At 69.4% G+C, this 53,762-nt stretch carries 62 protein-coding genes and 2 tRNA genes (2 of these 64 cut by a window edge); 22 read left to right on the forward strand and 42 right to left on the reverse strand.

The genetic code is table 11. From position 1 onward, the window contains the following. Positions 1 to 489: the 3' portion of an adenosine deaminase gene (gene add / locus B7K21_RS02990; RefSeq protein ID WP_084073739.1), read on the forward strand. It extends 552 nt beyond the left edge of the window; 489 of the gene's 1,041 nt are visible here — the last part of the coding sequence; its start codon lies off the left edge, out of view; it ends in the stop codon at positions 487 to 489. A 66-nt stretch (positions 490 to 555) separates the two neighbouring features. Here add and B7K21_RS02995 read toward each other — a convergent pair whose 3' ends face one another. From B7K21_RS02995 to B7K21_RS03010, 4 genes are all read right to left on the reverse strand, one after another. Then, positions 556 to 912, reverse strand: a complete 357-nt coding sequence (locus B7K21_RS02995; RefSeq protein ID WP_084073740.1) for a hypothetical protein — start codon at positions 910 to 912, stop codon at positions 556 to 558. Beyond that, positions 909 to 1,289: a roadblock/LC7 domain-containing protein gene (locus B7K21_RS03000; protein WP_084073741.1), complete on the reverse strand. Its 381-nt coding sequence runs from the start codon at positions 1,287 to 1,289 to the stop codon at positions 909 to 911. The genes B7K21_RS02995 and B7K21_RS03000 overlap by 4 nt, the downstream gene beginning before the upstream one ends. Beyond that, positions 1,286 to 1,825: an ATP/GTP-binding protein gene (locus B7K21_RS03005; protein ID WP_159448394.1), complete on the reverse strand. Its 540-nt coding sequence runs from the start codon at positions 1,823 to 1,825 to the stop codon at positions 1,286 to 1,288. Before B7K21_RS03005 ends, B7K21_RS03000 begins: the two co-directional genes overlap by 4 nt. A gap of 68 nt (positions 1,826 to 1,893) precedes the next feature. Next, positions 1,894 to 2,259 carry a hypothetical protein gene (locus B7K21_RS03010; protein WP_084073743.1) on the reverse strand — a complete coding sequence of 122 codons (366 nt, stop codon included), beginning with the start codon at positions 2,257 to 2,259 and terminating at the stop codon, positions 1,894 to 1,896. A gap of 346 nt (positions 2,260 to 2,605) precedes the next feature. Here B7K21_RS03010 and B7K21_RS03015 point away from each other — a divergent pair, with 346 nt between their 5' ends. Together B7K21_RS03015 and B7K21_RS03020 are read left to right on the forward strand one after the other, a co-directional pair. After that, positions 2,606 to 3,130 (forward strand): flavodoxin domain-containing protein, encoded by a 525-nt coding sequence (locus tag B7K21_RS03015; protein ID WP_084073744.1) that lies wholly within the window; start codon positions 2,606 to 2,608, stop codon positions 3,128 to 3,130. Between the two features lie 37 nt (positions 3,131 to 3,167). After that, positions 3,168 to 3,599 carry a thiol-disulfide oxidoreductase DCC family protein gene (locus tag B7K21_RS03020; RefSeq protein WP_084073745.1) on the forward strand — a complete coding sequence of 144 codons (432 nt, stop codon included), beginning with the start codon at positions 3,168 to 3,170 and terminating at the stop codon, positions 3,597 to 3,599. A 6-nt stretch (positions 3,600 to 3,605) separates the two neighbouring features. Here the strand turns inward: B7K21_RS03020 and B7K21_RS03025 are convergent, their stop codons facing one another. The 3 genes from B7K21_RS03025 to B7K21_RS03035 form a co-directional block, all read right to left on the reverse strand. Further along, the gene (locus B7K21_RS03025; RefSeq protein ID WP_084073746.1) at positions 3,606 to 4,547 is read right to left on the reverse strand and encodes a hypothetical protein; all 942 of its coding nucleotides are present in this window, start codon (positions 4,545 to 4,547) and stop codon (positions 3,606 to 3,608) included. Positions 4,548 to 4,557: 10 nt separating this feature from the next. Further along, a complete protein-coding gene (locus tag B7K21_RS03030) occupies positions 4,558 to 5,136 on the reverse strand; it encodes an RNA polymerase sigma factor (RefSeq protein ID WP_159448395.1) in 579 nt (192 codons plus the stop codon). A 172-nt stretch (positions 5,137 to 5,308) separates the two neighbouring features. Further along, a tRNA-Glu gene (locus B7K21_RS03035) sits at positions 5,309 to 5,384 on the reverse strand. Between the two features lie 170 nt (positions 5,385 to 5,554). On the opposite strand from B7K21_RS03035, the gene B7K21_RS03040 reads away from it, so the two are divergent. Continuing rightward, the gene (locus B7K21_RS03040) at positions 5,555 to 6,607 is read left to right on the forward strand and encodes a serine hydrolase (protein WP_159448396.1); all 1,053 of its coding nucleotides are present in this window, start codon (positions 5,555 to 5,557) and stop codon (positions 6,605 to 6,607) included. A 143-nt stretch (positions 6,608 to 6,750) separates the two neighbouring features. Further along, on the forward strand, positions 6,751 to 8,916 hold the full coding sequence (locus B7K21_RS03045; protein ID WP_084073749.1) for an ATP-dependent Clp protease ATP-binding subunit: 2,166 nt from the start codon (positions 6,751 to 6,753) through the stop codon (positions 8,914 to 8,916). Positions 8,917 to 9,133: 217 nt separating this feature from the next. Here the strand turns inward: B7K21_RS03045 and B7K21_RS03050 are convergent. From B7K21_RS03050 to B7K21_RS03080, 7 genes are all read right to left on the reverse strand, one after another. Then, positions 9,134 to 9,205 (reverse strand) — tRNA-Gln (locus tag B7K21_RS03050). Between the two features lie 61 nt (positions 9,206 to 9,266). Next, the gene (locus B7K21_RS03055) at positions 9,267 to 9,734 is read right to left on the reverse strand and encodes a hypothetical protein (RefSeq protein WP_144016033.1); all 468 of its coding nucleotides are present in this window, start codon (positions 9,732 to 9,734) and stop codon (positions 9,267 to 9,269) included. Between the two features lie 4 nt (positions 9,735 to 9,738). Continuing rightward, a complete protein-coding gene (locus B7K21_RS03060; RefSeq protein WP_144016034.1) occupies positions 9,739 to 10,698 on the reverse strand; it encodes a hypothetical protein in 960 nt (319 codons plus the stop codon). A 64-nt stretch (positions 10,699 to 10,762) separates the two neighbouring features. Further along, positions 10,763 to 11,494 (reverse strand): HAD family hydrolase, encoded by a 732-nt coding sequence (locus B7K21_RS03065; protein WP_234989155.1) that lies wholly within the window; start codon positions 11,492 to 11,494, stop codon positions 10,763 to 10,765. Further along, the gene (locus B7K21_RS03070) at positions 11,487 to 12,104 is read right to left on the reverse strand and encodes a GNAT family N-acetyltransferase (RefSeq protein WP_084073753.1); all 618 of its coding nucleotides are present in this window, start codon (positions 12,102 to 12,104) and stop codon (positions 11,487 to 11,489) included. The genes B7K21_RS03065 and B7K21_RS03070 overlap by 8 nt, the downstream gene beginning before the upstream one ends. 6 nt (positions 12,105 to 12,110) lie before the next feature. After that, positions 12,111 to 13,592 (reverse strand): glutamate--tRNA ligase, encoded by a 1,482-nt coding sequence (gltX, locus tag B7K21_RS03075; protein ID WP_084073754.1) that lies wholly within the window; start codon positions 13,590 to 13,592, stop codon positions 12,111 to 12,113. A gap of 99 nt (positions 13,593 to 13,691) precedes the next feature. Beyond that, a complete protein-coding gene (locus B7K21_RS03080) occupies positions 13,692 to 14,477 on the reverse strand; it encodes a fumarylacetoacetate hydrolase family protein (RefSeq protein WP_084073755.1) in 786 nt (261 codons plus the stop codon). A gap of 63 nt (positions 14,478 to 14,540) precedes the next feature. On the opposite strand from B7K21_RS03080, the gene B7K21_RS03085 reads away from it, so the two are divergent. From B7K21_RS03085 to B7K21_RS03110, 6 genes are all read left to right on the forward strand, one after another. Next, positions 14,541 to 15,023 carry a ClbS/DfsB family four-helix bundle protein gene (locus tag B7K21_RS03085; RefSeq protein WP_084073756.1) on the forward strand — a complete coding sequence of 161 codons (483 nt, stop codon included), beginning with the start codon at positions 14,541 to 14,543 and terminating at the stop codon, positions 15,021 to 15,023. A gap of 9 nt (positions 15,024 to 15,032) precedes the next feature. Next, on the forward strand, positions 15,033 to 16,136 hold the full coding sequence (locus B7K21_RS03090; RefSeq protein WP_084073757.1) for a heparan-alpha-glucosaminide N-acetyltransferase domain-containing protein: 1,104 nt from the start codon (positions 15,033 to 15,035) through the stop codon (positions 16,134 to 16,136). 44 nt (positions 16,137 to 16,180) lie between these two features. Beyond that, the gene (locus B7K21_RS03095; RefSeq protein ID WP_084073758.1) at positions 16,181 to 17,179 is read left to right on the forward strand and encodes a hypothetical protein; all 999 of its coding nucleotides are present in this window, start codon (positions 16,181 to 16,183) and stop codon (positions 17,177 to 17,179) included. A 75-nt stretch (positions 17,180 to 17,254) separates the two neighbouring features. After that, complete coding sequence (locus B7K21_RS03100; RefSeq protein ID WP_084073759.1) at positions 17,255 to 17,695, forward strand: MarR family winged helix-turn-helix transcriptional regulator; 441 nt, start codon at positions 17,255 to 17,257, stop codon at positions 17,693 to 17,695. Continuing rightward, on the forward strand, positions 17,686 to 18,345 hold the full coding sequence (locus tag B7K21_RS03105) for an NAD(P)H-dependent oxidoreductase (protein ID WP_084073760.1): 660 nt from the start codon (positions 17,686 to 17,688) through the stop codon (positions 18,343 to 18,345). The genes B7K21_RS03100 and B7K21_RS03105 overlap by 10 nt, the downstream gene beginning before the upstream one ends. A gap of 58 nt (positions 18,346 to 18,403) precedes the next feature. Further along, positions 18,404 to 19,294 carry a 3-methyladenine DNA glycosylase gene (locus B7K21_RS03110; protein WP_084073761.1) on the forward strand — a complete coding sequence of 297 codons (891 nt, stop codon included), beginning with the start codon at positions 18,404 to 18,406 and terminating at the stop codon, positions 19,292 to 19,294. On the opposite strand, the gene B7K21_RS03115 is transcribed toward B7K21_RS03110, so the two are convergent. The 3 genes from B7K21_RS03115 to B7K21_RS03125 form a co-directional block, all read right to left on the reverse strand. After that, positions 19,263 to 19,934 (reverse strand): NADPH-dependent F420 reductase, encoded by a 672-nt coding sequence (locus tag B7K21_RS03115; protein ID WP_084073762.1) that lies wholly within the window; start codon positions 19,932 to 19,934, stop codon positions 19,263 to 19,265. The genes B7K21_RS03110 and B7K21_RS03115 overlap by 32 nt on opposite strands. Next, positions 19,931 to 20,989, reverse strand: coding sequence for an LLM class flavin-dependent oxidoreductase (locus B7K21_RS03120; protein ID WP_084073763.1), 1,059 nt, complete (start codon positions 20,987 to 20,989; stop codon positions 19,931 to 19,933). Before B7K21_RS03120 ends, B7K21_RS03115 begins: the two co-directional genes overlap by 4 nt. Positions 20,990 to 21,110: 121 nt before the next feature. Continuing rightward, positions 21,111 to 21,620 carry a hypothetical protein gene (locus B7K21_RS03125; protein WP_144016035.1) on the reverse strand — a complete coding sequence of 170 codons (510 nt, stop codon included), beginning with the start codon at positions 21,618 to 21,620 and terminating at the stop codon, positions 21,111 to 21,113. Positions 21,621 to 21,669: 49 nt separating this feature from the next. On the opposite strand from B7K21_RS03125, the gene B7K21_RS03130 reads away from it, so the two are divergent. After that, positions 21,670 to 24,360 carry an RNA helicase gene (locus B7K21_RS03130; protein ID WP_144016036.1) on the forward strand — a complete coding sequence of 897 codons (2,691 nt, stop codon included), beginning with the start codon at positions 21,670 to 21,672 and terminating at the stop codon, positions 24,358 to 24,360. A gap of 6 nt (positions 24,361 to 24,366) precedes the next feature. Here B7K21_RS03130 and B7K21_RS03135 read toward each other — a convergent pair whose 3' ends face one another. Then, entirely contained in the window at positions 24,367 to 25,473 is a 1,107-nt protein-coding gene (locus B7K21_RS03135; protein WP_084073766.1) for a hypothetical protein, read from the reverse strand. Positions 25,474 to 25,650: 177 nt separating this feature from the next. After that, positions 25,651 to 26,634 carry a Gfo/Idh/MocA family protein gene (locus B7K21_RS03140; protein ID WP_084073767.1) on the reverse strand — a complete coding sequence of 328 codons (984 nt, stop codon included), beginning with the start codon at positions 26,632 to 26,634 and terminating at the stop codon, positions 25,651 to 25,653. Between the two features lie 130 nt (positions 26,635 to 26,764). Between B7K21_RS03140 and B7K21_RS03145 the strand changes: the two genes are divergently transcribed. Next, on the forward strand, positions 26,765 to 27,490 hold the full coding sequence (locus B7K21_RS03145) for an NYN domain-containing protein (RefSeq protein ID WP_084073768.1): 726 nt from the start codon (positions 26,765 to 26,767) through the stop codon (positions 27,488 to 27,490). A gap of 48 nt (positions 27,491 to 27,538) precedes the next feature. Here B7K21_RS03145 and B7K21_RS03150 read toward each other — a convergent pair whose 3' ends face one another. The 5 genes from B7K21_RS03150 to rnhA all read right to left on the reverse strand — a co-directional run bounded on the left by B7K21_RS03150 (position 27,539) and on the right by rnhA (position 31,308). Beyond that, entirely contained in the window at positions 27,539 to 28,900 is a 1,362-nt protein-coding gene (locus tag B7K21_RS03150; RefSeq protein ID WP_144016037.1) for a sorbosone dehydrogenase family protein, read from the reverse strand. After that, positions 28,893 to 29,249 carry a YciI family protein gene (locus tag B7K21_RS03155; RefSeq protein ID WP_084073770.1) on the reverse strand — a complete coding sequence of 119 codons (357 nt, stop codon included), beginning with the start codon at positions 29,247 to 29,249 and terminating at the stop codon, positions 28,893 to 28,895. The genes B7K21_RS03150 and B7K21_RS03155 overlap by 8 nt, the downstream gene beginning before the upstream one ends. 65 nt (positions 29,250 to 29,314) lie before the next feature. Then, positions 29,315 to 30,211: a DMT family transporter gene (locus tag B7K21_RS03160; RefSeq protein WP_084073771.1), complete on the reverse strand. Its 897-nt coding sequence runs from the start codon at positions 30,209 to 30,211 to the stop codon at positions 29,315 to 29,317. Positions 30,212 to 30,225: 14 nt separating this feature from the next. Then, positions 30,226 to 30,879 (reverse strand): YigZ family protein, encoded by a 654-nt coding sequence (locus B7K21_RS03165; protein WP_084073772.1) that lies wholly within the window; start codon positions 30,877 to 30,879, stop codon positions 30,226 to 30,228. Positions 30,880 to 30,888: 9 nt separating this feature from the next. Next, complete coding sequence (rnhA, locus tag B7K21_RS03170; protein WP_084074781.1) at positions 30,889 to 31,308, reverse strand: ribonuclease HI; 420 nt, start codon at positions 31,306 to 31,308, stop codon at positions 30,889 to 30,891. 115 nt (positions 31,309 to 31,423) lie between these two features. Here rnhA and ybaK point away from each other — a divergent pair, with 115 nt between their 5' ends. The 3 genes from ybaK (at position 31,424) to B7K21_RS03185 (ending at position 33,560) form a co-directional block, all read left to right on the forward strand. Continuing rightward, positions 31,424 to 31,924: a Cys-tRNA(Pro) deacylase gene (gene ybaK / locus B7K21_RS03175; protein ID WP_144016038.1), complete on the forward strand. Its 501-nt coding sequence runs from the start codon at positions 31,424 to 31,426 to the stop codon at positions 31,922 to 31,924. Next, a complete protein-coding gene (locus B7K21_RS03180) occupies positions 31,924 to 32,658 on the forward strand; it encodes a YggS family pyridoxal phosphate-dependent enzyme (RefSeq protein WP_084073774.1) in 735 nt (244 codons plus the stop codon). The genes ybaK and B7K21_RS03180 overlap by 1 nt, the downstream gene beginning before the upstream one ends. Before the next feature lie 179 nt (positions 32,659 to 32,837). After that, the gene (locus B7K21_RS03185) at positions 32,838 to 33,560 is read left to right on the forward strand and encodes a VIT family protein (RefSeq protein WP_084073775.1); all 723 of its coding nucleotides are present in this window, start codon (positions 32,838 to 32,840) and stop codon (positions 33,558 to 33,560) included. A gap of 18 nt (positions 33,561 to 33,578) precedes the next feature. Here B7K21_RS03185 and B7K21_RS03190 read toward each other — a convergent pair whose 3' ends face one another. Both B7K21_RS03190 and B7K21_RS03195 read right to left on the reverse strand, forming a co-directional pair. Then, a complete protein-coding gene (locus B7K21_RS03190; RefSeq protein ID WP_084073776.1) occupies positions 33,579 to 34,070 on the reverse strand; it encodes a glutathione peroxidase in 492 nt (163 codons plus the stop codon). Between the two features lie 68 nt (positions 34,071 to 34,138). Further along, positions 34,139 to 35,194, reverse strand: a complete 1,056-nt coding sequence (locus B7K21_RS03195; protein ID WP_084073777.1) for a biotin/lipoate A/B protein ligase family protein — start codon at positions 35,192 to 35,194, stop codon at positions 34,139 to 34,141. Positions 35,195 to 35,586: 392 nt separating this feature from the next. On the opposite strand from B7K21_RS03195, the gene B7K21_RS12415 reads away from it, so the two are divergent. Next, positions 35,587 to 35,955, forward strand: a complete 369-nt coding sequence (locus B7K21_RS12415; protein ID WP_144016039.1) for a hypothetical protein — start codon at positions 35,587 to 35,589, stop codon at positions 35,953 to 35,955. Positions 35,956 to 36,017: 62 nt separating this feature from the next. Here the strand turns inward: B7K21_RS12415 and cimA are convergent, their stop codons facing one another. The 5 genes from cimA to B7K21_RS03225 form a co-directional block, all read right to left on the reverse strand. After that, on the reverse strand, positions 36,018 to 37,619 hold the full coding sequence (gene cimA / locus B7K21_RS03205) for a citramalate synthase (RefSeq protein WP_084073779.1): 1,602 nt from the start codon (positions 37,617 to 37,619) through the stop codon (positions 36,018 to 36,020). Positions 37,620 to 37,816: 197 nt separating this feature from the next. Beyond that, positions 37,817 to 38,656 carry an alpha/beta fold hydrolase gene (locus B7K21_RS03210; protein WP_084073780.1) on the reverse strand — a complete coding sequence of 280 codons (840 nt, stop codon included), beginning with the start codon at positions 38,654 to 38,656 and terminating at the stop codon, positions 37,817 to 37,819. A 387-nt stretch (positions 38,657 to 39,043) separates the two neighbouring features. After that, positions 39,044 to 39,577, reverse strand: coding sequence for a hypothetical protein (locus B7K21_RS03215; protein ID WP_084073781.1), 534 nt, complete (start codon positions 39,575 to 39,577; stop codon positions 39,044 to 39,046). Positions 39,578 to 39,930: 353 nt separating this feature from the next. Further along, positions 39,931 to 40,566: a DUF6318 family protein gene (locus B7K21_RS03220; RefSeq protein ID WP_084073782.1), complete on the reverse strand. Its 636-nt coding sequence runs from the start codon at positions 40,564 to 40,566 to the stop codon at positions 39,931 to 39,933. Positions 40,567 to 40,638: 72 nt separating this feature from the next. After that, positions 40,639 to 41,178 carry a M48 family metallopeptidase gene (locus tag B7K21_RS03225; RefSeq protein ID WP_159448397.1) on the reverse strand — a complete coding sequence of 180 codons (540 nt, stop codon included), beginning with the start codon at positions 41,176 to 41,178 and terminating at the stop codon, positions 40,639 to 40,641. A gap of 102 nt (positions 41,179 to 41,280) precedes the next feature. Here B7K21_RS03225 and B7K21_RS03230 point away from each other — a divergent pair, with 102 nt between their 5' ends. Together B7K21_RS03230 and mltG are read left to right on the forward strand one after the other, a co-directional pair. Beyond that, positions 41,281 to 41,847, forward strand: a complete 567-nt coding sequence (locus B7K21_RS03230) for an RNA polymerase sigma factor (protein ID WP_084073784.1) — start codon at positions 41,281 to 41,283, stop codon at positions 41,845 to 41,847. After that, complete coding sequence (gene mltG, locus B7K21_RS03235) at positions 41,844 to 42,821, forward strand: endolytic transglycosylase MltG (protein WP_084073785.1); 978 nt, start codon at positions 41,844 to 41,846, stop codon at positions 42,819 to 42,821. Before B7K21_RS03230 ends, mltG begins: the two co-directional genes overlap by 4 nt. A 19-nt stretch (positions 42,822 to 42,840) precedes the next feature. Here the strand turns inward: mltG and B7K21_RS03240 are convergent, their stop codons facing one another. The 3 genes from B7K21_RS03240 to B7K21_RS03250 form a co-directional block, all read right to left on the reverse strand. Continuing rightward, positions 42,841 to 43,956, reverse strand: coding sequence for a branched-chain amino acid aminotransferase (locus B7K21_RS03240; RefSeq protein WP_084073786.1), 1,116 nt, complete (start codon positions 43,954 to 43,956; stop codon positions 42,841 to 42,843). A gap of 119 nt (positions 43,957 to 44,075) precedes the next feature. Continuing rightward, on the reverse strand, positions 44,076 to 44,681 hold the full coding sequence (locus tag B7K21_RS03245; protein ID WP_084073787.1) for a hypothetical protein: 606 nt from the start codon (positions 44,679 to 44,681) through the stop codon (positions 44,076 to 44,078). A 51-nt stretch (positions 44,682 to 44,732) separates the two neighbouring features. Further along, positions 44,733 to 45,710, reverse strand: a complete 978-nt coding sequence (locus tag B7K21_RS03250) for a LysR family transcriptional regulator (RefSeq protein ID WP_084073788.1) — start codon at positions 45,708 to 45,710, stop codon at positions 44,733 to 44,735. An 84-nt stretch (positions 45,711 to 45,794) separates the two neighbouring features. Here B7K21_RS03250 and B7K21_RS03255 point away from each other — a divergent pair, with 84 nt between their 5' ends. Beyond that, positions 45,795 to 46,880 (forward strand): threonine/serine dehydratase, encoded by a 1,086-nt coding sequence (locus tag B7K21_RS03255; RefSeq protein ID WP_084073789.1) that lies wholly within the window; start codon positions 45,795 to 45,797, stop codon positions 46,878 to 46,880. Between the two features lie 266 nt (positions 46,881 to 47,146). Here B7K21_RS03255 and B7K21_RS03260 read toward each other — a convergent pair whose 3' ends face one another. Genes B7K21_RS03260 through B7K21_RS03270 form a run of 3 tightly spaced genes read right to left on the reverse strand, consistent with a single transcriptional unit; the run spans position 47,147 to position 48,598 of the window. Continuing rightward, positions 47,147 to 47,512, reverse strand: coding sequence for a type II toxin-antitoxin system death-on-curing family toxin (locus B7K21_RS03260; protein ID WP_084073790.1), 366 nt, complete (start codon positions 47,510 to 47,512; stop codon positions 47,147 to 47,149). Continuing rightward, positions 47,509 to 47,715, reverse strand: coding sequence for a hypothetical protein (locus B7K21_RS03265; protein WP_084073791.1), 207 nt, complete (start codon positions 47,713 to 47,715; stop codon positions 47,509 to 47,511). Before B7K21_RS03265 ends, B7K21_RS03260 begins: the two co-directional genes overlap by 4 nt. A gap of 55 nt (positions 47,716 to 47,770) precedes the next feature. Then, complete coding sequence (locus B7K21_RS03270) at positions 47,771 to 48,598, reverse strand: NADPH-dependent F420 reductase (protein WP_255373740.1); 828 nt, start codon at positions 48,596 to 48,598, stop codon at positions 47,771 to 47,773. Between B7K21_RS03270 and B7K21_RS12420 the strand changes: the two genes are divergently transcribed. Both B7K21_RS12420 and B7K21_RS03280 read left to right on the forward strand, forming a co-directional pair. Continuing rightward, positions 48,509 to 49,483 carry an HNH endonuclease signature motif containing protein gene (locus B7K21_RS12420; RefSeq protein ID WP_144016041.1) on the forward strand — a complete coding sequence of 325 codons (975 nt, stop codon included), beginning with the start codon at positions 48,509 to 48,511 and terminating at the stop codon, positions 49,481 to 49,483. The genes B7K21_RS03270 and B7K21_RS12420 overlap by 90 nt on opposite strands. A 62-nt stretch (positions 49,484 to 49,545) precedes the next feature. Continuing rightward, the gene (locus tag B7K21_RS03280) at positions 49,546 to 50,469 is read left to right on the forward strand and encodes a NaeI family type II restriction endonuclease (RefSeq protein WP_200806232.1); all 924 of its coding nucleotides are present in this window, start codon (positions 49,546 to 49,548) and stop codon (positions 50,467 to 50,469) included. Here B7K21_RS03280 and B7K21_RS03285 read toward each other — a convergent pair. From B7K21_RS03285 to B7K21_RS03305, 5 genes are all read right to left on the reverse strand, one after another. Beyond that, positions 50,466 to 51,458 (reverse strand): DNA cytosine methyltransferase, encoded by a 993-nt coding sequence (locus B7K21_RS03285; protein WP_084073795.1) that lies wholly within the window; start codon positions 51,456 to 51,458, stop codon positions 50,466 to 50,468. The two genes, B7K21_RS03280 and B7K21_RS03285, sit on opposite strands and share 4 nt — an antisense overlap. A 105-nt stretch (positions 51,459 to 51,563) precedes the next feature. Beyond that, entirely contained in the window at positions 51,564 to 52,280 is a 717-nt protein-coding gene (locus B7K21_RS03290; RefSeq protein WP_084073796.1) for a M50 family metallopeptidase, read from the reverse strand. A 43-nt stretch (positions 52,281 to 52,323) separates the two neighbouring features. Beyond that, positions 52,324 to 52,731 (reverse strand): hypothetical protein, encoded by a 408-nt coding sequence (locus B7K21_RS03295; RefSeq protein ID WP_084073797.1) that lies wholly within the window; start codon positions 52,729 to 52,731, stop codon positions 52,324 to 52,326. 51 nt (positions 52,732 to 52,782) lie between these two features. After that, a complete protein-coding gene (locus tag B7K21_RS03300; protein WP_159448398.1) occupies positions 52,783 to 53,634 on the reverse strand; it encodes an alpha/beta fold hydrolase in 852 nt (283 codons plus the stop codon). A gap of 19 nt (positions 53,635 to 53,653) precedes the next feature. Further along, positions 53,654 to 53,762, reverse strand: the final stretch of a protein-coding gene (locus tag B7K21_RS03305; protein ID WP_084073799.1) for an ABC transporter permease. 773 nt of this gene lie beyond the right edge of the window; only the last 109 of its 882 coding nucleotides appear in the window; the start codon falls outside the window, past its right edge — the gene reads right to left on this strand; the stop codon is at positions 53,654 to 53,656.

The raw sequence follows: 53,762 nt of genomic DNA on the forward strand, positions 1-53,762 counted from the left end.
GCGCTGGCTCGTTCCGCCGGGCTGAGGACGACTGCGCACGCGGGCGAACGGCCGGTCGACAGCCCGGAGAACGTGCGGGTCGCGATCGATGAGCTCGAGGTGGACCGCGTGGACCACGGGTATCGCATCGTCGACGACCCAGAGCTGACCGCGCGGGCGCGAGACAAGGGCCTGCACTTCGCGACCACACCGTGGTCGACGACGATCTGTTCCGGCTGGACGATCGACCCGAGCCACCGCATCCGCGCGATGATCGACGCGGGGCTGTCCGTGAGCCTGTCCTCGGATGACGCGGTGTTCTTCCGCACCTCGGTAGGGCGTGAGTACACAGAGGCGCTGCCGCTGATGGGCCTGGGGATCGAGGACGCCAAGAGGCTCACGTTGGCCGGCATCGATGGCGCCTTCTGCGACGACGACACGAAGGCCTCTTTGCGGGCGCGCTTCGCCGCCGAGATGCTCGCGCTCAACGCGGCGCTCGCGTCGGCCTGAAGACGCCCGACGCTGGGGCGGCCGGGATACCGGCGCCACCCCACCGTCGGGCCGGCACTTCGGCGGCTACGCGAGGGCGTCGAGGCGCCGTCCGGCGGCGCGCACGCGCCGGTACACATCGTGGCCCGCAGCCTCGAGGTCCGCGACCACGACCATGAGGAGGTCGTTCACGGGCCTCGCGATCAGCTGCACGCCGGAGCCGTACACGATCACGCCCTCGGCACGCCCCAGGCCGAACGAGTGCGCCGCGTGATCCGTGGCGCCGACGAGCACCGCGACGCTGGCGGCGCCGAGTTCGCGCTCCTCGAGGGCCGCGTCGTCGTAGTGCGCGACGCCGTCAGGCCGGGAGAACAGGACCCTGCGCACACCCGGGACCGCACGGAGTTCTGCCGCCTCGGCGGCGCACGCCTCGCGCGAGATCACGCGGCGACCGGAGAGCCCGAGAGCCTGCGCAGGGCATCGACTTCGCGAAGCGCAGCCTCGCCGAGCGCGCCGGTGTCCACTCGTGGTCCTGTCACGACGGCCAGCAGATGGGTCGCGTCGATCGGATACACGAAGAGGCAGCCGTCCGCGCTGACTGTGGCGGTGAAGTGCACACTTTCGAGCTCCAGGGATGCGGACGAGGCGGCGGCGAGCCCGAGCACCGTGGCGGTGAGCGCAGCGGCACCGTCGCGCTTCTCGAGTGGGACGTCGTCATACAGAGCGATGCCGTCGGTGCGCGCCACGATCACGCGACGCACCTCGTCGACGTTCTGGCGCAGGCGCGCGCCTGCGAGCAGTCCATGCTTGGCGAGAATCATGCGGACTCCTTGTACTCGAGAGACCGCGCCATGCCCACGAGGGTCGCGAGCAGGTCGTGTGCCTCGCGCTCGTCGCGCGGGTCATGGGCCACGATCAGGCGGGGCTCGACGCCGATGAACTCGGCGAGCGCCTCGCGTGAGAGCGTCGCCTGATCCCACCGGTTCGCCGCGATGAGGAACGGCACCTCGGGGGCGAAGCCGCGGAACTGTCGCAGGATCGACTTCAGCTGCGCCTGCGCCTGCAGCCGGCTGGCATCCACCAGCAGCGCATACGCGTGCATGCCCCTCGCGAGGACGGGCCACATGAAGCTGAAGCGCTCCTGCCCGGGGGTGCCGAACACCGACACGACCGTGCCGTCGTCCAGCCGCGCGCTGCCATGGTCCATGGCGACGGTCGTCTGCGCCTTGAGCGCCGCCGTCGCATCGGTCACGCCGCGCTCGGATCCCGTCGCGTCTGCCGCGATCGCTTTCACGAACGTGGTCTTTCCCGCACCGAAGGGGCCCGAGATGACCACCTTGAAGATCTCTTGATCCACGCCATCCTCCTGGGGAGCACGCCTGCGGCGGACCTCATAGCCCGGCCGCGGGCGCGTCATCGTGTCGATCAGATCTCGATGGACTTTTCGATGTTCTCGAGCTGGCGCCGCGCCATCGCGAGGTTCGCCTTGTCCTTGGCGAGCGCGAGGTACAGGAACAGGCCCTGACCGCTCGCGGCCGTGAGCGGGTGGATGATGTGGAACTGGTCCTTGAGGACGATCATGATGTCCTCGATCGGACCCTCGATGCCCGTGGAGTCCATGACGCGCATCTTGGCGCGCACCACCTCGGTGTTGCCAGCGCCCGCGAGCTCGAGGTCGATGCCCCCACCTGCGGTGGCCAGGGTCATGCCGGTGTCGAGGTCCACGAGGGCCGCAGCCTTGGCGCCGTCGATGGTCATGGCCGCGTTGACGGCCTCGGTGGGGTTGGTCATGGGGACTTCTCCTTGGTGCGGGCGCGCCGACGGCGCCGGGGGGACGTGACCGCAGAGTCACCCAGCGCACCGGGGGTCGGTGCGCCGAGGCCTTCTCATGCGGTGCTGCATGCTTGCGCTGGCACAACGGGCTCCTCCCTGACCGCATTCCTCGACGGCGACGCCAGGCCCCTCCAGATGTTGAGAAGGCACATTTCGTGCTGGACATACCGTGACGCACGGCGCAAATCGTGCGCATGCTCGTGGCGGATTGCGCACGGCTCCCGACCCGACGAGGGCTCCCCTGCGCCTCGACCCGGGACCTTCGCCCCGTGCCCGCCGGTCGACGCAGGCGAACCCTGGAGATATGGGCATCTGGGTCGTATACGAGTCCCTCTGGGGCAACACCGAGGCAGTGGCACGCGCGATCGCCGAGGGCCTCGGCACCGATGCGACGCTCCTGACCACCTCACAGGCTGACCCCTCGAGGGCACTTGAGGCGAGCGCGATCGTCGCGGGCGCGCCCGTCCACGGGATGAACCTCCCCACGCAGCAGTCACGCGAGTCCGCCACCTCCAAGAAGGTCGACGCGGAGCACGCGGCAGCCGACCTCAGCACGCGCCCGATGCGCGAATGGCTCGACGCGCTTCCTCCGCTGTCTGTGCCAGCTGCAGCGTTCGATACGCGCGTCCGAGGCCCTCTGGGGCGCGGCGCCAACACGGCGATCCTGCGCGCGCTCCAAGACAAGGGCTGCACGCGGATCAGCGCGCCGCGGGGCTTCCTCGTGAACTTCTCGAGCGCGGGCCCGGAACGCGGCGACCTCCTGAAGGCGGGCCAACTCGACGAGGCTCGCGCGTGGGGCACCGAGCTCGCGTCGCTCCTGCGCGCCTGACGCGGAATCGCCGCACGCTCCCCCGCGTTCTGGCGCCATGGAGTCTCCGCGGATAGTGGTGTTCGACGGCGACTGTGGGCTGTGCAACGGCTTCGTCGCCTGGCTGGTGCGCCATGACCGCGCCGCGCTGCATCTGCTCGCAGGAAGCGGCGGCAAGGCCGGGCGTGCGGTCGTGCGCCGTGCGGGTCTCTCGCCCGAGATCACGGCATCCACCATCATCTTGTGGAACGGCGAACGCGCGATCCTCAGATCCGACGCGGTGATCGACATCGTGAGCGCGCTCGGCTGGCCGTGGCGCGGGGCACGCATACTACGGTGGGTGCCCCGCGGCCTACGCGACGCCATCTATGCACAGGCGGCCCGGCGTCGACCGCGCATCGAAGGCGATCCCGTGTGCGGCGTGCCTCCGCGCGAACTCGCGCAGGAGTGGCGGCGACGCCTCGCATCCGTCGAGGACGCGGCGGCCTGAGCGCTGCTAGTCCTCGTCCGACGCGGGCTTGCCCGCGGTGCTCGGCTTGCCCGCGCCTTCGGGAGCTCCGGTGCCCGTCACGTCGGGCTTGCCACCGCCGGGTGCCGCGCCCTCGTCTGCGGGCGCCGGCTGGTCATCCTCGGCAGGGGCTTCCTCCTGCTTGCCGGGCGCATCGTCAGACTTGCCGGGGGCGTCTGCGACGTCAGGGGTGGCGGCGTTCTCGCCGGCACCGGGGGCGTCCTCACCGCTCGCGTCGTCATCGAAGATGCCGCGCGCGTGCTCGGCGACCGCCTGGCCGAAGTCCTTGCCGGTGAGCTCGGTCTCTGCCATGAAGCGGAGCATGTCGGCGACCTGAGTACGGCGCTCGAGCGACTGCTCGGAGCCCTCCGACATCACCGACTCGGCAGCATGGAGCAGGCCAGCCAACGCGTCGGCGTCGGCCTCGTCAAGCTCGTCGGCGCCCTCGAGCGCGTCGATCGCCTCTTCCGAGGTCGCGAGCGCGCGCTCCACATCACCGCGCTCGAGCAGCACCATGACCTCGGCGAGGCGCTCCGTGGCTCCGCCGTCATTGATGCCGACGCGCTCCAACGCGCGGTCCAGACCGTACAGGGCATCGCCGGAGACAGAGCCGTCGACCTCGTCGGCGGCAGCGGCGCCAGCGACGCCGAAGACTGCGACGCCGGCGACCGCAAGCGCGGCCGTGAGGCGTCGAGTGAGACGACGGGGCGATCGCGACGCGCCGACCGGGCCGCCGTCAAGGGGGGCGGCGGCGGCCACGGCGGCGAGCCGGCCAGTGAAGGCGGCTACGTGCGCGTCGCTCGGCTCCAGGGCGTACGCATGGCGGATGCCGGCCACCGCGCCCGTGAGGGCGGCGAGGTCCGGATCCGTCGGCGTGCCTCCAGAGATAAGCGCGTCGACATCTGCGTCGGGGAATCGCTGTTCAGTCATCTCATCCCTGTCATCGCTCGCCGCCGCGCAAAGGTGACGCTGCTTCCGAAATCTCTTTTCGAAGGCTCTTCAGGGCCCTCGACTGGATCGCCTTGACCGCGTCCTCGGACTTGCCGAGCACGCTCGCCGCTTCGGCCACCGAGAGGTCGCCGACGACGCGCAGCAGCAGCACGTCCTGCTGCACCTTGGTGAGATTGCGGATGATCGCTCCGACCTCGAGCATCGACATCTCATTCATGGCCTCGGTCTCGACGTTGCCGAGCCACTCCTCTTCCGCGCGCGCCTCTGCATACTCGCCGTCCACGGTCGCGACCTCACGTCCGCGCTTGCGGAACGCGTCCTGCATGCGCCGATGCGCGATCGTGAAGACCCACGAACGGAAGTCGCTCTCGTCACCGCTGAAGCGGTGAATGTCACGGGCGACGGCGAGGAAGGTCTCCGACGCGAGGTCGTCAGGGTCGGGAGCTCCGCGGCCGGCGAGGTACCCGCGGACGGGCCCTGCGAGATCGCGGTAGAGGCTCTCCCAGGCCCACGCGGCTCCGGTGCGTGCGGCGGCGAGGATGGCATCGAAGTACGAGCCGAGAACCACCTGCACCCCCTTCCGCCCGCCGAGGTGGGCGCTGGCGCCGTCGCACAGGGGACCGCCCCCTGGCCGCACGACGAAGGTAACATCCCCACGGACGCGCACGTGGCCGCCCCTCACGGCAGTCGCTCTTCCTCGAGAATGAGAAAAGCTCCTCACCCAGAGGTGAGGAGCGATCTGGTAGCCCCGACGGGATTCGAACCCGCGCTACCGCCTTGAGAGGGCGGCGTGCTAGGCCGCTACACAACGGGGCCCTAGCTGCATCCGTCCACCCACACGGGCGGCTGGCGCGAGATAAGACTGTACAGCACTGAAGGCACCTCCTCCAAATCCGCTCGCGATCGTCCGCAAGGCGGAGGAATATGCCCAGATCCCATTCTCAAGGACGATGCCACCATGCGCGCGAGGCACCACGATGAACGCCATGCGCACTCACACCCTCGACACCGCCGCCCTGGATCGCATCGCACGCAAGTACGCGGACCGCTCGGACACGAACGAGGTGCGCTTCGCCCTCGCCTCCGGTAAGTCCGAACTCGAATGGAGCTGGACCGAGGAGGGCGCCCGCGAGCCGTTCTTCCTCGCCAGCATCACCAAGCTCTTCACGACGACGATCCTGCTGCAGCTACGAGCAGAGGGGGCGTTGGGCCTCGACGACACTGCCGCCTCTCACCTCGCGGCTGGCACCCTCGCAGGACTGCACGTGCTCGACGGTCACGATGTGAGTGCAGCGCTCACGATCGCCCAGCTCATGTCCCACACCACCGGCCTGCCCGACTACTTCGAGGGCAAGCGGCGCGACGGCAGCAGGCTGATCGATGAGCTCGCACGAAAGGATCGCGGCTGGCCCACCGGCGCGGCGCTCGACATGGCTCGCGGGATGCGCCCCGCGTTCGCGCCAGGGACGCCTGGCAAGGCGCTGTACTCGGACACGAACTTCCAGGTGCTGCAGCTCGTCATCGAGAGCCTTGACGGCCGCCCCTATGCGGAGTCGGTACAGGCGCGGATCGCGAAGCCCCTGGGTCTGGACCAGACGTTCGTCTTCGCCGAGTCCTCGCTGGATCGCTACCCGGACATCGCGGGGATCCTGAGCGGCGCCGCGCCCTTCGAGGCTCCCCACGCCATGGCGTCGTTCCAGGCGGATGGCGGTGCCGTCTCGACCGCGCCCGAGGCTCTGCGCTTCCTGAGGTCATTCATGCGGGGCGAGCTGTTCCCCGCGGCAGACCTCGACGAGATCACCTCCACCTGGCGGCGGGTGATGATGCCGCTCACCTACGGCACCGGCATCATGCGCTTCTCCGTTCCCCGGTACATGACGCTCAAGGCGGTGCCGGAGATGATCGGCCACTCCGGCGCGAGTGGGACGCTGCTCTACTACGTGCCGTCAAAGGACGTATACCTCGTAGGTGCCCTCAATCAGCTCACCAAGCGCTCGATGCCGTACCGCGCGGCGAGTGAGCTGCTCGGCGCGATCTGACCGCGCCCGACGCCCTCCTCACCTTCGCGCGACCGCTCCCCCGACCCCGGCGTCGGGCCTACGAAAGCCTTGCTCTCGCGTCGGGCGTTATGTAAAGTTGAGTCATCAACGCTCAACTTATCGTCACGCCCTAGGAGGACATCATGACGACCCCGTCCCAGGCTCCTCAGTCGCAGGAGCAGCAGTCCGCGCTCGAGCAGTTCGGGCAGGACTTCACCGCGCTCGCCGAGCAGGGCGCGCTCGATCCCGTGATCGGCCGCGACGAGGAGATTCGCCGCGTCATGCAAGTGCTCACGCGTCGCACCAAGAACAACGCGGTGCTCATCGGCGAGCCGGGCGTCGGCAAGACGGCGATCGTCGAGGGCCTCGCGCAGCGCATCATCGCCGGCGACGTGCCCTCCTCGCTCAAGGACCGAAGGGTCATCGAGATCGCCATGAGCTCCGTGGTCGCTGGCGCCGCCTACCGCGGCCAGTTCGAGGAGCGACTCAAGGCGATCCTCGCCGAGGTCGAGCAGGCCGAGGGCCGCATCATCCTGTTCGTCGACGAGCTCCACACCATCGTGGGCGCAGGCAAGGCCGACGGCTCCGTCGACGCCGGCAACATCCTCAAGCCCATGCTCGCGCGCGGCAAGCTGCGCATGATCGGCGCCACCACACTGAACGAGTATCGCGAGCACATCGAGACCGACTCCGCCCTCGAGCGCCGCTTCCAGCCCGTCTACGTCGGCGAGCCCTCGCTCGACGACACCGTCGCGATCCTGCGCGGCCTCCAGGAGAAGTACGAGGTGCACCACGGCGTCAAGATCACCGACGAGGCGATCGTGAGCGCCGCCACGCTCTCCGACCGCTACATCACCGACCGCTTCCTGCCCGACAAGGCCGTGGACCTCATCGACGAGGCGACGAGCGCGCTCAAGATGCAGCTCGACTCCATGCCGATCGAGCTGGACCGCGCACGCCGGCGCATCATGCAGCTCGAGATCGAGCGCACCCAGGTGGCCAAGGACAAGTCCGAGCACGCCAAGGCGCGCCGCGACGAGATCGACGCGGACATCGCCCGACTCAAGGGCGAATCGGAGGCGCTCAACATGCGCTGGGCGCGAGAGAAGGACCTCATCGTGCGCGTCTCCGGCGCAACCGAGCGCCTCGAGGCGCTGCGCGGCGAGCTCGAGCGCGCCGAGCGACTCGGCGAGCTCGAGAAGGCCGGACGTATCCGCTACGGAGAGATCCCCGCGGCGGAGAAGGAGATGGCCGACGCCCGAGCCCAGCTCGATGCGATCCCGGCCGACGAGCGCATGCTGCGCGAGGAGGTCACCGGCGAGGACATCGCCGGCGTGGTCGCCAAGTGGACCGGCGTGCCCGTCGAGAAGCTGCTGACGGAGGAGTCCGCCAAGCTGGGCCACCTCGAGGACCGGCTGCATGAGCGCGTGGTGGGGCAGGATCGCGCCATCACGTCGGTCTCAGACGCGATCCGCCGTGCCCGCGCTGGACTGTCGGATGCGAACCGCCCCATCGGCTCGTTCATGTTCCTCGGCCCCACGGGCGTCGGCAAGACTGAGTTGGCGCGCGCGCTCGCCGAGCAGCTGTTCGACGACGAGCGGGCGATGATCCGCATCGACATGTCCGAGTACATGGAGGCGCACGCCGTCTCGCGGCTCATCGGCTCTCCCCCGGGCTACGTGGGCTACGACCAGGGCGGTCAGCTCACCGAGGCCGTGCGGCGTCGGCCGTACTCGATCGTGCTGTTCGACGAGGTCGAGAAGGCTCACCCCGACGTGTGGAACGTGCTGCTCCAGGTGCTCGACGACGGCCGCCTCACGGACGGCCGCGGACGCACCGTCAACTTCACGAACACGATCATCGTGATGACCTCCAACCTGGGGTCCGACCTGGTGCTCGCGTGGGACGGGGTCTCGCGCGAGGCGCTCGAGGGACAGCTCCAGGAGGTGCTCAAGCGCGCGTTCCGCCCCGAGTTCCTGAACCGCCTGGACGACGTGGTGGTTTTCGACCGCATCGACCCGGCGGCGATGGAGGGCATCGTGGACGCGGAGCTGGCCAAGGCGACAGCGCGGCTCGCAGAGTCGAAGGAGATCGCGCTCACGGTCGAGCCGGAGCTGCGTGCGTCGCTGGCGCGCGATGGATTCGACCCCCAGTTCGGCGCGCGACCGCTCAAGCGGCTCATCACCACCCGCGTGCTCAACGAGCTCGCGAAGGAGATCGTGGACGGCCGCCTGCGCGAGGGCGACGCGGTCACCGTCGGATGGAATGGCGAGCACCTGGAGGTCAGCCACACAGCGACGCCGGAGTAGCCCGCCCGTATGCACGCGTTCGCTCCGCCTTGACAGTCCGCCCTCTGACAGTTCGAACCAATTCGGCAGCCGACACCCCGGCCCAGAGCCCGCTGAGGGCTCCGCAGCCGGGGTGTCGGGCTCAGATTGGTTCGGAGTGTCCGGAGAGGGGTGGGGGCGATCGGAGTTGCACCACGGCCGGGAAAGCAGAAAGACCCTCCCGAAGGAGGGTCTTGCGCTGGCCTACAAGGACTCGAACCTCGACTGGCGGTACCAGAAACCGACGTGCTGCCAATTACACCATAGGCCAATGGTTCGGGGACCGAACCGGGTATCTACTGTACCGGAAGAACCCCGCTCACCCAAACCGCCTACGCCTCGGCGTGGGCGACCGCGTCGAGGACGACCACTCCGGTCTCGTCGGCGCCACAGTAGCCACCGAAGGATGAGAAGTAGCTGTCGGGGTTGTCGCCGTCGGGCAGATCGGTCAGTTCCACGAGCACGCCCGCACCCACGAGCGCGTCACCGTCGTAGTAGCGCGACCCGTCCGCGATCACTCCCCCATTGTCCGCAAGCTCCGAGTCAGGGGGCCACACGATCCACGGCGACGTGCCGTCGTCGATCAGCAGGCGCAGGCAGCCGTTGCTCGCGATGCTGACAGTTCCCCGGATCGGCTCGCGCACGCCCTCGACCTGATCTGGCGACTGCAACTGAGCCACGCCGAACCCTGCTTCGGCTGACTCGTCAGTCACGCCGTCGGCCCCGCACGCCGCGAGCGTCAGAGCCGTCGCGACCGCGACGACGCCAGCAAGAGCCCGCCGCATTCCCCCTGTTCCCATGCGCTTACGGTACAGCGGGAGCCTCCGCATCAGCGGGGCACCACGACTCTTCGAGCGCGGCGTGGATGTCGAAGGCAGGCCCGCGCCGCGGCCCGTCGAAGTTGATCAGATCGGTCCCGATCGAGAGCGATGCCTGCACGTCACCGCACACCACCGGGTTCGCGGGCGTGCCCCACAGCACCGCCATCTCGTGCGCGACCCCCGCGGGCTCCACGCGGATCACGATCGCCTCGCCGTCCACGGTGGATCCCCATGCCTGCCGGTAACCTTCTGCCTCGTCGATGCCGCCTGCACGCCACGTCGACGCGGACCCTGCGATAGCGATGGCCGAGTCCAGAAGCGCCGACGCGTCGGGAGCAAGCGCCTCCTCGCCGCCCGGCGACGACGCGGCGAGGTAGATGGAGAGCAGCTCGGCCGGGTTGGCATCGGCCCACAGAGAGTCGGAGACGTAGGTGGCGAACGCGGCATCGCCGCGCGCCTGATCGACCGCGGCGTCGATGGCTGCCCTGTCCTGGAGGTCGAGGATGGGTCGCCACACCATGCAGCCGCCGTCCTCGATCGAGCGCACCATCGCGTCGGCGTATTCGCTGGTCGGCAGGTCGCGCGGAATGTAGCGCGCGAACGATTCAGGGCGCGACGCCTCGACGTCCAGGAGCGCGGCCACCTCGGCGACCCGGTCCCGGTAGGCGACCAGGCTCGGATAGGACTCGAGGCCTCGCTCGTTGAGGCACTCCGCCATCCGCGCTGTCGACAGCCACTCCGTGTACGCGAGCGCCGTCGCGTCCATCGCGGCGCGCTGCTCGAGTGCGTCCGGGGCCGCGTCATCGTCGTCGGTCAATGCCGCGAAGACCGCCCACACGACCGCTGCGGCGACGACCACGACTGCGGCGACCACGCGCGCGGCGCGATGCCTGCGGCGAGGCGTGACCTCCACCGCCTCGTCCGTGGCAGAGATGAGCGGCATGATCACCCCAGCGTAGGTGGGCGCGCGCGGCCGCGCCAGGGCCGCCGTCGTGCAGAGGTTCGGCTCAGCGCAGCAGGTCCGCGAGCTGTTCGAGAGATCCGATGCGCACCAGCCCGTCGCGAGGCACGCCGTCTCCCGCGAGCCCCTCGACATCCCGCGCGTGGGACCCGGGCCGCTCGATCCAAACGCCAAGGCCGAGCCCTGCATCGCGCGCGCCGAGCGGGTCCACGTCGAACTCGTCGCCGACGTAGGCCACCTCAGCGGGCTCGAAGCCCAGGCGCGAGCACGCCAGTTGGAAGACACGCGGGTCGGGCTTGCCGACGCCGAGGGTGTCCACGCCCACGAGCATCGGCACGCGAGACAGGCCGCACTGTGCGAGTTTGAGCTCCTGGTAGGCATGGTCGGCGTTCGAGAGCCCTCCGTACGGCACGCCGAGCGCGTCGAGCGCATCCAGCGCGACCGCAGCGTCGGGGTGGGGCGCCCAGCCCTCGCGGAAGTAGCGCTCGAAGGCCTCGTCCCACCGCTGGTAGGCGTCGTCGTCGAGGTGCGGCCCGCCGAACTCGACGTGCAGGTCGTTGGCGCGCAGGTGGCGCTGCTCGCGGTGGCTCATCTCGCCGCGGGTGTGCGCCCGGTACGAGCCGTGGCGGTCGTCGCGCCAGAAGCGCACGAGCTCCTCGTGGTCCACTCCAGAGTCGAGGTAGTCGACGGCGACGGAGGCGAGCGCGTGGCGGAAGGCCCCGCGGGTGTCGACGAGCGTGTCGTCCACATCGAACAGGACGGCGCGAATCTCAGGCACGGGGCAGCTCACGTCCCTTCATGGCCTCGAGCCACCGGGCGCGGGTGAGCCGCATCTCGATCCAGTCCTCCTCGTCCTCGTGATACGAGCCACTGACCAGGAAGCCAGCCTTCTCGTAGACGCGCTGCGCGCGCGGGTTGCGGGCGAGCACGCTGAGCGTGAGCGCGTCGAGGTGCAGCGTGGAGAACGCGTGGAGGCATGCGAGCAGCGTGGCCTCGGTGCCGAGCCCTCGCCCGAACCACGCAGGCCCGCGCAGGGAGATGCGGAAGTTCGCGCTGCGGAGATCCACGTCGCGCTCGTTGATGACGACCTCGCCCGCGTACTCGCCTGAGGACGCCTCCTCGATGACCCAGTCGATGCGGTCCTCGGCGTCGATGATCTTGGCCACCCACGCCTCGGTCTGCTCGCGCGTGAAGGTGCCCTTGGTCGCGGTGAGGTCGGTGCCCTCGGCGTCGTGCACCATCTCCCACAAGGCGTCGACGTCGGCGCCGCGGTACGGCCGCAGGGTGATGCGGTCGCCACGCAGCGTCGGCGTGGGCCAGGCCGGATCGTCCAGGCCCGACGCGGCGGCAGCCTCGCCGTAGCCCGTCACCTCGCGCTCGTCGGCCACGGGAACCTACAGCGTGGCGCGGAGGCGGCGGAGCCGGTTCAGCGACTTGTCGCGCCCCAGGATCTCCATGGACTCGAACAGCGGCGGCGATACCTGACGGCCGGTGACGGCGACGCGCAGGGGACCGAACGCGAAGCGCGGCTTGATGCCCATCTCGTCCACGAGCTTCGCGCGCAGCGCCTCCTGCTGCGAGTCCGGCGAGAAGTCCTCGAGCGGCTCGAGCACCGCGAGCGCGGCATCGAGGATCTCGGTGGCGTTCTCGGGCAGCTTGGCGACCGCGGTCTCATCGAACTCGATCTGCGAGTCGGCGAGGAACAGGAAGCCGAGCATGCCGGGCGCCTCGCCGAGAAGGTTCATGCGGGTCTGCACCAGCGGCGCTGCCTCGGCAAGCGTCTGCTCCTCATGGGGCGTGAGCCCGCCCACCTCCGGCGACCCGACCAGGCCTGCCGCGTGCAGGTATGGCACGAGGCGCGAGACGAAGTCGCCCATGGGCAGCATGCGCATGTGGTCGCCGTTGATCGCCTCGGCCTTCTTCAGGTCGAACCGTGCGGGCGTAGCGGTGCAGTCGGCGATGTCGAACGCGGCGATCAGCTCGTCGCGCGTGAAGATGTCACGGTCGGGGGCGATGCTCCAGCCCAGCAGCGCGAGGTAGTTGAGCAGCCCCTCGGGGAGGAACCCGCGCTCGCGGTGGTGGAACAGGTTGGATTCGGGGTCGCGCTTCGAGAGCTTCTTGGTGCCCTCGCCGAGCACCATCGGCATGTGCGCGTACTCGGGCACCTGGTCGGCGATGCCGAGCTCGACCATGGCGCGCCACAGCACCACCTGGCGGGGCGTCGAGGCCAGGAGGTCCTCGCCTCGCAGCACGTGCGTGATCTTCATGAGCGCGTCGTCCACGGGGTTGACGAGCGTGTACAGGGGCACGCCGTTAGCGCGCACGATCACGTAGTCGGGCACGGAGCCCGCGGGGAAGGTCACCTCGCCGCGAATGAGGTCGTTGACGGTGATGTCCTCGTCCGGCATGCGCATGCGGAGCACGGGCTCGCGGCCCTCCGCGCGGAAGGCGGCCTTCTGCGCGTCGGTGAGGTCGCGGTCGTAGCCGTCGTAGCCCAACTTGGGGTCGCGTCCCGCCGCCTTGTGGCGTGCCTCGACCTCCTCGGGGCTCGAGAAGGACTCGTAGGCGTAGCCACCCTCGACCAGCTGGCGCACCACGTCGGCGTGGAGCTCGTGGCGCTCGCTCTGGCGGTACGGACCGTAAGGTCCGCCGATGTCGGGCCCCTCGTCGTACGTGATGCCCAGCCAGTTCATCGCGTCGAGCAGCATCTCGTAGCTCTCCTGCGAGTCGCGTGCGGCGTCGGTGTCCTCGATGCGGAACACCATGTCGCCGCCCATGTGGCGCGCGTAGGCCCAGTTGAACAGGGCGGTGCGGACCATGCCCACGTGGGGCAGGCCGGTGGGCGAGGGGCAGAAGCGGACGCGGACCTTGCTCATATCGGTGATGGTTCGTCTCTCGGTGGTGGTGGCTGGCGGATGCAGTGGTGTCGGCGGGAGAGGCCCGACGCGGGGGTGGCCCGCGTCCGGCAGGTACGGCTAGCGGCGCAGGACGGGGTTGCGCAGCACGCCGAGGTCTTCGATCTCGACCTCGACGACGTCGCCGTGGTCGACGCGGGAGACGCCCGCGGGAGTGCCGGTGAGGATGACGTCGCCCGGCAGGAGCGTCGTGACCTCGGAGACCATGGAGACGGCGTGGAGCACGTCGACGAGCATGTCCTGCGAGGTGCCGTCCTGCGCGGTCTCGCCGTTGATGCGCGAGCCGATGCGGACGTCGTCGTGGGCCAGCTCGGTCTCGATCCACGGGCCGAGCGGCAGTGACGAGTCGAACGCCTTGGCGCGGAACCACTGGTTCTCCTCGCGCTGGACGTCACGCGCGGTCACGTCGTTGGCGCAGGTGAAGCCGTAGATGTACTGCTCGGCGTTCTCGGGCGACACTTCCTTGCACACACGCCCGATGATGATCGCGAGCTCGGCTTCGATCTGCACGTCCTCGCTGTAGTGCGGCAGCACGATCGGGTCGTCGGGCCCGACGACGGCAGTGTTCGGCTTGAGGAACAGCGTGGGAAGCGAGGGCGCCTCGGTCTGACCCATCTCGCGCGCGTGCGCTTCATAGTTCTTGCCGAGGCACACGACCTTCGAGCGCGGGATCACCGGCGCGAGCAGTCGCACCTCGTCCGCGTGGAGCGGCACGCGCTCCCCCGTCGGCTGTCCCGGCACATACATGGGGTCGCCGGTGAGGACGACGAGCTCCTCGGCTCCGTCCTCGCCGTCGACGATCGCGTAGCGGGGCTCGTCTCCGGTGGTGAATCTGGCGATACGCATGGGCTCCAGCCTAGTGCCCAGCCCACCGCGCGCGCCGTGCCCGCCCGTGCCTACGATGGCGGCATGCCCCGGACCCGTGCACAGATCCTCGAGGCCGCCGAGCGAGGCGCGGCGCACCTGCTGTCGCGGACGGACGCCGACCCGGCGCTCGAGTTGGGGGACGCATATCTGGGTCGGCGGGTCGCCGATGTCCTCACGCATCTGCACGGCTGGCACGGGCTGTTCGAGGGGTGGGTCGCGGCGATGCGCAACGACGAGTCGCCCGCCTTCCCCGCGGAGGGCTACACGTGGAGCACTCTGGCCGACCTCAACGACAGCATCTATGAGCGCTTCAAGGAGCTTGACTACGCCGCCGCGCGTGAGGCGTTCGTCGGCTCCCATACGGCCGTCGTCGCGCTCGTGGGCACCCTCGAGGATGAGTTGCTGATCGCGACCGACGCGCTCGACTGGCTCGGCAACGAGGCGTTGGGCGACGTGGCACATGAGTGCCTCGGCGGGCACTACGAGTGGGCCGAGGGCATTCTCGATGCGGCTGGCGCCCCGTAGCCTGGCCGCATGACCGACGCTCATGCCAGCCCCAGCGTCGGGCCTGCCGAAGCGCTGGTGAAGGCGGGGCGCATCGGCGGCCTGGATCTGGCGCGAGCCGTCGCGTTCATAGGCATGGCGGCGGCGCACATCGGCGACGACGGCGCCCGCGGCACGGGTGACGGCTGGACGTGGCTGTGGGTGTCTCACGGCCTCCCCTCGGCGCTGTTCGCGGTGCTCGCAGGGGTGTCGATGGGGATCATGGACGCGCGCGCCCCGTCCGTGCTGCACACGCGCGTGAGGGTCGTGGTGCGCGCAGGCATCCTGATCGCCGCTGGCGCGATCCTCACAGCGCTCGAGACGCCTGTCTACGTCATCCTCGCCAACCTGGGTCTCATGATGCTGCTCGCGCTGGTCGCATTGAGATCGCGCACCGTCTGGCTGTGGGCGGGCGCTGCCGCGACGCTGGTGGGAGGCGCGCTGCTGCTGCCCGTCGTGCAGGACTGGGCCACCGCGTCGGGCGCTGACTCTTGGCCGGTGCTCGACCGGATCTGGTGGCACCACTACCCCGCCCTGGCATGGGCGGGCTACCTGCTGCTCGGTCTTGCGATCTCGCGTCTCGATCTGCGCGCCGGAGCGTCGCGCGTGATGCTCGTGGCGGGAGGCGCGTCGGTCGCCGGCGCCGGGACGATGCTGGGCCTCGCATACGGCGCTACCCCTCCGTGGCCCACCGCGATGTTCGGGTGGGCGCCCGCGTGGGCCTCGCTCACGCCGCACTCCAACTCGGCGCTGGAGATGGTCGTGACGGCCGGCGCCGCGTGTGCCGTGCTCGGCGCAGCGCTGTGGCTCTCTGACCTGAGCGGTCGATGGCTGCAACCGCTGAGAGACCTGGGGGCGATGGCGTTCACGGCGTACGTGGCCCACGTGCTCGTGATCGCGATCGCGGGCAACGACATCGTCCATGAGCCGAGCAATGTGGCGCTCGTGTCGCTGGTCGTGTCGTTCACCGTGCTCGCATGGGGCTACCGTCGGTGGCGCCCGCAGGGCCCGCTCGAGGAGCTCATGTCTCGCGCCTCGACTTCAGCGGCCGACGCCGTGGTCGCCCGCGGGGGCACGCGCGCCCGGTCTGCATGACGTCTCGCCGCGCGCGCGTCAGTGCCCGCGCATAGTCTCGGCTCATGCACCGCGCGCCCGCCGATGTCGTCGAGTGGCTGCTGGACTCGGATCCGGCCGTCCGCTGGCAGGTGCTGCGCGACCTCAAGGACGCGTCTGCGGACGTGGTCGCGGACGAGCGTGCCCGCGTCGCGCACGTCGGGTGGGGCGCCGCGCTGCTGGATGCGCGGCGTCCCGACGGATCGTGGGAGGCGGGAGCGCACTGGCCGGACTGGGCGACCATGGAGATCGTCACGACCGAGGGCCAGCCGTGGACAGCGACGGCGCCGGTGCTCACCGAGCTGCGACTGCTGGGTGCGGATCCTCACGACCCCGCCGTGGCCGACGCGGTCTCGCGCGCGACCGCGGCGGTGCGGTGGGAGTACGCGAACGAGCCCTTCTGGGACGGCGAGGTGGAGCCGTGCATCAACTCCGCCACCGTGTCCAGCGGCGTCTACTTTGGGCACGACGTCAGCGGCATCGTGAACCGCCTGCTCACGGAGCAGATGGCGGACGGCGGCTGGAACTGCGAGCAGGAGAACGGCTCAGTGCGCGGGTCGTTCGACACGACCATCTCCGTCGTCGAAGCGCTCCTCGCGTACGAGCGAGCCGCCCACGCGGGCACGCTCCCGCCCCCGGGTGCCGACGCACCCGACCTGGACGTCGTCGCCGACCGACGCGACGGCGGCGAGGAGTACCTGCTCGCACGGCACCTGTTCAGGCGCCTCAGCACGCGCGAAGTGGCGCAGGAGCGCTACCTCCAGCCGACGTTCCCCACGCGCTGGGGACACGACATCCTGCGCGGGCTCGAGCACTTCCGCGAGCGCGGCAGCACACCCGACATCAGGCTCGCCGAGGCGATCGAGGAGATCGCGGATCTGCGCATGCCGGACGGCCGCTGGCCGCTGTCCCGCACTGTCCGCGGGCGCACGCACACGCACATGGAAGGCCCCGCCGGCACGCCGAGCCGGTGGATCACCCTCAAGGCGCTCCGGGTGCTGCGCTGGTGGAGCGAGGCGGCGTAGCGGGGCCGTGCGCGGCGCGTCGACGCCGTTGTAAACCGGTTGACAACCTGCATGTTTACCGGTTAACTCAGTGACATGCTCAAGGATCTCGCCTACCTGCTCCAGGAGACCGTCACGCGCATGGAACACCGGGTGAACACACGGCTCAGGTCTGAGCTCGGAGTCTCGTTCAACCTGTTTCAGTTCCTCGCGATCGTGGCCGACGAGGAGCCCACCGACGTCACCGATCTCGCTTCGTGCCTGTACATCTCGAAGGCAGCCGTGAGCAAGCGTCTGCCCGCGCTAACCGAGGAAGGCTGGCTCACCGTCTCTGCGGAGCCAGGCCACGGTCGCCGGCTCCGAATCCAACTCACGGACAAGGGCCGCACTCTCGTGGCCGATGGCGACGCGATCATCGAGCGCGCCCTCACGGAGGCCTTCGGCGACTCCGTCAGCTCCGATGACGTGGCCCGCATGCACGCACTCATGACCACCGTCAACGCACGACTGATCGCCACTGAGGAGCCATGGCTGTGAACATCCTCGTCATCATCGGACACCCCATCCAGGACAGCTTCAACCATGCCCTTGCACGCGCGTACGCCGACGCAGCCCGCACCCACGGCGCCGAGGTCCAGGTGATCGACCTCGCGACGGACGCCACCCCGGATCACCCGCGCGAACGCAGCGACGTGCGCCTGCCCCGGTCCGACCGAGAGATCGATCTCGACGAGCACGTCAGGGACTACGCGGAGCGCCTGCGCACCGCAGACCACATCGCCCTGTTTTATCCAATGTGGTGGGGCACCTACCCTGCCGTGCTCAAGCAGTTCTTCGACCGCGTGCTGCTCTCGGGCGACGCCTACGCGAGCCGCGTCCACTCGAGTTCCTGGATCCGCGGCCTGCGCGGCCGCACGGCGCGCATCGTCCACACCGCGGACAGCCCCCGACTCTTCACGTGGCTCGCCTACCGGGACTCGTCGATCTCCTCCGTCAAGACGGCGACCCTCTGGTACACGGGCATTCGGACCATCGGCGTGCGGTACCTCGCGCCCGTCCGCAGCTCCTCGCCTGAGCGCCGGCGACGCTGGCTGACAAGGATCGCGCGGGACGGCGTCGCCGACGCCAAGCGCAGGCCGGAGCCAGGCAAATCCATGGCTCACGCGCGCGACCTGCTCTCAACCTGACGTGGGCCCGGCGGGCACCCCTGCGCCCCGCACCGGCGCTGCTGGGACAATGGCACTCATGACCCTCGACTCCCCCGCCGTCGCGCGCACACTCGCGCGCGACGCGTGGGAGCCGCTCGCGCTTGCCCATGCCGAGCGCGCGGACGCCATGACCGCCGGGCACCGCGCGCGAGCGGGACGCCGCGAGCGGCACGCGATCGAGGACTTCCTGTTCGAGTACTACTCGACGAAGGCCTCCCACCTGGCGCGCTGGCACCCCGGCCCCGGCATCGGGCTTGAGAATGCCGACGCGCATGCCGGGTGGCGCTTCTACCGCACCGAGGCGGGCGTCACCCGGGTGGACGTCGAGGCGTTCCTCGAGGCGCGCGGCTCGACCGTGGACTACGTCGAGGCACTGCTGACCCGCACCGCGGCCCGGCCCGCATCGTTCGGCTGCTTTGGGCTGCACGAATGGGCGATGGTCTACCGGATGCACGAGGACGACCTGCGGCATCCCTTGCCGCTGCGGCTCGGTTCGGAAGGCACCGACGCGGTCGTCGAGTCGCACCCGATCCGCTGCACGCACTTCGACGCGTTCCGCTTCTTCACCCCCGAGGCGCGACCTCTCAACGCGACTCAGCCCACGCGCGAGACGCAGCCCGCCATGGAGCAGCCCGGCTGCCTGCACGGGAACATGGATCTCTACAAGTGGGCCATGAAGCTGGCGCCCGCGATTCCCTCCTCGCTGACGCTCGACGCCTTCGCGCTGGCGATGGGCGTGCGCCAGGTGGATATGCAGGCCTCGCCGTACGACGTGTCCTCGTACGGGCTCGAGGCGATCGCCATCGAGACACCTGAGGGCAAGCGTGAGTACGCGGCCCGGCAGCGCGAGTTCGCCGAGCGCGGCGCGGTGCTGCGCGAGCGGATCCTCGCAGCGATCAGCGCGCTGCGCGCATCGGCTCCCGCGTAGCGGCCTGCACCAAAGTGCGCAGTTCGGCAGCGCTCACACTCGCGCCGAAGGCCGGCGTGCCGGGCTCGAGGCGTCGACCCTCCGCAAGACTCCCGATCGGCAGCGGATCGAAGCCCATGCTGTCGACGAGTCGCGCGAGGGCACCGACCGCGTCGGGGTCGTCGCCCGCGAGCGCGATCGCCCGGCGCTCGGACGCGCCGGCCGGCAGCGGGCCTTCGTCGAGGTCGTGGTAGCCCATGTGGTTGAACGCCTTGACCACGCGCGAGCCCGCGAGATGGCGCGCGACGATCTGGGACGTCGTCGTCGAGGGGTCGGTGAGATCGTCCCGCACCCCGTCGACCTCCCACCAGTAGTTCATGGCGTCGGCGACGAGGGCGCCTTCGAGGACGTGGGGGTCGAGGCTCGTGAACTTGCCGAGCGGAAGCGCAAGCACGATCGCGTCGGCCTGGGCCGCCACCTCGCGAGCGGTGGCGACGCGGGCACCGGGAGCGAGCACCTCGACGGTGAGCTCGATGCGCTCAGCGTCACCCGATCCGGCGACGACCACGTCGAGCCCAGCAGCGACGCCCAGGCGTGCGAGCACTGTGCCGAGCTTGCCCGCTCCGAGGATGCCCAGCGTGCGAACCTCAGGGACGGTCACGCGGACTCCCCTGACGCGAGGCGGTCGCGGACCTGCGGGATCACCTCGGTGCCGAGCAGTTCGACGGCACGCATGCGAGCCGAGGCAGGCATCGCCCCGCCACCGGTGTAGACGAAGTCGAAGCGCCCCACCCCCAGTCCACCGATGGCGGCTGCCATCTTGGCGGCGACGGTGTCGGGCGACCCGACGTACAGCGAGCCGTGCGCCACCTCGTTCTCGAACTGTGCGCGCGACATCGGTCCCCATCCGCGCTCGCCGCCGATGCGATCCATCATCGCCTTGTAGCCCGGGTAGTAGAGTTCCTTGGCCTCCTCGTCGGTCGCGGCGATGAAGCCGTGGCTGTGCATGCCCACGGGGTAGGCGGTAGTGCCGAACTTCTCCGTCGCTCGTCGGTAGAGGTCGACGTACGGAGCGAAGCGCCCCGGGTCGCCGCCGATGATCGCGAGCATGAGGCGAAAGCCGTGGCGAGCGGTGCGCAGCACAGACTCAGGCGAGCCGCCGACCCCCACCCAGGTCTTGAGCGCGCCCGAGTCGGTCTTGGGATACACGTCGGCATCGTGGAGCGACGCACGCGTCGTGCCGGACCACGTGACCGGCTTCTCGGTGAGGAGTTGAGCGAACAGGTCGAGCTTTTCCTCGAACAGCACCTCATAGTCCTTGAGGTCGTAGCCGAACAGCGGGAAGGACTCGGTGAAGGAGCCGCGGCCCAGGATGACCTCGGCTCGCCCGTCCGAGACGGCATCCAGCGTCGCGAAGCGCTGGAACACGCGCACCGGGTCGTCCGACGACAGCACAGTGACGGCTGAACCGAGGGACACGTGCTGCGTGCGAGACGCGATCGCCGCCAGGACCATCTCGGGCGAGGAGATTGCGAAGTCGGCGCGGTGGTGCTCTCCCAGGCCCACGGCGTTGATGCCGATCTGATCGGCGAGCGCCGCCTCGTCGACCACTTGGCGCAGCGCCGCCGCATGCGACATGGGCTCGCCCGAGTCGTGCAGGGCGAGGTCGCCGAAGGTCTCGATGCCGAACTGCAGGTCGGCGGCGGGTGTGGTCACGGTGGCACTCCTCAGGGACGCTGAATTACTTGACTACGCATGTAATCAGCACCGCGGGGCGCGCAGATATTCCTGCACCCCGACTCGAACGCCACCGCCGCGGCGCGCGCGTGCACGCACGTCAGTGGCCCACCGCCGCGACGCAGGCGCCATCCATGATCGGGCCAGCCACCTCGACCTCGACCTCGTCCTCATTCACCCAGCCGAACACGCATCCGCCCGCGGGCCCTGTCGAATCGAAGTAGACGATCGCCGGACCGTCGCTCACGGCGACCTCCTGCAGCCCTGCCCCTTCGAGAATGGCCCTCACGGCATCGGGCGGATACGCGCCGTCGGCACGCAGATCCTCCAGCACGGGCCGCACGGCGTCAGCCGCCGCCTGCGCCGGCGCGAAGGCCTCGGCGCCGATCGGCATGTGGTCGCGATACCGCTCGTTGACGTCCATCATCAGCTGAGGGTCGTAGGGCACGCAGCCCTCGGGCGGCTCCTGACCCTCGACGATCGGGCACGCGAACGAGGGAGACGCCGACGGCGACGCGCTGCTCACCACGGTCGGCGCACCGGCCCCAGCCTGGCAGCCTGCCAGCATTGCCGCGCCCGCAAGCGCCACCAACCAAGCTCGCCGCCCCATGATCACAACGTAGCGTCGCCCTCGGCTTAGACACGGGACAATGGACGCGATGACCTCCACCGACGCCCTCCTCCTGAGCCGCCTGCCCGACGCCGTGCCCGGGTCAGCGCCCGACCCCGACGCTCTCTATGAGGCGTTCTCGGAGTGGGCCGCCGAGGGCGGGCGCGCGCTCTACCCCCACCAGGACGAGGCGCTCATGGAGATCGTCTCGGGCAGCCACGTGATCCTTGCGACCCCCACTGGGTCCGGCAAGTCCCTCGTCGCTGCCGGCGCGCACTTCGCCGCCCTCGCCGCGCATCGGGCCGGCACGGGAGGCCGCACGTTCTACACGGCTCCTCTGAAAGCCCTGGTGAGCGAGAAGTTCTTCGACCTCATCGACATGTTCGGCTCTGCCAACGTGGGGCTGATGACGGGCGACTCGGCCGTGAATCCCGACGCGCCGATCATCTGCTGCACCGCTGAGATTCTCGCGAACCTCGCACTGCGCGACGGCGCGGCGACCGACGCCTCGCTCGTCGTGATGGACGAGTTCCACTTCTACGCCGACCCCCAGCGCGGCTGGGCGTGGCAGGTGCCGCTGCTGGAGCTTCCGCGCGCACAGTTCGTGCTGATGTCGGCCACGCTCGGCGACACGTCGTGGCTCGTCGAGGACCTGCAGCGCCGCAGCGACCGTGCCGTCGCAGAGGTGACCACCGCCGAACGGCCGGTGCCGCTGAGCTTCGACTACAGCGTCGAGCCGCTGCCGGAGACGATCGAGCGGCTCGTCCAGTCGGGGCAGGCACCCGTGTACGTCGTGCACTTCACACAGAAGGACGCTGTGGAGCGCGCCCAGGCGCTGCTGAGCATGAACGTCGCGACCAAGACCGAGCGTCAGGCAATCGCCGAAGCGCTGTCCGACACGAAGTTCGGCACCGGATTCGGCAAGACGCTGAGCAAGTTCCTGCGCGCCGGCATCGGCGTCCACCACGCGGGCATGCTTCCCAAGTACCGCCGCATCGTGGAGCGCCTTACGCAGCAGGGCCTGCTCAAGGTCGTGTGCGGCACCGACACCCTCGGCGTCGGCATCAATGTGCCGATCCGCACCGTGCTACTCACATCACTGGTCAAGTACGACGGCGAGCGCATGCGACACCTGACCGCCCGCGAGTTCCACCAGATCGCGGGCCGAGCGGGCCGCGCCGGCTTCGACACCGAGGGCGACGTGATCGTCATGGCGCCCGAGCACGTCATCGAGAACCGCAAGGCGCTCCTCAAGGCAGGCGATGACCCGAAGAAGCGCAAGAAGATCGTCCGCAAGAGCGCCCCCTCGGGGTCCGTGAACTGGACCGACGCGACGTTCGAACGCCTCCGCGACGCCGAACCCGAGCCGCTCACGAGCCGCTTCCACGTGACCCACGCGATGGTGCTGAACCTCCTCGCACGCGGCTTGCCGAACCCGTGGCTCGACCGGCCCGCCGAAGACCCGGTGCTCGCGATGCGCACGCTGCTCGCGGCGCTGCACGAGACCGACGCCCAGAAGTCCGCTCACGTGCGCCAGGCGCTGCGCATCTACCGGTCGCTCAGGGTCGCCGGCGTGGTGGAGAAGGTGCGCGTGCCGGATCCCTCCCACCCTCGAGGCGAGCGCCCGTCGGTGCGGCTCACCGTCGACGTGCCGCGCGGCTTCGCACTCAACCAGCCACTGTCCCCCTTCGCGCTCGCCGCGATGGACCTCCTCAACGTCGAGTCGCCCGACCACACGCTCGACGCGGTCTCCGTGATCGAGGCGACGCTGTCCGACCCACGCCAGGTGCTCATCGCCCAGCAGAACCAGGCGCGCGGCGAAGCCGTCGCCGCGATGAAGGCGGACGGCATCGAGTACGAGGAGCGCATGGAACTGCTCGAGGACGTGACGTGGCCCATGCCGCTCGCCGACCTTCTCGAGCCGGCCTTCATCACCTACCGGCGCAGCAACCCGTGGATCCTCGACGCCGAACTGTCCCCCAAGTCCGTCGTGCGCGACATGCTCGAGAAGGCCATGTCGTTCCAGGACCTCGTCTCCGCGTATGGCCTTGAGCGCACCGAGGGCGTCGTGCTGCGCTACCTCGCGGAGGCGTATCGCGCGCTGCGTCAGACGGTCCCCGAGGAGCACAGGACCGACGAGGTGGTCGCCATCACCGAATGGCTCGGCAACCTCGTGCGCTCCACCGATTCGTCGCTGCTCGACGAGTGGGAGCGGCTCATGAACCCCGACGCGGTGGTCGCCGACGACGCGGACCCCGCGTCACCGCTCGCGCCGCCGGCCACGGGACCCGCGAAGCCCATGTCCGGCAATCCTCGCATCCTGCGACGCCTGGTGCGCAACGCGATGTTCCGCCGCGTCGAGCTCGCGGCACGCGAGGACTACGCCGCGCTCGGCGCGCTCGATGCCCGCTCAGGCTGGACCGCGGACGCCTGGCGCGACGCTCTCGACCCGCTGTTCGAGGCTCAAGGCGACGATGCGATCGGCATAGGTCCGGATGCGCGTGCGGCCGCTCTGCTCACGTTCGTGGAGCCCGGCGGCGATCACGATGCGGGTCACGCGCGGGCCGCGCTCGCCGTCACTCCCGACGCGGCACTGCCCGACGGCATGTGGGTCGTGCGCCAGGTCATCGACGACCCCGCGGGTGACCACGATTGGGCGATCGTCGCCGCCGTGGACCTGGATGCCTCGGACGAGGCGGGCGCTCCCGTGCTGGAGCTCCTGCACGTCGGCCCGCAGTAGCCGCAGTCAGGGGATCGGCCGCCAGCGATCGACCTCGTCGCGCTCCCACCTGTGCACGGTCGCGCCATCGGCGGCCACGTCGACGAGCCAACGGGTCTCGTCTGGCGCCCACCCGGCGATGATGCTCCGCACGCCGTCGCCGACCGCCAGCGCACGCGTGGCGGCAGAGAGGTAGCCGAGCACCGTGAGATGCACGCCGTCGTAGTCCTGCGACACCGCGCTCCAATCGGGGATCACCCAGCGGGAGTCGATACCGGTGAGCAGCTGCCACGTCCCGCGCCGCAGCCCGGTCACCTCGAGCGGGTAGGCGCGGCACAGGTCGATCCACGCCTGGGCACCGTCGATCTCGAGGACTCGGAGACGTGGCGACATCGGAAGCTTCCGCGCGGCAGCGCCGTCCCATCCCGCGCCGTCCTCGACCCAGTGCAGTCCCAGCGGACCGTCGCTGCCGTGCGCCCTGGTCGACGTGAGGAGGGGAAGTGGCGGCGTGGACCACCACGCGCCCGACGCCGCGCGCCGGGGGTCGCGGGCGCCCAGGGCCTCGGCGAGCGCCTCCTGCTCGCGCACGCGCGCCGCCCACTCAGAGAGCACCTGCTCCGCGTCGACTCGAGCCGGCGGCCGGGGCAGATCCACCGAGTCGGCATCGAACTCGATCACCCACTGTCCGTCGCGATCGATCGGCGAATCCCACCAGCGTGAGGCATCGGAGGGGATCACCGCGTCGGCCGTGCGAATCAACGCGTCGGCAAGCTCGGGGCGCGCCAGGAGGACGTCTTCGCCGTCCGGGGACTGCCAGTAGCGGGCCATGTCCACGGAGCCAACCACTGCGGCGAGCAGCCGTTCGCCGTCCACGGTGCCGAGCGGCAATGCGTCCCACGCGGTCGCGACGTCCGCCGGACTCGCCGAGGGAGGACGCTCAGGGCCGTCCCCGCCCTCGGAGAACGAGATGATCACGCGCGACGTGCCCCGACCGGGATCGAGGTCGTAGGCGGCCGCGAACACCGCGAGACTGAACTCTCCATCCGAGTGCAGCGGCTCGTGCGCCCACCCCAGCGCGAGCTCGAGGCACAGGCGCCGCCCGCGCGGGCCAGCGAGCAGCGTCTGTGCGTCCATGGGGCCATCCCACCTGATCGGCACCGGCGAGGCAACAGGCGCGCCGCCGCAGCTCCCGCACGCGAACTGCCCGGCTCGCGGCGCGTCGCCCCACGTCAAGCCACCGACGCGCCGATGGCCGGGCGATCTGCGTGCGGCAGCCGCGGCACGGCCCCGTACGTGCGTTGCGGCGGGCCGCTACACCTCTACGCGTCGGCCCGTCTCGAACGACTCGATGATCGCGTCGGCGAGCTGCAGCGCGCGGCGACCGGCGCGGGCGTGGATCGGCGGCTCCTCCCCCGCTCTGAGGGCTGCCAGGATCGCGTCCACGTGGCGGTCGAAGGTGTACACGAACGTGCGCGCCTCATCGTTGAAGTAGCCCGGCTCCCACACCTGCCGCGTCTCGTCACCCACCTTCTGCAGCGTGAAGCGCTTCACCGTGTCCTGGATGAGCACGCGCCCGGCCGTGCCGTTGACCTCGATGTACTGCGTGTCCCGGTAGGCGTAGGACGAGTCGTACGAGCCGACGAGTGAGCCGACGGCGCCGCTCGCGAACTGCAGCGCCACCGCGAGCGTCGTGTAGAAGCCGGCGTTGGTGCGGTCGGTGGCCTGCGCCGCCACCGAGGAGATGGGACCGGCGAGATGCTCGAGCATGTCGAGCCCGTGCACCTGCGTCTCGACGAGGTTGCCCCACGGTTCCTTGCCGAAGTTCGGCTCCCCACCGAAGCGCCAGGTCACGAACACGAGGTCGCCCAGCTCGCCCGCGTCGATCGCCGCCTTCGCTCGCTGCACGGGCTCGGCGTAGCGGTGGTTGAGGTTGAACGCCAGGAACAGGTTCCGCTCCGCTGCGGCGGCGAGGATCGCGTCGGCCTCCTCCATACGGAACACCAGGGGCTTCTCGAGCAGCAGCGGCACGCCGCGTTCGATGAGGTGCATCGTCGTGTCGTAGTGCGCCTCGTTGGGCAGGGCAAGAGTGACGAGGTCCGGCCGCTCGGCTTCCAACATCGCATCCAGATCCGTGTAGCCCCGCGTGCCCCACGACGAGGCGAACGCATGGGTCTTGTCGGGGGTCCGCCCGACGGCGGCGACCAGCTCCGTGTCAGGCCGACGCGCGAAGATCCGCGCATGTTCGCCGCCCCACCAGCCTGTCCCGACCACCGCGACCCTCAGTCGCTCGTTCATCTCGCTCCTCCTTCGCAGCGTGCGGCGCTCGCACGGGAACCTGCCCCCAGCCTGCCCGTTCCCCGCAGCGAAGGGAACCTGGCCTGCGCGGGGAGGCTAGGGTCGAGTGGAGTCCCACGGAAGGGGAATCATGCCCGAGTCTGCGGATGCAGCACGGCTGGCGGTGCTGATCGACGCCGACAACGCGAGCGCCAAGCACATCGAGCGTCTGCTCGCCGAGATCGCCAAGTACGGCACGGCGAGCGTCCGCCGCGCCTACGGCGACTGGACGTCGAGCCAGCTCGCGTCCTGGAAATCAGAGTTGCTGGAGAACTCTGTGCAGCCGATCCAGCAGTTCAGCTACACGACCGGCAAGAACGCCACGGACAGCGCACTCATCATCGACGCGATGGACCTGCTGCATGCCGGCCACCTCGATGGCTTCTGCCTGGTCTCGAGCGACAGCGACTTCACCCGCCTGGCGGCGCGCATCCGCGAGCAGGGGCTCACGGTCTACGGCTTCGGCCAGCGCAAGACCCCCAAGCCGTTCGTCGCGGCATGCAGCACATTCGTCTATGTCGAGAATCTCGAGGAGCCGAAGGCCCCGCCCGTGGGGTCGGAGACGTCGTCGCTCAAGAAGGACAAACGCCTCACCGCCCTGCTCAAGGAGGCGGTCGACGCCGCTTCCGCCGACGACGGATGGGCGCATCTGGGAGCCGTTGGAAGCAATCTGTCGCGGCTCGCCTCGGACTTTGACTCGCGCACGTGGGGCTATAGCAAGCTCATGGACCTCATGAGGGCGCATCCCGACTATCAGGTGGATTCGCGTCCTGCAGGCGACGGCAAGTCGTCGAACGCGTACGTGCGCCGCAGGTAATGGCGCGCGGGCTGGCACCTCTTGCCACGCCCGTGACGTTCCGGCTGGTCACAATGGCGGGGCGATCCGGTACACGAGCCCCGCGGCGTCGTCGGTGAGGTAGAGCGCGCCGTCGGGCCCGACCGTCGGCATCACCGCACGTCCCCAGCGCGACCCGTCGGCGTTCTGGAAGCCGGTCACCACGTACTGCGCCTCTCCCAAGGTCTGCGTCGCCTCATCCCACGGCGCGAAAGCGACGCAGGGCTCCTGCGGTGGGGTGCGGTTCCACGAGCCGTGGGCGCCGACGAGGGCACCAGATCCGAGCACGTCGGCGATCGCCGTGTCATGCGTGAAGGTGAGCCCGAGAGGGGCACTGTGGGCGGGCAAACCCACCTGAGTGGCGGGCAGGGACGAACAGTCCAGGGCGGCGCCGTCGGCGTTGAACTCGGCGTCCGGCACATAGGGCAGGTCCGTGACGCCCTCGCGAGAGTCGGGCACGCACAGCGGCCAGCCCAGATCGATCCCGTCGGTCAGGCGGGTGAGCTGCTCGACCGGGTGATCGTTCACGAACTCTTGGAACACCTCGCCGAACCGCCCCGCGTCGTCCCTGTACGGGTACGGCAGGTTGTCCATCTGGTTGACCGCCACGAACAGCGAGCCGTCGGGCGCGAAGTCCAGTGCGAAGCCGTTGCGCACGCCGCTCGCGAAGACTCGGGTGCGCGTGCCGTCGAGCTGAACCGCCCCGATGACGGCGCGCTCGGGATCGCCGTCCCGCTCTCCCGGGTCGCGATTGGAGCGCGATCCGAGGCTGTAGTAGACCGTGTCACCCTGGACCGCGACCGCCTTCGCGCCGTGACCCTGCGCGGGCAGCCCGTCGAGGATCACGCGCGGACTCGTCGCGGTGCCGTCGGCGTAGTCGTAGGCGATCAGGCGGGTCGCGTCGCCGACGACGAGCGTCTCTCCGTCCTCGGTGAACGCGAGCCCCTGCGCGCTGGCGAGCCCCTCGAGGAGCACGCCCGACGCTGGTGCGCCTCCCGCGTCGGGCGTCAGCACGAGCACGGCTCCACCGCTGCCATTCGAGACCAGGAGGCGACCATCGGGTGTCCACGCGGCGAGGCGGGCGCCGGGCACGTTCGCCCAGACGTCGACGCTCCACCCCTCAGGAACGTTGAGGGACTTGCCCGCCGCGGCGCCAGGGTCCACGCCGTCGGTCATGCCGACGGGAACGGAGACCAGTTCGCCGATCTGGAGTGCCGCTGGGGTCTCGCGTGGAGAAGGCGGCGGCGACGTCTCTGCTGCCACAGGCTCCGACGCAGTCGCGGTCGGCTCAGGAGCCGGGCTCGCGCAGGCCACCAGGACGGTCACGGCAAGCGCGATCAGGGCACGGCTGCACGCGCGCGCCGTGATCACGGTTCCCGTTGTGTCACCCACCGACCGTGCGCACCTCGATGACGCGCTGGCACGCGGCGGAGGCGCGGGCCGCGAGTGCGACGGCCTCGTCGCGATCCTGTGCCTCGATGACCCACAGCCCGTTCACGGACTCGGCGCCTCCCGCGTACGGACCGGGCGACGCGACAGCCTCGCCGCTGCGTCCATCCACGTAGGTGCCATCTGCGGCGGCGCCGAAGCCGTTGACGTACGCGAGCCGGCCCTCTGCCTGCAGGTCTGCGTTGAACTCGCCGGTCGCGCGCATCTGCGCGTCGAACTCCTCAGCCGTCTCGTACGTGTGGCGCTCTCCCCCGTCACTGGGGCCCCACACGAGCAGGGCGAACTGTGCCATCGGAACCTCCCGGGATCGGCGTCTGCGTCGAGCATCGCACGCGTCACCGCCGGGCGCCTGTCGGCTCAGGTGGGCGAGGGCGGGAGGGCGACCTCCTCGTCGGGCGTGCCCGACGCGGGCGGACGGGCGGTGCGAACCGCACCGACGCCGGCGATCACGACGAGCGCGATGCCGAGCGCGACGGTCCACGTCAGCGCCTGGCTCAGCAGCGCGAGGCCCGTGAGGGCGGCCACGGCGGGTGCGAAGGCCATGAGGATCGCGAAGGTCTCTGCCTTCATGCGGCGCAGGACGGTGAGCTCGATGCCGTAGGGCACGGCCGACGAGAGGACGGCGACGGCGGCGCCGAGCGCCAGCGCCGAGGGCGCAAGCAAGGGCGTGCCAACGGTCGCGAGCGCGACCGGCATCGTCAGCACGGCACCCAGCGCGGTGGCGATCGCGATGCCGCTGAGTCCCGGCAGCGCCTTTCCCGCCGATCGCGCCATGAGGATGTAGACCGCCCACAGCACACCCGCGCCGGCCGCGAATGCGACGCCGACGGGGTCAAGGTCGTGCGCGGTGCCGCCGAGCAGGATCACGCCGGCGGCCGCGAGCACCGCCCACGTGAGGCCGCGCACGCTGCGTGACTCGACGACGCTCAGCGTGAGGGGCCCCAGCACCTCGATGGTGACGGCGATGCCCAGCGGGATGCGGTCGAGCGACAGGTAGAACAGCACGTTCATCGCAGCGAGGGTCACGCCGTAGCCGAGCATGATGCGCCAGTGGCCCCAGTCCGCGCGGCGCAGAGCGCGCCATGCGAGAGCGCCGAGCACCAGCGCCGAGAACAGCAGCCGCAGTGCCACCATGCCCACGGGCCCCACGGTGGGGAACAGCAGCACGGCGATGGCAGCTCCCGCCTCCTGGCACAGCAGGCCGATGAGCACGAGGAACGGCGCCACGGTGGTGAGACGTGACTGCGGCGTCATCTCAGCACCCCATCTCAACCACGCGGCCGGTCGACGACGGCGGTCTCGCCCGCCACTGCCTCGACAGCACCCGAGGTGAGCGCGGCGACCTCAGCGACGAGCACAGGGACCGCCTCGGGAGGCACCCGCAGCGACAGCCGCGCCATCGAGCCGTAGGTCGGCTCGTCTAGCACCGCACCGTGCGACTCGGACCACTGGTGAAGGAACGCGAGGATGCGTCCCGCGTCGCCATGGGACGCTTCGGCGGTGACGGTCGTGAGGTGCACCCGTTCCACCAGCCGCGCCCGGTCCAGCGCCTCTGACACCGACGTGCCATACGCGCGCACAAGCCCACCCGCACCCAGGAGCGTGCCGCCGAACCACCGTGTCACCACGGCGACCAGGTCCGTCACGTCACAATGCCTCAGCACCTCGAGCATCGGGGCGCCCGCAGTACCGGCGGGCTCGCCGTCGTCGTTGGAGCGCTGGCGGTCCGCCGTGGGGCCCACGATCATCGCGGTGCAGTGATGCCGCGCGTCCCAGTGCTCCTTGCGAATCGCGGCGATGACCGCGTCGGCCTCCTCCACTGAGGCGACGGGCTCGAGGCGCGTCAGGAAGACCGACTTCTTGACCTCCAGGCGATGCTCCACGCCCGACGCGATGGTCGACGGGAGCTGCGGGAGGGTCACGGTCGCAGGCTACCGGGCCTCGTCAGCGCCCCTGTTGGCGAGCTCGTCCGCCTTCTCGTTGCCGGGGTCGCCCGCGTGGCCCTTGACCCACACCCACGTGATGTCGTGCCGCTGAAGCTGCTCGTCAAGCGCCTGCCACAGCTCCACGTTCTTGACCGGCTGCTTGCTCGCGGTCTTCCACCCGTTGCGCTTCCAGCCCTTCATCCACGACTGAGCGCCGTTCTTCACGTACTGCGAATCCACGTGCAGCGTCACGTCGCAGCGCCGATTGAGCGTCTTGAGACCCTCGATGACGGCCATGAGCTCCATGCGGTTGTTCGTGGTGACCTTCTCGCCGCCGTACAGCTCCTTGGTGCGGCCCGCGGCCTTCATCAGCACGCCCCAGCCGCCGCGGCCGGGGTTGCCCTTGCACGCGCCGTCGGTCCACATGTGGACCTCGGTCAGTTCGTCGGTCGATTCGGTCACGCAGACACCGTAGGCCATCCAGGTGACACGGCCGGGCCGCCGCGCGGCGCACCCGTGCGGGCGCGACACAATGGTGCCCATGTCCCGCAAGCACGACTCCGGCGGCAGCACGCCCGCCATCCACGCCCTGCTCGAGGCTGGCGTGGACCACGGCGTGCATCCGTACGAGCACGACCCCGCGTCGGACCTGAGCTACGGCCTGGAAGCCGCGGCCGCCCTGGGCGTCGACCACGACGCGGTGTTCAAGACGCTATGCGCATACGTGGATGGGCGCCTCAGCGTCGGGATCGTGCCCGTGACGGGGATGCTGGACCTCAAGGCGCTCGCCAGGGCGCTGGGCGGCAAGCGCGCCGAGATGGCACCGCCGCACGATGCCGAGCGCGCTACCGGCTACGTGGTGGGCGGCATCTCCCCGCTGGGGCAGCGCACACGCCTGCCGATGGCGATCGACGAGACCGTCGAGCTCTGCGACCGCGTCTACGTCTCCGGCGGGCGCCGCGGCCTCGACGTCTCGCTCGCCCCCGCCGATCTGATCTCACTCACCGGCGCCGTCGTAGCGCCGATCGCGAAGGAGTCCTGATGGAACTGCGTCCCCCCGCCGCCGACTGGGATCCCGCCGTCGCCCTCGCTGAGGTGAAGGCGCGCATCCATGTCGCCGAAGCGTCATGCGGGCGCGCAGGCGCCGGTGTGCGGCTGCTCGTCGCGACCAAAACCTGGAACGCCGACGCGGTCCGCGCCGTCGTCGCTACCGGCGCCACCCTCGTGGGCGAGTCGCGCATGCAGGAGCTCGCGGAGAAGGCCGACGCGCTGGCGGCCTCGCGGGCGCAGGTGCACGTCATCGGCCAGCTCCAGCGCAACAAGGCCGCGGTGGCGGTGGAGCACGCGACGTGCATCCAGACCGTCGACTCGCTGCGGCTCGCCGAGCGTCTGTCGCGCCTGGCCGCCGAGCGCGAGAAGGAGCTGGGCGTGATGATCCAGGTCAACGTCTCGGGCGAGGAGTCCAAGGCTGGCGTGGACCCTTCCGAAGCCCTGTCGCTTGCGGCAGCGGTGCAGGCGCTCCCCTGGCTCACGGTCACGGGCTTCATGACGATCGGCCTCAACTCCCCTGACGAGGAGGCGGTGCGCGCCGGCTACCGGCAACTGTGCCAGATCCGCGACACCGCACTCATCGAGTCCGAGCGGGGCCGCTACGACCTGCGCGAAGCGTGGGAGCTGTCGATGGGCATGTCGAACGACCTCGAGTGGGCCATCGCCGAGGGCGCGACCATGGTGCGCGTCGGCACCGCAGTGATGGGCGCGCGCCCCTCGCACTGAACCTCTGTTCGCTCTGCACCAAGAATGTGACAGGCGGGACTGACGTGTCGCGTGGGGCTGCCCCAGGCGCTCCGCACTTCACTTGTGCCACATCGTGGGTGCGGAGCGAACGGCGCAGTGAGGTCAGGGAAGCCTCATCTTGCTAGCCTCGGCGAGCCGGCCGGTCCTACTCTGTGCGCATGAGCAACAGCACGCATCGGCCGGACATCTTCGCCGGCCCCGACGAGGAGGCGATGAACTCGCGCCTCAACTGGCTCCGCGCGGGAGTACTGGGCGCCAACGACGGCATCGTGTCGATCGCCGCGATGCTCGTCGGAGTGGCCGCCGCCACCACTGACCTCAAGGTCATCATCATCACCGCCGTCGCGGGCATCGTCGCCGGTGCGCTGTCGATGGGCGTGGGCGAGTTCGTGTCCGTCTCGGCGCAGCGTGATGCCGAGGAGGCTCTGCTGGATCGCGAGCGCGTGTGGCAGCGGGCGCGGCCTCAGTGGGAGCTCGAGCAGCTGGTGCGCCTCAACATGGACACGGGCATGTCCGAGGCCACGGCGCGTGCCGCCGCTCAGGAGCAGATGGCCAAGGACCCACTGGACATTCACGCGCGCATGCATCTGGGCATCGACCCCGACGAGCTGACGAACCCCTGGGCCGCGGGCGTGGCCTCGATCATCGCGTTCACCGTAGGTGGGCTCACGCCGCTGCTGACGACGACTCTGCCGCCAGCGTCCCTGCGGATCCCGCTCACGTTCGTGCTGGTGATCATCGCGCTGGCGATCACCGGCTACATCTCGGCGATGGTCGCCAAGTCGCCGCGCATCAAGGCGGTGCTGCGCAACATGGCGGGAGGCACCGTCGCGATGGTCATCACGTACGGCATCGGCACCCTGGTCGGCACGGCGGTCTGACGTCGCGGTCCTCGCGCCTCAGTCGCTCAGCGACGCCTCGATCTTCTCGATGACCTCGGGCGCGTCGGGCAGGGTCGTGGGCCGGAAGCGGTGCACGTCGCCCTCGGGCGTGACGAGGAATTTCTCGAAGTTCCAGGTGACCCGTCCTGCCTTGCCCGCGGCGTCCGGGTGCTTGACGAGTTCCGCGTAGAGCGGGTGGCGCTTGCGCCCGTTGACGCGGACGGTCTCGAACATGGGGAACGTGACGCCCCACGTGGCGGAGCAGTACTCCTGGATCGCGTCCGAGGAGCCGAGCTCCTGCAGGAACTGGTTGCTGGGGAAGCCGAGCACCGTGAAGCCGCGGTCGCCGTAGGTGCGCTGCAACTGCTCGAGCTGTTCGTACTGGGGCGCCAGCCCGCAGCGGGATGCGACGTTGACGATGAGCTTCGCACCTGGCCACTCTGCAAGCGTGGTCTCACGCCCGTCGATCGTGGTCAGCGGGATCTCGTCGAGCGCCGTCGTGGTTGCCATATCTTGCCGAACCACCCTGAGCGGCCCTTCATTCCGCGCCCGCCCGACGCGACGGGCCCATGGTTGCGCTACGGCACCAGGCCGATCCACGCGTCGGTCGCGAACTTCTCCTCGACGAGCGTGCGGGCGGCGACCACCTCGTCGGGCGTGACCTCGCCTGCCTGGGTGGCGTAGCGTCCAGCGAAGTGCGCAAGGAAGGCCGCGATGACGTCCTCGCGGGACATGCCGGTCTGGCTGCGGACGGGGTCCACGCGCTTGTTGGCCGACTTGGTGCCCTTGTCGCTGAGCTTCTCGCGACCGATGCGGAGCACCTCCAGCATCGCGTCGGCGTCGATGTTGTAGGCCATGGTGACGTGGTGCAGGACCGCGCCCGCGGAGTAGCGCTTCTGCGCGGCGCCCGCGATCTTGCCCGCTGGCGAGGCGATGTCGTTGAGCGGCACGTACGTCGCCTCGACGCCCACGTCACGCAGGGCGCCCAGCACCCAGTCGTCCAGGAACGCATACGACTGCTCGAAGCTGAGGCCCTCGACGAGCGACGACGGCACCGAGAGCGAGTACGTGATCGTGTTGCCAGGCTGGATGAACATCGCGCCGCCGCCGGAGACGCGGCGGGTGACGGTCACGTCGTGCTTGGCGGCGCCCTCCATGTCGATCTCGTTGCGCAGCGACTGGAACGAGCCGATGACGACGGCGTTGCGCTCCCACTCCCACACGCGCAGGGTCGGCGCACGGCGACCGGCCGCCACCTCCTGGGTGAGGACCTCGTCGAGCGCCATCTGCAGGTGCGGCTCGCGCGGCTCGTCGTGGATGACGTCGAAGACGTGGTCGTGCCAGCCGGTGGCGTGGCCCAGGGCGCGGCGCACGGCGATCGCGACCGACTCGGGCGTGAAGCCGATCATCGTGGCGCCCTCGGTGGCGCGCGCGACGACCCCGGTCAAGGCGGCGACGCTCGTGCCGGCAGGCAGGCCAGCGAGCGCGGCGTTGATCTCCAAGATCGTCTCGGCGGGCTCCATGAAGAAGTCACCGGAGATGACCACGCGACTGAGGGTGGGATCGGCGCCGTCCGTGATGTCGACGTCTGCGACCACGAGCTTGCCGCCGGGAACCTTGTACTCACCATGCATGGGTCCATCCTGCCTCGCCGAGCTGACACCCCATGACCAGCGGCGGGCGTCGTCCCCAGCCCCACACCGCGGAGGGGCTGTCCACAGATTGCGGGCCGGGCCGGGAAGCGCTGCGCGCCACGTGTCAGCGTGGGCGCGGTTCCCCACCACACCCGCCCACTGCATCTGAGAGGAAGCTCATGCATCGCCGCCTCCGGCCCGCCCTCACCCTCGCGTTCGCCGCCACGCTCACACTTGTCGCCGCCCCCGCCCTCGCGTGCGAACGCGACGACGCGCCGCCGTCGCACCCCCACGCCGACTGCGACGACCACTCTCCACGCGGGGAATGGGCGCACCGTGGCCACGGATGGCATGCGCACGGCCCGTGGCATCACCACGACTGCGACGGGAACGTGACCGAGAATCCTCCCGTCGAGGAGACCCCTGCGCCGGAACCTGACGACGACGCTGACCAGCCGACGCCCGCGGAGCCCGTCACCGAGGACGAGCCCGACGCACCGGCCACCCCCGTCGCCGACGAGCCCACTGCTCCCGCCGAGCCTGTCGAGCCCGCCGAGCCCGCTGCTCCCGCTGGCCCCGCCGAGCCCGCCGACCCCGTGGAGACGGAGACGATCGTGCTGGCGACTCCGCTCCCCGCCGAGACACCGGAGTCGCTCGCGGAGACCGGCCCCGAGACGTCCCTCGCGATCCCGTGCATGGTCGCCTCCATCGCCGCCGGCGCCGGCATGCTCGTCGCTCGACGGCGCGCGATGGGGCTGTAGGGCACTCACCACGGGGCGGGCGCGCGATCACCCTCAGCGTCGCGCGTCCGTCCCGTGCTCGTTCAGGGGTTGGGCATCACGTCCTGCTTGAGCAGGCCGTAGTACATGGAGTCCGTGAGCGCCTCCCACGAGGCCTCGATCACGTTCGGCCCCACACCGACGGTGCGCCACGTGCGGCCCGTCTCGGTATCGACGGTCGTGATGAGCACGCGCGTCACGGCGTCGGTGCCGTGGCTGGCGTCCATGATGCGCACCTTGAAGTCCGTGAGGTCGAACCGCTCGATCTCGGGATACACCTTCGCGAGCGCGCTGCGCAGCGCGTGGTCCAGGGCGTTGACGGGGCCGTTGCCCTCGCCGACCACCATGTGCCGCACGCCCCCGCCTGCACGGAGCTTGAGGACTGCCTCGGCGTCTGCGTCGGTCGGGTCGCCGGGCTCGGAGCTGACGCGGACCCGCCACTCCTCGACCTCCCAGTAGCGCGGCACGTCGTCCATCTCGGAGCGCAGCAGCAGCTCGAACGACGCGTCGGCCGCGTCATACGTGTAACCGGCCGCCTCGGCGTGTTTGACGCGCTCGGTGATGCGCGACAGCAGTTCGGACTTGCCGGTCAGGTCGAAGCCCAACTCCTTGCCCTTGAGCTCGATGGACGCGCGGCCTGCCATCTCGGACACGAGCATCCGCATGTCGTTGCCCACCAGGGCGGGGTCCGTGTGCTGGTAGAGGTCAGGATCCACCTTGATCGCGGAAGCATGGAGGCCGGCCTTGTGCGCGAACGCCGAGGCGCCCACATACGGCTGACGCGCGAACGGCGCGATGTTGGTGATCTCGGAGATCGCGTGCGCGATGCGCGTCGACTCGGCGAGGCCGCCGGGCGCGAGCGCGGTCGCGCCCTTTTTGATCTCGAGGTTCGCGGCGACCGCGACAAGGTCCGCGTTGCCAGTGCGCTCGCCGTAGCCGTTGACGCAGCCCTGCACGTGCGTGACGCCCGCGGCGACGGCAGCCATGGAGTTGGCGACGGCGCAGCCGGAGTCGTTGTGCGCGTGCATGCCGAGCTGCGCCTCGGTGCCCGCGCGCACCGCGGTGACGATCTCGGTGACGTCGTCGGGCAGCATGCCGCCGTTGGTGTCGCACAGCACGAGCGTCGAAGCGCCCGCCTCCTCGGCGGCGAGCAACGCCTTGACCGCATAGGTCGGGTCGAAGCGGTAGCCGTCGAAGAAGTGTTCGGCGTCGAGCACCACCCGACGGCCCTCTGCGACGAGGAACGCGACGGTCTCCTCGATCATGCGCAGGTTCTCGTCGGGCGCGACGCGCAGCGCACGCTCCGCGTGACGGATGTCCGACTTGGCGACGAGCGTGATGATGGGCGCCTCGGAGTCGAGCAGCGCGCGCACCTGTGGGTCCGAAGCAGCTGTGGTGTCGCCACGTCGAGTCATGCCGAAGGCCGCGAACTTCGCGTTCGTGAACGACAGCTCCTTGGCGACCAGCTGGAAGAACTCGGTGTCCTTGGGCACCGCGCCAGGCCAGCCGCCTTCGATGACGCCCACGCCGAGCTCGTCGAGCAGGGGCGCGATCGCCAGCTTGTCAGCTACGGAGAGGTTCATGCCCTCCTGCTGGGCGCCGTCGCGCAGCGTGGTGTCGTAGACCTCTACGGTGAGATCCGTCATCGTGTCGCTCCTCGTGTACTGCGTGCCTGCGTCACCCCAACAAAAAAGCCCCCCTGGGTGCGGGAGGCTGCGCGTCGGGAGTGGTTCGCCGACGCGCTACGGAATGATGATCGCGGTGTGCATCGTGGTCAGTATGGCACACGCCCCCGATTTGCACACCAGGCTCTCGGCACGCCCGACGCGCCGGTGAGTCGCGCTTACGGCATGGCCTGGTCGATGATCCAGTCGAGCGCCACATCGGCGTGCTTGAGTACCGAGAGGTGCCCTTCCCCGGCGTATGTGTGGATCGTGGAGCGCGGGATGGCATCGGCGAGCCAGCGGCTGTGGCTCGCGGGCACGATGCGGTCGGCGTCGCCGTGCATGAGCAAGGTGGGCACAGCGATCGCGCCCGGGTCGAATCCCCACGGCTGCATATAGGCGACGTCGTCGTCGACGAGGCCACCTGGCCCCTCGGCGGTCGCCTCACCGACGATGCGTCCGAACCAGCCCCAGGGGCCGTCGAACATGGCGACGTCCGTCGCGATGAACATCGCGGGGTCGTCCTCGGCTGTGTCCGCGCGGGCGCGGCGGGCGTCGACCCCGAGTTGCGCTGCTTGGAGGTCGTGGATGCCGCCCTGGTTCATGCCGCCGAAGAAGTCGAGGCCCGGCGCGTCGAAGGGCGCCAGGCCTGCGATGCTGACAGCCGCGATGACACGGTCGGGGTTGGTGGCTGCGGTCGCGAGCGCGTGCGGACCCCCACCGGAGTGGCCGAGCACCGCGAACTGGTCCACGCGGGCGTGGTCTGCCACCGCGACCGCGTCGGCTGCGATGTCGCCGACGGCGCGCTTGGAGACTCGAGTCGAGCCGGGATAGCCCGGGCGGCTGAAGCCGATCCACCGGATCCCGTGTGCGGCGAAGTGCTCGAGGAGGGGCGCGGGAGGCTCGCCGGTGTTGGGCGTGCCGTGGTGCCACATGAGCGTGAGCGGCGCGTAGTTGGGGCCGGCGTCGTACCAGCGCAAAGTACGGCCGTCGCGTGTGGTCAGCTCGCCGTGCAGCATGTTGCTCACGCTACTGCGCGCCGCCCCTGATGTCCGGGTGAGACGGGATTGCTCTCGGGCTCTTCTTGCGTCGCCTTCTGCTCCCGCCTGCCATCGCACCCCCGCCGCCCAGCTCGCCCTGCGGGTACATCACCGTCGCTCTCGGCTCTCGCGCGCGTCGTATGGGTGCACCAGCGCCGCTGGCCGCACACGAGTGGGGTTGGCAGCGCTTCTCTCCGCGGCTGCCACACGCAGGTGGCGCTGCAGACGGCGCGTCGGGGCTCGGTCACAGGCTGACACGCCGTTGACCGCACGAGTCGCGTGCGGGAGCCGCGCGGTGTGGGTGTACTGACGAAAAGCGGGCTTGCCGGCATACGTGCGCCCAGGGGTCCGTGTGCTTGCCAGCGGCTACCCAGCGCCGATGTTGCAGTTGTTGTTGAGGTCGCAGTCGACCAGGCGGCTCTGGGGGTCGAGCACCTCGATCGTGACCGGGCCGGTGTGAGTCCTGATGGTGCCGGTGATGTCGATCCACGGTCCGCCGTTGACGGAGTAGTCGCCGCTCCATGTCGTCTCGAGCGCCACGTCGACTTCGCCTTCGCGATACAGGTATGTGTGCGATAGCGAGTAGTCGGGATACGGGTTGCCTGCGTCGGCGGTGCTCGTGCTGGTCCCGTCGCCCCAAGTCCACGTGAACTCGGAGGGCGTGGCACGGATGCGCACCGGGACGCCGAGGAGCGTCGCGTCATGGATCACCGGCGTGTCGTCGGTGAACGCGATCGTCGGGACGGTCGTGTAGACCCAGCCCGTGTTCGGCTGAAGGTTCAGCGGCGGCGGCGTGGGCGCAAGACTGGTCCACTCGGCGCGAACAGCACCGAGGAGTCCCGCTGGCTCAACGCACAGGGTCCAATCGATCCACGACCACGCGGACCACTCCGCACCCACGGACGTTCGGGTCCGGAAGAAGCTCGCACTGATCCCGGGCGCTTCCTCAGGACAGACGAGCCCTTGCGCAACGAAGGACCCTTTCACCCTCACGCAGTCACTGGGGAGGTCGGAGTCTGGGGCACTCGGATCGCAGTACAGCGTGCGATCCTGGCGCAGATCAGGGTCCGAAACTGGAACAGCATCACCGGGGCCAGAGGGCTCGCCACCCAGTTCGCCCTCGACGATGTACTCACGCTCGCCAGTGCTACTGCGCCAGTCGTCGCCGGAACCCGCACCGGAATAGAGCACCTGAGGGACCAAGGCCGCCAGTGAGATGATGGCGGGCAAGGCGAAAGCGCGCGCGACGTCAGTCACTCTGCGCGCTCCAAGAAGACACCCGCAACGCGCCAAATCCGACCTTGCGGCAAGAGCTTCAGCTGGAACCGATACTGTCCAGCAGCACCGACCTGTGTTTCCTCGCCCGATCGCGCGTGAACAACCAGTTCGTCCGCCTCAGCAGTCAACTCGACGTAGGTGAACCCGTCATCGCCCGTCAGGGTCGTCGCGTCTGCCGTGTCAACCAGGTAGGCGCCGCCGGTGATCGTCGCACCGTCGGCATAGGCGGTATCGATGTGGCCGGCCTGCTCGACGCAATAGGTGCAGTCGGCCAGAGACAGACCTCTCAGAACGGACGTGTCCCCACGCTCGTAGGCCTCGCCGAGAGCCTGAACCCAGTAGACCGCCGCAGCGAAGGCGCCGCCTGGATCCAATTCGAGGGCGGCCTCAGGCATCAGCGCCAACAGCTCCTCGTCGGTCAGTTCCCCGTCATCGCTCGGCGAGACGGTCGGTGACGGCGTCGGGTCCGATGCCTCGACAGTCGGCGTCGGAGTTGTCGTCACGATCCCGTCATCACCGGTGCACCCGGCGAGCAACGCGACAAGAACAAGCGCGCCAGCGGCACGCACAGCAGTAGTTGTAGCCCCCATGTCGGGGAGCGTATCGGGCATATCACCCACGAGTCATCCCCATTCCTGGGGGCTGTGGACAACGCCATCAAGCCACGCAACCAGGGACGACGTCTAGAGTTCGCGCCCGTTCAGCCGCGTCCGCAGCGCCTTCCATCCGGGCAGATACGTGTCCATCACGCGATAGAAGCCGGGCCCGTGGTTCGGTTCGAACAAATGCGCCAGCTCGTGCACGATCACGTACTCGAGCAGCTCGTCGTCGCGGCGCGCCAGCTCCAGCGACAGGTTGATCTTGCGGGTGCGCGAGTTGCACGAGCCCCACCGGGTTCGCATGAGCCGCGGCGACCAGTGAGGCTCCGGCACGACCTCCATCCGGCCAGCCCAGTACGAGAGCAGCGGCGGCACGCGACGGCGCAGGTCGGTCCGAGCCGCTTCCGCTTCGGGCCCGGCCTCCAGCGGCGCCGGCACGGCGGCCGCTTTCTCCTGCATCTTCCGGATCCACGATGCGCGCGACGCTACGAACGCATCGATCTCCGCCACAGGCGTCCGCAGCGGCGCAGACACCTTCACCTCCCCGTGCGGCGCGACGACGCGCATGCGCAGGTTCTTCATCTTCTTGCGTGTGAGCGTGTATTCGGGGAGGTCGGCCAGCATGGTGCGACCACTGTAAGTCCCGGTTCTGACATCGCAGAGCGTTCTCCCCAACCTTCCGCGCGCACGGTGCGTACTACCCGACATGACAGCAAGGAATCTCCGATGAGCTGGAGCGCCATCCTGGACGAGCTGGTCCGCACGCGCGGCCCTGCCCTGTTCGGCTACGCCTACGTGCTCACGGGCTCACGCGCCGACGCCGAGGACCTCCTCCACGACGCCCTAGTCCGGACCTTCCGCCGTGGCCGCCAGGCCCGAGATCTCAACTCGGCGCACTCGTACGTCAAGAAGGCGATCACGACGGCCTTCATCGACGGCCATCGCCGCGCGTCGGTCCGCCCGCGCCGCTCGGACGCTGACATCCACGACCTCCCCTCGACCGCCATCACCGCACGCGACGATCACTCTGCCGCAGCGTCGGGCATGGCCGACCTCCAGGCCGCCCTGCTCGACCTTCCCCGCCGCGAGCGCGCGTGCGTCGTGCTCCGCCACCTCGAGGACTGGCCGGTCGCGCGCATCGCCGCCGAGCTCGGCATCGCCGAGGGCAGCGTCAAGCGCTACATCTCCGACGGCCTCGCCCGCCTGCGCACCACGCGCCCCGACCTCAACCCCATCCCCGACGACGGCCCCGAGACCGTCTCCCTCGTCACCCGATCCGGAGGCACCCGATGAACACGCTTCACGACGAGCTCGCCGCCCTGCGCGACACCGCCGCGGCGGGCTTCAGCGCCACCAACCTCGCTCACAGCACCGGGCCCGTCCGACGCCGCGTCCGACGCGATCGCGCCGTCACCGCCAGCGTGGGCGCCTTCGCCGTAATCGCCCTCGGCGCAGGCACGGCCTACGGCGTCTCGCTCGGCACGCCCGACGCAGGACTCGCCCCCGCAGGCACGCCCAGCACCAGCCCAACGCCGGAGCAGACGGACTTCGTCGGCACCTACGCGCAGGTCACGATGGTCGCGGGCGGCACGACCGACCTCGTGGCGGAGCAGCTCGCGGAGGTCTTCGGTGTGACCGTCTCGGATGCGCGTCGCGCGCTGGACGACATGGTGACGCGTGACACCGCGGGACTCGTCACGGACTCGGAGGGCTGGATCGCCCCCGGCACGTACTCCATCAGCACCCATGGCTCGCTCGAGGAGGCCGCAGATCTGCTCACCGCGGGCCGCTGGCCGCAGTTCGCGGAGCTGGGCATCGACGAGACGAACATCGAGACGCTCACCATCGCGTCGCTCATCGAGGCCGAAGTGAGGACGGACGGCGTCACAGCGGACGGCACGAGCTATCGCGCCATGGTCAGCGCGGTGATCACGAACCGGCTCGCGGCCGACATGCTGCTTGAGCTCGACTCGCCGCTGTTCTACGCCCTCGACACCGGCGGACCGTTCACGAGCGACGATCAGCGGTCGATCGACTCCCCATACAACACGTACCTCAACCGGGTACTGCCGCCGACCCCGATCGGCAACCCCTCGGTAGAAGCGATCGAGGCGGCGCTGAACCCGGCCGACACGGACGCGCTGTACTTCGTGCTCCTCAACCCGGATACGGGAGAGATGGCCTTCGCCTCCAACTTCGAGGAGCACCTGGCCAACGTCGAGAAGCTGCAGGCCTGGTACGCCGAGAACGGGGCCGACCAGCCCTGACCCAGCCATAGCGTCGGGCCTATGCCAGGCGCACCATCCAGCCGAACGGATCCTCGGCGCGGCCGTATTGGATGTCAGTGAGCTGCTTCTTGATTCCCGTGGCGACGGGTCCTGGCTGACCGTCGCCGATCGGTAGGTCGAAGTCGTCGGACTTCAGCCGCGCGAGCGGCGTCACGACGGCCGCGGTGCCGCACGCGAACATCTCGGTGATGGCGCCGGACTCAAGCCCGGAGACGATCTCGGACAGCTCGATATCGCGCTCGCGCACCGCTCGGCCCTCCTCGCGAAGCAGCGCGATGATCGAGTCGCGCGTGATGCCAGGCAGGATCGTGCCGGTGAGGCGCGGGGTGGCGATGGAGCCGTCGGAGAAGACGAGCATGAGGTTCATGCCCCCCAGCTCCTCGACAAAGCGGTCCTCGCGGGCGTCGAGGAACAGCACCTGGCTGCAGCCGTTGTCCTTGGCCTGCTGCTGCGGGAGCATGCTCGCGGCGTAGTTGCCCGCCGTCTTCGCAGCGCCGGTGCCGCCTGCGTTGGCGCGGTGGTAGCCGCGCGAGACCCAGATGGCCACGCCGTCGGGCGACGACATGTAGGCGCCCACGGGGGAGGCGGTGACGACGTAGCCGTACGTGTCGGCGGGCTGCACGAGCAGACTCGGCTCGGTCGCCATGAGGTAGGGGCGCAGGTAGAGGCACGAGCCGTCCTCGTCGGGCACCCACGCGGCGTCAGCCTGCACGAGTGCCGCGAGAGACGCGAGGAAGTCATCGACCGGCAGCCACGGGATCGCGAGCCGCTCGGCCGAGTCCTGTAGCCGCTCGGCATTCGCGTCGGGCCGGAACGCCCAGATGGAGCCATCCTCCCAGCGGTACGCCTTGAGACCTTCGAACACCTGCTGGGCGTAGTGCAGCACGGCGGCGCCGGGGTGCATGGGAAGCGGCGCGAGCGGCACGACGCCGCGGTCGGACCACGCTCCCCCGGTCCAGGTCGCGCGCGCCATGTGGTCGGTGAAGACCTTGCCGAACACGGGCTTGTCCATCAGCGCGGCACGGTCCGCGTCCGACGCGGGGGCCGGGTTCGGCGTCAGCGGAAAGGCCTCGCCGGAGAGGGTCCGGCCGGCGGGCGAGGCGGGTGCGGTCATCGGCGGTACTCCATGTCGGCACCCTACTCCGGCGCTTGGGGACTGTGGACGACGCTCAGTCACCCACAGGAAGCAGCCCGGCTCGGAAACCGACGCTGGTGTACCCGTAGCGCGCACCGTCAGGCGATGAGCGCGCTCAGCGCCTTCGCCGCCATGTCACCCACGGCCTTGAGCGCCACGCCGCGCACGAACGCGACCCGCCCGTCGGCCGCGTCCTTGGCGAGCAGCGCGTCGAGCCGTTCCTTCGCCGCGGCGCCGTCGCGCCCGAAGGCGTCGTCGAACGCAGCCATGAACTGGTCGGCATCCACGACCACGCGCTCCGAGTTCATGGCGCGATCCGTGAAGACGCCCACCTCCTTGAGGCGCGCGACGAAGGCGTCCCGCCAGTAGGCATCCTCGACGTTGAAGACGGCGTCGCCGCCGCGCTCGATGGAGACGAGCCGCACGGCGGCGAGCAGGCGCTCGAACCCCGGTTCGCCCTCACGCGACATCCGGTACGAGTACAGCAGCGACTTCACGCGCCCGGGCGTCACTCCGAGCCGCTGCGCCGTGACGAACACGGGATCCGTGTCGTTCACATAGCTGGCGTCCATGAGCCCCGTGAACACCGCGACGTCCAGCTCGCGCTTGGGCACGGTGCCGAACGGACTCCCCTCGAGCCGTGCGATGAGCGCGTCAGCCAACGCCAAGCGCGCGTCCTTGTCCAGCCCCCCGAGATCCTTCATGCGAGCCAGTCTCGCGCGAGGGTCTGACGCGGGCAACAGGTGCGGCCAGGACTAGTCGGCGGCCACGGCGTCGGGCGTGATGCCTGCCGCGACCGAGGCGACGACCTCCCGCACTACCTCGCCGGTCGCCGCGAGCGCGGGCGGCAGCGGTGGACGCCCGAGCGACAGGAGGCGCAGCGTGCGGGCGGCGCCGTCGATCGGGGTGATCGTGACGTCGGGATGGCGGTGGGCTGAGAGCGCGAGGCCGGGCAGCATCGAAACGCCGTGGCCGACGGCGATGAGCGCCTGGATCGCGACGTAGTCGTCGGAGGCGAACTGCACCTGTGGCTCGAAGCCGGCGTCCTCGCAGGTAGCCGTGAGGTAGCCGCGGCAGCGTTCGCAGCCGGCCATCCAGGCGTCGTCGGCGAAGTCGGCGAGGCGGCCGATCGCGATGCGGGATCCGAGCGGCTCGCTCCCGGGAGGGTGCACGCCGACGGTGTGCCCGGTGTCGGAGTCGGGGCGCGCGGGTGGCGTGACGAGGAACAGGGGGTCCTCGCCGAGCACCTCGGAGGTGATCGCGGCGGACGTCTGCTCGCGCGGGTAGGTGAACGTCACGGCGAGGTCGACTTCGCCCGCGAGGAGCAGCCGCTCGGCCTGCGGGGGTTCGGCCTCGGAGACCTCGACAGTGAGTCCGGGGTGGCGCTCGCGCATCACGGTGACGATGCGTGGCGCGAGCGTCGCCACTCCGGAGGGGAAGATCGCGAGCCGCACGTGGCCCGTCTGCAGCGATACAGCCGACGCGAGCTCGACGCCCGCGCGCGAGACGAGGCCGAGGATCTCTTCGCCCCGCTCGGCGAGGCGGCGACCGTCTTCGGTGAGCTCCAGTCGACGCCCGACGCGTCGGTACAGCACCGCCCCCGTCTCGGCTTCGAGGCGCTTGAGGTGGTGGGAGATGGTGGGCTGCGAGTAGTGGAGCTCGTCGGCGGCGGCGCTGACGGAGCCGGTGCGGGCGAAGGCGACGAGGGCTTCGAGTCGGGTCAGATCCAGCACATCTCCATCGTATAGACGCGCTCGATCTTTTCAACAGAGAACATTCATTGGACGCATGGATTGCTGCGGGTCACAGTAGGAGGCATGACCGTAGAGCTCCGCCCCGCGTCCGACGCGGCGCCGCGCCACGCCTCGTCTCTCCCTGTGACGACGGCGAAGGCAGCCCGCCCCGACGCGGTGGCCCTCAGCGACACCTCGGCCGCCGCCGGCCCCGCCCTCTCCTTCGAGGGCGTGCTCGCGGCGGCCGACGTGCTCGCCTCCATCCTCCCAACCACGCCGTCCTGGTCGTATCCTCTCCTGGACGAAGCGGTCGGCCGCCACACCATCGTCAAGCACGAGAATGTGCAGCCCACAGGCGCCTTCAAGGTGCGCGGCGGCCTCACCCTGCTCGCCACGCTCCCCCGCGAGGTGCGCAGGCGCGGCCTCATCACCGTCTCGACCGGCAACCACGCACAGTCGCTCGCGTTCGCCTCCCGCGCTCACGGCGTGGCAGCGACGATCGTCGTCCCGGAGTCGACCCCCGCAGGCAAGATCGACGCCGTCCGTGCGCTTGGAGCCCAGGTGATCGTCGCCGGAGCCGACATGTCCGCCGCGGCCGACCACGCCGTCGGGCTCGCCGAAGAGCGTGGGCTGTACTTCGTGAACCCAGGTGAGGAGCCAGCCATCATCCACGGCCACGCGACCGTGTACTTCGAGCTGCTCACCGCGCACCCGGAGATCGACACGCTCTACATGCCGGTCGGCTCGGGCTCGGGCGCCGCCGGCGCGGTGCTGGTACGCGACGCCATCGCCCCTCAGGTGCGCGTGGTCGCCGTGCAGGCCGAGGGCGCGCGCGCTGCGCACGACTCGTGGGCCACAGGCGAGATCGTCACCCGACCCATCGACACCTTCGCGGGCGGCCTCGCCACGGGCAAGGGCTTTGCCGCACCTCAGTCAGTGCTGCGCGACGGTCTGGACGACTTCATCCTCGTGAGCGACGACCAGATCCGCGACGCCATGACCCTGCTCGCGGGCGCGGCGCACACGCTCGCCGAGGGCGCCGGAGCGGCGGGACTCGCGGGAGTTCTCGCAGATGCCCGACGCGGGGACCAGTCGGTTGCGGCCGTCGCCATCACGGGCGGCAACGCGAGCGGCGACGAGATCGCCCAGCTCACGCGCCGCCCGCAGTAGCGACTATCCGCTGATTGCCACGCAGTTCTTGCACTTGCGGTATCCGCCAGTTCCGTAGGCCTTGTTCGATGCCGGGATCTGCGAACCTGGGCTGCAAGTCGACTCATCGTGGTAGACATCAGGATCGTCGGCGTTGGTTGAGTAGAACGACGCCACCTTCATGGCGATCTCCCTTGATCTCACTAGGCGCGAGGGCCATCCCCGCCGCTTCCAGGTCTACCGCGACGGTCTGACAAGACAGCTGCTGCGCCGCAAGGCCAGTAGGGCTAATGGATGACGTGCAGGCCTGCCGCGATCTCGCCCACATCGCGCGTGCGGCCGCTGGCAATGGCCATCGTGAGGTTGAAGAGGCCATCGTTGTCGAGCGCCGACGTTGCGCCGTTGATTCTGAGGAAGACGAGTGCACACACTGCCGCAAGCCGCTTGTTCCCGTCGACGAGCGCATGGTTGAGACACAGGGAGTGCATCAACGCGGCAGCTTTGAGATCGAGTTCAGGATAGGCCTGTGCTCCGAGCACGCTGGTGGCAGGACGGTCCAGTGCGGACTGGAGAAGACCAAGATCGCGAATGAGCCCAATCTCCTCCGCGTCGATGATGCGTAGCACCACTCGCGTGCTGAGATAGCGCGTCACACAGATCCCAAGCGATCGAGAGCGTCTCGATACTCACGCGCAACCTCGCTGTACGCGGCCATGGCGTCGTCTTCGAGTCGCCTCTCCGAGTCCGCCTCGAGCACTGCACGCAGGATCGCCTCAGTCTTCGAGACGTGCCAACGCTCCGCAAGGCGGTCGATCGCAGCGTCCTGCGCTTCAGTCGTCCGAAGTGTCATAGCCATGGGACAATGATACCGCCGTGGTATCACTCGCGCCAGGGAATCTTCCGTGACGCACTCACACCTGCTGGACGCGCTCCACGATCGGCAGGATCTCCTCCAACTCGGCACGCGTCACGCGCTTGCCGTAAGCCGGAGTGTCGCGCTCGGTGCGCCAAGACTCGGCCAGCGGACCCATGTCCACTGCGTCGTAGCCCAGGGCGTCCAGGAAGGACACGACGAGCGCCTTCGCCGCGTGATCGTCCCCCGCGATGCCGAGCGCGCGACGGTCGAGCGTGCCCGCGGCGGTTCCGTCGGAGGGGATGTCCTTAGCATTGATGTGGTTGAACGCCTTTACCACCTGCGAGTCGGGCAGCGCGCGCTGCACCAGCTCCGACGTGGTCGCCTCGTTGTTGTCGAGTTCGGCGATGCGTCCGTCGCGCTGCGGATAGTAGTTGTTCGCATCCATGACGACCTTGCCGGCGAGAGCGTCGGCCGGCAGCTCGCCGACCTTGCCCAGCGGGACGGCCACGAGCACCAGGTCGCCCGCCTCGGCGGCCTCCTCGGTGGTGCCTGCACGCGCGTTCTCACCCAACTCGTTGATCAGGTGCGTGAGACTCTCAGGGCCACGCGAGTTGCTGATGACCACGTCGTAGCCGGCCGCGATAGCCGCCTTCGCCACGTTGCTGCCGATGTTGCCTGAACCGATGATGCCAATGGTTGCCATGCTTGCTGGAACAGGCTGGGCGGGTTGGGCATTCCGTGTGTCATCGTCCCTGCTCTTGTCGCGGAGAAGCTGAGCTGCCAAGCTGCAAACATGAGCGAGCCAGTTGAACCGAACGCCTGGCTCCTTCTCGCCGCTGGAGATAGTCGCCAGTACGGCGGCAATGACGGGTACGACGATCAAGCTGACGCCTATTACACCTGGGACAGCACCGTTAACAACCACGCAAGGATTCGACGAGGAGATCGCGTGGCCCTGTGGGACAAGGAACGCCTTCTCGGAATCTCCGTCGTCGAGGACATTCAGACCGCTGACACCCAGAAGATTCGTCGTAGGTGTCGCGCTTGCGGCCGTGCGAACATCAAAGCGCGAAAGGGCCGCGAGCCCTTGTATCGATGCCAGTCATGCGGCGCAGAGTTCGACGAACCGATTGTCGAGACAATCGACATCAGACGCTACACATCCCGTCACGACGCCGCTTGGACCGCACTGGACACGACGATCGATGGCGACCGTCTGCGCGCGCTGTGCGTCTCACCAAGAAGCCAACTAAGCATGCGTCCGCTGAAGTGGGTAGAGTTCCGCGACGAGCTGGCGGCGAGCGGTATCGAGCGAGCCCTTGCACGCGTGTTGGCTCGCGCGCCTGAGGAGCAGGACCCTATGCCCGCCGACGACCCGACGACGCTTGGTGGAGGCCACTCCCTCGCGACCGTTCGTGTCCGTCGTGGGCAGCAGAAGTTTCGAGAGCACCTTCTCGCTGTTTTCGGCGAACGTTGCGCATTCACGAACGAGACGCCGACTCGCGCCCTCGAAGCAGGCCATCTCTACAGTTACGCAGCTCTCGGCGAGCATCACCGACACGGCGGGCTACTACTGCGGCGCGACATCCACCGCTTGTTCGACGACGGCCTACTCGCCGTGGACCCGACTAGCCTCACAGCCGACGTCGCACCCTCCCTCGAGCCCTATCCTCAGTACTCGCGCCTGCACGGAGAGCCTCTCTCCGTTCCGCTCCGAGATCAGCAGGTCGAGTGGCTCGAGAAGCACTGGGTCGAGCATCGGAGTTGATAACACCGAAGGCCATGCACCGCGGACTGTGACCGCATCGCCCCTGGCAGTAGGTTGACATCGTGGAACCTGACAAGAAGCTCGAGAATGTAGCGGCTGAGCTGCTGGCGGCCGACCCGTCCGGCGAGAAGCTCGGCGCAGTCTTTCGCGACGCGTTTGACTACCTCTACGACGGGCAGCGAACGGGACACTACCGGCCAGACCAACTTTCCAAGACCGAGAAGACACACTGCGGCTCGCTCGTAGAGATCTATCTGCGCCGCGCGCTAGACGGCACGATTCACGATGGGGCGCTGCTCGACTACGAGATCGCGGGCGTCGACGTGGACTGCAAGTTCTCTTTCACGCGTGGAAGCTGGATGATCCCGCCCGAAGCGTTTGGAGAAGTCCTTCTCGTCACGCACGCGGACGACCTTGTCGGCGAATGGAGCCTAGGGCTCGTTCGCGCGACTCCAGATCTCTTGCGGGCAGGGGCAAATCGTGACGGCAAGACTGGCCTGAACTCGCTCGGACGGAACGCAATCACATGGCTCTTCAACCGGGCGCCGCTTCCTCCAAATGCGCTTCTCGCGCTTCCCGAGAGTGATGTCGCCGCGATCTTTGCCGCCCGTAGCGGACAAGCACGAGTCAATGAGCTCTTCAGGCGTGCGCAACTGATCCCGATATCGCGCGCAGTCGTAGCGACTGTGGCCCAACAGGACGACTACATGAAGCGAGTCAGATCCAACGGCGGCGCGCGATCCCACCTGCAAACAGAAGGCATCTTGATTGCAGGCGGCGACTACGAAGTTCACCGGCGTATCGCTCTCGACCTGGGTGCGCCCGACGTCGGACCGGGCGAGTTCGTGAGCATGCGGGTCCTCGAAGCATCGCCAAGTGACCTTCAAACAGTCGAACTCGACGGGAGGCGCTGGCGAATCGCGTTGCCCGGGGAGTCCTCGCGCGCTGCCGCTCCCACCCTGCCGACGACACGCCGCCGGACCTAGTTCGCGGCCTCGGCTGCGTACTCGACCTCGCCCGTGCTCGCGTCAGCTGCGGCGATCGCGCGAGCAATCGAACTGCCGATCGCTTCCGCGACGGGCGGCGGGAATGCATTGCCGATTTGGCGATACACCGATGTCTTACGGCCCTGGAATCGCCACTCATCGGGGAATCCTTGGATGCGAGCCACCATGCGGTTCGTGAGGCGCGGCACAGCACTCGCGGGGAGCCCGGACGTCGGCGGGGCGTCAGCGACACCCTTACCGTCCACCCCGAGCGCGAGCCACGCGGCCTTAGCGCGCGTGGGGCCCAGATCTGCGCCACCATGCTTCTTCGAGCCGCCAACGATTGTGGGGGCGACCGTAGACGCTCGCCGCGCCCAATCGTCCGCACCTGGCCATCCCGTCTCCGACATGAGGTCATGCAACGCTTCACCAACGGTGACCTCTTCGTCGAAGGGCGTGGGCCACTCAAAGTGCTCCGCAACGTCCTTGCGCAGAGCAACCAGGATGAAGCGCGGCCGCAACTGCGGAACACCAAACCAGGAGGAGTACACCAGCTTCCAGTCGGTCTCATAGCCCAACACAGCAAGGCGGTCGAGGATCGACTGGCGGTAAGTGTTGAACCGGGAACTCGCGAGGCCCCTCACGTTCTCGAGCATCACCGCACGCGGCTTGATCTCCTCGACGAGACGCAAAGCTTCTGGGAAGAGGTCTCGCTCGTCATCGGCGCCAAGTTGCTTGCCCGCCATTGAGAAGGGGGGGCAAGGCACCCCGCCTGCGAGAAGGTCCGTTTTGGGGACCTCAAAGCCCTTCACCTCGCGCACATCGCCGACATGCACATGCCATGCCGGTCGATTCGCCTTCAAAGTCGCCGCCGCGTCAACGTCAATCTCGACAGCGAGGACATGCCGGAATCCCGCGCGCTCCAGGCCCACTGACTGGCCACCCGCGCCCGCGCAAATCTCAACAACGGTCAGGTCAGCGCGATCCATGCGTACATACTCCCATCTCGGCAGGCGCGGACCCCTACGACACGTAGCGCTCCGTCAAACATCTCAGCAAGTCCTTGGCAAGACACAATCAGAGCCCTCTGACACTCAGATTTCGAGCCCCACGATCCACCAGCCCCCAAGCGCGGCACACGCCACCGCGACCAGCCAGAACACCGCTACCCACACTCCCCCGGGCACGTGCGTGAGGCGGGCGAGCGCGTCGGCGTCCGAGCCGGACCGCCCGCCACGCCCGCGGCGTGAAGCGCTCAGCTCGACAACGGCGCGCACCGACCCCAGGAGCAGCAACCACACGACTCCGTAGGCGACGCCCACGCGCCACACATCTCCACCGGCCCACGCGACCCAGCCGAACGCGCCGATGGCAAGGATCACCACCAGGAAGCCGTACACGTTGCGTATGAACAGCAGCACCACGGCGAGCACGAGCATCACGAGCCACAGCACCAGCGGAGAGCGCCCGTCGGCCAGGAGCGCAGAGGCACCGAGCCCCAGCAGCGCGGGCGCGGGATAACCTGCGAGCGCGACAAGGCTCAGGGGGAGGCGGCGGGCCTCACCGTACGACTCCGTGAGTCCGGAGGTGTCCGAGTGCAGCCGGATCCCGGACACCCGCCGTCCCGTGAGGGTGGCGACGATGCCGTGGCCGGCCTCGTGCGCGATGGTGACTACGTGGCGCACCACGTGCCATAGCGCCGGCACTGCGAGGCATACCGCGACGGCCGAGAGCGGGATCCAGACGGACGACGGAGGGGCCTCCACCACCGCCGTGAGGTCGGCCCACACCTGATCCCAGATCTCGTTCATGACTGGCCCAACGCGCGGGAACCCAGGATCGATGTCAACAGCTCTACTCGCAGTAGGAGCACACTCCGGTCGCCGGGAGCGCCGTGAAGCACGTGGAGCACACGGCGGGAGGAGCCTCGGCGGCGGCCTTCTTCGCCGCAGCCTTGCTGAGGGGCTTCGCAGGCTTGGGCACCGGCGCGCCGTCCACGGGCAGCGGCACCATGCGCGTCGGTCCTCCGAGCGGCTGCAGCGACACGAACGCGGGCATCACGTAGCCCACCACTCCCCCGCCCGCCGGGGCCTCGAGGCCGATGTGCTCGCGCGTGGCGGGGATGTAGACGTGCTCGTAGCCGAGCCCCTGCACGGCGTCGCGGATCGGGCGGATGTTCTCGACCGGGGGCCCCCAGTCGGCGATCGCGTCCTCGATGGTGGAGAAGTAGGTGCGTTCTTCAGGTTCCGGGGTCTTGCTCACTTCTCCATGATGAACCATTCACGGCACTGTCGACGCCGCCGAGGTCCCGGGTCAGTCGGCGCGCAGGAGCCACGAGAATGCGTCATCCAACCCGTCCAGCACGGAGAGATGACCGTCGCCGTCGCGGACCGTCAGCGACGCGTCCGGGAGGGCATGCGACAGCCATCTGGCGTGACGTTCGGGCACGACCAGGTCCGATGCGCCATGCACCACGAGGCACGGTTGCGTCACGCGGGAGACGGGCACGCCCCACGGACTGATGAACGAGAGATCGTCCGCGAGCACACCCTCCACCCCCGTCTCCACGGCTCGCGACGCGGTGCCTCGGAAGTCGTGCCACCGGCCGTCGAGCGCCGCGATGTCGCGGTCGATGAACATCGGCGGGTCAACGTCGGGCTCGCGAAGATGGCGCCTCAGCGCCGGCCCGCCCCGCAGCGCGGCAATCACCTCGCCCAGCCCGGGCCCATGCATGCCGCGCCACCACCGCAGGCCGAGTCCGCGAGGGTCGGCCGGGTCCACACGGAACGGTGCGAGCGACGCGAAGAGCGCGACCCTCTCGACGCGTACAGGCATGGCCGCCGCAGACGCCAGGGCGTAGGGCCCACCCCCCGAATACCCGAGCGCGACGACGCGCCCCGCACCCGCCTCGTCCAGCACGGCTCGAGCGAGCCGGGCGCCGTCACTCACTGAGCGCGGCCCGGCATCCTCGGACTCGCGGTACCCGGGTCGGTCGAAGCTCACGATCCGCACCCCGTGCGACGCCGCGAGGTCCACGAGCGCGCGCGGCGGCTCACCCGTATTGGGCGTGCCGTGATGCCACAGCACGGTGACGCGCGCGTCGTCCGGCCCTGCGCTGTACCAGGAGACCCGGTGCTGCTCGAAGGTCAGATGCCGAGGCTCCACATCGGTGAGCCTAGGCCCGTCAACTGGGGTCGCGATACTTCCACATCGTGAGCGACCCGAAGACCGCCACCAGGCCCGCCGACCACATCAACGACCATCCGAGCTCCGGGCCCACGGGCATCCCGTTC

Origin of the sequence: Demequina sp. NBRC 110052 (assembly GCF_002090075.1) — a bacterium.
Lineage (GTDB): Bacteria > Actinomycetota > Actinomycetes > Actinomycetales > Demequinaceae > Demequina.

What these genes read in the sequence shown, in the direction of transcription:
- B7K21_RS03185 (WP_084073775.1), top strand. Translation starts at nt 32,838, where the DNA reads ATGAGCAACAGCACGCATCGGCCGGACATCTTCGCCGGCCCCGACGAG.
- B7K21_RS03040 (WP_159448396.1), top strand. Translation starts at nt 5,555, where the DNA reads ATGCGCACTCACACCCTCGACACCGCCGCCCTGGATCGCATCGCACGC.
- B7K21_RS03095 (WP_084073758.1), top strand. Translation starts at nt 16,181, where the DNA reads ATGCACCGCGCGCCCGCCGATGTCGTCGAGTGGCTGCTGGACTCGGAT.
- B7K21_RS12420 (WP_144016041.1), top strand. Translation starts at nt 48,509, where the DNA reads ATGAGCGAGCCAGTTGAACCGAACGCCTGGCTCCTTCTCGCCGCTGGA.
- B7K21_RS03130 (WP_144016036.1), top strand. Translation starts at nt 21,670, where the DNA reads ATGACCTCCACCGACGCCCTCCTCCTGAGCCGCCTGCCCGACGCCGTG.
- B7K21_RS03195 (WP_084073777.1), bottom strand. Translation starts at nt 35,194, where the DNA reads ATGCATGGTGAGTACAAGGTTCCCGGCGGCAAGCTCGTGGTCGCAGAC.
- B7K21_RS03125 (WP_144016035.1), bottom strand. Translation starts at nt 21,620, where the DNA reads ATGGGGCGGCGAGCTTGGTTGGTGGCGCTTGCGGGCGCGGCAATGCTG.
- B7K21_RS03085 (WP_084073756.1), top strand. Translation starts at nt 14,541, where the DNA reads ATGCCCCGGACCCGTGCACAGATCCTCGAGGCCGCCGAGCGAGGCGCG.
- B7K21_RS03245 (WP_084073787.1), bottom strand. Translation starts at nt 44,681, where the DNA reads ATGAAGGATCTCGGGGGGCTGGACAAGGACGCGCGCTTGGCGTTGGCT.
- cimA (WP_084073779.1), bottom strand. Translation starts at nt 37,619, where the DNA reads ATGACGGATCTCACCGTAGAGGTCTACGACACCACGCTGCGCGACGGC.
- ybaK (WP_144016038.1), top strand. Translation starts at nt 31,424, where the DNA reads ATGTCCCGCAAGCACGACTCCGGCGGCAGCACGCCCGCCATCCACGCC.
- B7K21_RS03080 (WP_084073755.1), bottom strand. Translation starts at nt 14,477, where the DNA reads ATGCGTATCGCCAGATTCACCACCGGAGACGAGCCCCGCTACGCGATC.
- B7K21_RS03090 (WP_084073757.1), top strand. Translation starts at nt 15,033, where the DNA reads ATGACCGACGCTCATGCCAGCCCCAGCGTCGGGCCTGCCGAAGCGCTG.
- B7K21_RS03000 (WP_084073741.1), bottom strand. Translation starts at nt 1,289, where the DNA reads ATGATTCTCGCCAAGCATGGACTGCTCGCAGGCGCGCGCCTGCGCCAG.
- B7K21_RS03290 (WP_084073796.1), bottom strand. Translation starts at nt 52,280, where the DNA reads ATGAACGAGATCTGGGATCAGGTGTGGGCCGACCTCACGGCGGTGGTG.
- B7K21_RS03180 (WP_084073774.1), top strand. Translation starts at nt 31,924, where the DNA reads ATGGAACTGCGTCCCCCCGCCGCCGACTGGGATCCCGCCGTCGCCCTC.
- B7K21_RS03010 (WP_084073743.1), bottom strand. Translation starts at nt 2,259, where the DNA reads ATGACCAACCCCACCGAGGCCGTCAACGCGGCCATGACCATCGACGGC.
- B7K21_RS03240 (WP_084073786.1), bottom strand. Translation starts at nt 43,956, where the DNA reads ATGACCGCACCCGCCTCGCCCGCCGGCCGGACCCTCTCCGGCGAGGCC.
- B7K21_RS03145 (WP_084073768.1), top strand. Translation starts at nt 26,765, where the DNA reads ATGCCCGAGTCTGCGGATGCAGCACGGCTGGCGGTGCTGATCGACGCC.
- B7K21_RS03155 (WP_084073770.1), bottom strand. Translation starts at nt 29,249, where the DNA reads ATGGCACAGTTCGCCCTGCTCGTGTGGGGCCCCAGTGACGGGGGAGAG.
- B7K21_RS03285 (WP_084073795.1), bottom strand. Translation starts at nt 51,458, where the DNA reads ATGGATCGCGCTGACCTGACCGTTGTTGAGATTTGCGCGGGCGCGGGT.
- B7K21_RS03105 (WP_084073760.1), top strand. Translation starts at nt 17,686, where the DNA reads ATGGCTGTGAACATCCTCGTCATCATCGGACACCCCATCCAGGACAGC.
- mltG (WP_084073785.1), top strand. Translation starts at nt 41,844, where the DNA reads ATGAACACGCTTCACGACGAGCTCGCCGCCCTGCGCGACACCGCCGCG.
- B7K21_RS03255 (WP_084073789.1), top strand. Translation starts at nt 45,795, where the DNA reads ATGACCGTAGAGCTCCGCCCCGCGTCCGACGCGGCGCCGCGCCACGCC.
- B7K21_RS03190 (WP_084073776.1), bottom strand. Translation starts at nt 34,070, where the DNA reads ATGGCAACCACGACGGCGCTCGACGAGATCCCGCTGACCACGATCGAC.
- B7K21_RS03225 (WP_159448397.1), bottom strand. Translation starts at nt 41,178, where the DNA reads ATGCTGGCCGACCTCCCCGAATACACGCTCACACGCAAGAAGATGAAG.
- B7K21_RS03160 (WP_084073771.1), bottom strand. Translation starts at nt 30,211, where the DNA reads ATGACGCCGCAGTCACGTCTCACCACCGTGGCGCCGTTCCTCGTGCTC.
- gltX (WP_084073754.1), bottom strand. Translation starts at nt 13,592, where the DNA reads ATGAGCAAGGTCCGCGTCCGCTTCTGCCCCTCGCCCACCGGCCTGCCC.
- B7K21_RS03020 (WP_084073745.1), top strand. Translation starts at nt 3,168, where the DNA reads ATGGAGTCTCCGCGGATAGTGGTGTTCGACGGCGACTGTGGGCTGTGC.
- B7K21_RS03060 (WP_144016034.1), bottom strand. Translation starts at nt 10,698, where the DNA reads ATGCCGCTCATCTCTGCCACGGACGAGGCGGTGGAGGTCACGCCTCGC.
- B7K21_RS03230 (WP_084073784.1), top strand. Translation starts at nt 41,281, where the DNA reads ATGAGCTGGAGCGCCATCCTGGACGAGCTGGTCCGCACGCGCGGCCCT.
- B7K21_RS03025 (WP_084073746.1), bottom strand. Translation starts at nt 4,547, where the DNA reads ATGACTGAACAGCGATTCCCCGACGCAGATGTCGACGCGCTTATCTCT.
- B7K21_RS03140 (WP_084073767.1), bottom strand. Translation starts at nt 26,634, where the DNA reads ATGAACGAGCGACTGAGGGTCGCGGTGGTCGGGACAGGCTGGTGGGGC.
- B7K21_RS03220 (WP_084073782.1), bottom strand. Translation starts at nt 40,566, where the DNA reads ATGCCCGATACGCTCCCCGACATGGGGGCTACAACTACTGCTGTGCGT.
- B7K21_RS03210 (WP_084073780.1), bottom strand. Translation starts at nt 38,656, where the DNA reads ATGCTGCACGGCGAGCTGACCACACGCGACGGCCGTACTTTGCGCTGG.
- B7K21_RS03015 (WP_084073744.1), top strand. Translation starts at nt 2,606, where the DNA reads ATGGGCATCTGGGTCGTATACGAGTCCCTCTGGGGCAACACCGAGGCA.
- B7K21_RS03055 (WP_144016033.1), bottom strand. Translation starts at nt 9,734, where the DNA reads ATGGGAACAGGGGGAATGCGGCGGGCTCTTGCTGGCGTCGTCGCGGTC.
- B7K21_RS03110 (WP_084073761.1), top strand. Translation starts at nt 18,404, where the DNA reads ATGACCCTCGACTCCCCCGCCGTCGCGCGCACACTCGCGCGCGACGCG.
- rnhA (WP_084074781.1), bottom strand. Translation starts at nt 31,308, where the DNA reads ATGTGGACCGACGGCGCGTGCAAGGGCAACCCCGGCCGCGGCGGCTGG.
- B7K21_RS03045 (WP_084073749.1), top strand. Translation starts at nt 6,751, where the DNA reads ATGACGACCCCGTCCCAGGCTCCTCAGTCGCAGGAGCAGCAGTCCGCG.
- B7K21_RS03265 (WP_084073791.1), bottom strand. Translation starts at nt 47,715, where the DNA reads ATGGCTATGACACTTCGGACGACTGAAGCGCAGGACGCTGCGATCGAC.
- B7K21_RS03135 (WP_084073766.1), bottom strand. Translation starts at nt 25,473, where the DNA reads ATGGACGCACAGACGCTGCTCGCTGGCCCGCGCGGGCGGCGCCTGTGC.
- B7K21_RS03100 (WP_084073759.1), top strand. Translation starts at nt 17,255, where the DNA reads ATGCTCAAGGATCTCGCCTACCTGCTCCAGGAGACCGTCACGCGCATG.